Here is a 56,062-nt window from a genome sequence, read left to right as displayed (position 1 = left end):
TCCCCGGAGCTCGCCCGTTGGGCGCAGCGGGTGCGTGAGTACACGCTGGGCACCTTCCCGGACCCGGCAGGCCAGGAGTGGCTCCAGAACCGCCGCCGTGACGGCAGTCCGCTGGACGAGGTGGTCGCCCTGCCCGTCAAGGACCCCATGCACATCGCCCGTTCGCTCCTGCTGCTGAACGCCCTGGAGCACGACCCCGCACCGACTGAGGAGAAGACACCGTGAGCATTGCTGAGACCGCGTTGGAGATCCACGCCCACCCCACCCGCCAGGAGCTGGGCGCCGCCGCCGCCGCGGCCGCCGCCCCGATCCTGCGCGAGGCGATCGCCGAACGTGGCAGCGCCCGCCTGATGCTCGCCGCCGCCCCGAGCCAGTCCGCCACCCTGCAGGCGCTCGCCGCCACGGAAGATCTCGACTTCACGAAGATCGACTGCTTCCACATGGACGACTACATCGGCCTGACCCCGAATGCCCCGCAGGGATTCGGCAACTGGCTCGCGAACGAGCTGTTCACCCTGGTCACCCCGCGGGACTTCCACCGCATCGACGTCACCGCCGCGCCCGAGGACGCCGCCGCCGCATACCGCGAGGCGATGGGGGAGGAGCCCTTCGACGTCACGCTGTGCGGGCTCGGGGTGAACGGCCACCTCGCCTTCAACGACCCGCCCGCGGACTTCACGGACCCGCTGAGCGCCCGGGTGGTCGAGCTCGATCAGGTCTCCCGCCAGCAGCAGGTCGACGAGGGGCACTTCCCGGGCCTGGAGGCGGTGCCGGTCCACGCCATCACCGTCACCATCCCGCGGCTGCTGAACGCGCGCCGTATCGTCGCCTCTGTCCCCACGGCGGTCAAGCGCCAGGCCGTCCACGACACCGTGAACCAGCCGATCTCCGGTGCGCACCCCGGCACCGCGCTGCGCACCCATCCCGATGTGCACCTGTTCGTCGACGCGGAGGCCGATCCCCGATGACCCCGGAACCCACCAGTCCCGCCGGCCCCGCTGGCCCCGCCGATCCTGCCGCGCTCGCCGCGGAGTACTTCGAGACGATCACCGCGCTCATGGGCCGTATCCGCGCCGAGGAGCAGGCAGCGATCACCGAGGCCGCCGCGCTGCTCGCGGAGCAGATCGCCGGCGACCGCCTGGTGCACGTCTACGGTCCGGGCGGGCACTCGAACCTCGCCTCGCAGGAGGTTTTCTTCCGCGCCGGCGGCCTCATGCACGTCTCCGCGATCCTCGACGAGGGCACCCTGCTCTCCAGCGGAGCGCTGCGGTCCATGGCGATCGAGCGCACCCCCGGCTACGGCCGGATCGTCATCGAGGACCACCAGCTGGGCGAGGGCGACCTGCTGATCCTGGTCAACGCCTACGGGATCAACGCCGCGCTGATCGACGCCGCGCTCACCGCGAAGGAGCGCGGCTGCACCCTCATCGGCGTCTCCAGCCGCGAGCACGCCGACTCCACCGCCCCGGAGCATCCCGCCCGCCACCCCTCGAAGCAGAACCTCCACGACGTAGTGGATCTGCACATCGACACCAAGATCCCCGTCGGGGATGCGGTGATCGAGATCGGCGGGGTCGCCGAGCGCACCGGCGCCGTCTCCACCTTCGCGAGCGCCTTCGCCATGAACTGGATGATGATGAGCACGGTCGCTGCGCTCGCCGAGCGCGGCATCGATCCGCCGATCTGGCGCTCGGGCAATGCGCCCGGCGGCGATGAGGCGAACGGCCAGTTCATCGCCCAGTTCAAGGGAAGGGTGACGTCGCTGTGAGCACCCTCGTGCGCGGACTCGACCCGGCCACCGGTCAGCTGCTCGAGGTCACGATGGACACCGTGATCACCCGCATCGACCGCCGGCCCGCGCAGCCCGGTGAGGCGGGGGAAGCAGGGGAAGAGCTGCCCTATCTCGCCCCAGGGCTGATCGACCTGCAGGTCAACGGCTTTGCCGGGATCGATGTGAACGGGCCCGGGGTCACCGCCGAGAGGATCGTGGAGATCACCGCGGCGCTCGCCCGGCGCGGGGTCACCACGTGGGTGCCCACCGTCATCACCGGCTCGGAGGAGGCGATCTGCCGCTCCCTGCGCGCTGTCGCCGAGGCCCGCGCCACCTCGCCCCAGCTCGCCCACGCGATCCCCTTCGCGCACGTCGAAGGCCCGTTCCTCTCGGCGCAGGACGGCCCGCGCGGGGTCCACGACGCCGCCCAGATCCGCCCGATCGACGCCGAGGAAGTCGCGCGCTGGCAGCAGGCCGGGCCTGTCGGCATCGTGACCCTCTCCCCGCACACGGACGACGCTCCCGCGCAGATCGCCCGGATCGTGAGTCTCGGGATCCAGGTCGCCCTCGGCCACACGCATGCCAGCGGCCCCCAGCTCACCGCCGCGGTCGATGCCGGCGCGACACTCTCCACGCACCTGGGCAACGGGATCTTCCCGCAGCTGGCCCGCCACCCCAACCCCCTGTGGACCCAGCTCGCCGAGGACCGCCTCACCTGCGGGCTGATCGCCGACGGGCACCACCTCCCCGCCGAGACCCTTGAGGTCATGCTGCGCGCCAAGGGCGTCGGCCGCGCCTTCCTGGTCTCCGACGCGACCGAGCTCGCCGGCAGACGGCCCGGCCGCTACGAGACCGCCGTGGGCGGCACGGTCGAGCTGAGCGCCGACGGTCGCCTGTCGCACGTGGGCACCGAACTGCTGGCCGGCGCGGCCTCCGACGTCGCCGCGGGCCTGCGCTTCGTGCTGCGCGCGACCAGCCTGTCCCTGCGGGAGGCGCTCGTGCTGGTCACCCGCACCCCGGGCGCGGTGCTCGGCCGCGAGGCCACGCTGCACGTCGGCGCTCCGGCGGATCTGGTGACGCTCGAGGCCGACGGGACCATCCGGGGCGTCTGGCAGCACGGCACGGAGCTCACGCCCGCACGATCGGGAGCACGAACGAGCGCATGATCCAGCGCATGATCCAGGTGGGAGCATCTGTCCAGCCGCTGGCGATCACCTCTCCGGTGCCGATGTCGGGTTTCGCCGCTCGCACTGCACCGAGCACCGGCGAGCATGACGTGCTCGGCGCCCGCGCGCTCGCCCTGGATGAGCTGGTGCTGGTCACGGTGGACGTGTGCGCGCTCGAGGAGCGCACCTGCCGGCGGATCGCCGCCGGGGTGCTCCCCGGAGCGCCGGAGCAGGTGATCGTCACCGCGACCCACACCCACGCCGGCCCCTGCTCCACCCCGACCCGGCTCGCCCGCTGCACGCCGGAGATCGAGCAGCAGATCATCTCTGCGGCGATCATCGCCGGCCAGACGGCGCGCTCAGCCCGGCACCCCTGCCGAGTGGAGCACCGCTGCGCGCGGGGCGTGGGCGTCGCCTCGAACCGTCGGCACGCGGGCCAGGCCATGGATCCGCCGGTGCAGATGCTGCAGTTCCTCGCCTCGCAGGCGGAGGGGGTGACCGGTGACGCGGCCGACGGAGGGGCCCGGGAGCACAGCCATGTCGTGGCCAGCCTGCTCACTTATCCCTGCCATCCGGTGGTGCTCGATGGCACCAACCGCCTGCTGTCCGGTGACTACATCCATCCGCTGCGCGAGCGGATCGAGGCTGAGCACGCGGGATCGCTGGCCGTGTTCACGACCGGCTGCGCAGGAGACCTCAACACCGGACACCGCGCGGAGGCGTCCTACTCCCTGACCGGTTCCTCCACGCGGACCTTCGCCGAGGCCGAACGGGTCGGCACCCGGATCGCGGACTCGGTGCTGGCAGCGGCACCAGAGCCCATCGACGCAGGCGAGGTGCGCTTCGCCTCGGTGCCGGTGACCCTCCAGCTCGACCGGCCCACCGACGCACAGCTCACCGCAGATCGCGCCGCCTGGACACAGGAGCTGACCGAGGCGGAACCGGGCCGAGCCGCCCTGCTGAAACTCTGGCTGGACTGGGCCGCCGCCGTTCCGGAGGACACGGAATGGTCCGGCCGGGTCAGCGCATTCAGGCTCGGCGAGGTCACCGTGGTGACGCTGCCCGGGGAGCCGTTCCTCGAGGTCGCCGAGCAGATCACGGCGAGAGTCGCTGCCTGCGGTGCGGAGTTCGCGGGGCCCTGCCTGGTGCTGGGATACGCCGACGGCTGCCCCGGCTACTTCCCGAGCGCGGGGGAGTACCCGTTCGGCGGCTACGAGGTGGAGGACGCCCACCGCTACTACGGCATGCCGGGGCCGTTCGCCCAGGGGTCGGCGGAGCTGCTCGTCGAGGCGGCGGTGCAAGCGGTGGAAGCATCGGTGGCAGGAGAGGGCTTCCCGGTACTGTGCTGTTGAGCCGGTCGCAGCAGCCCGGCACCCGCACGCCCGTGAATCCGGCGAGCGGGTCTTCGATCTGAGGGGACCCCCATGGAAAAGATCACCGTCGCCGGCCACCCCGAGCCCATTCCCGCCTCCGCCGTCGCGGAGCGACTCCTGAGGCAACGTCTCGAGACCGTCCGCGAGAAGCGCGGCGATGAGGCTGCCGACGCCCTGGAGGTCCTGGTCGGAGAGCGCATCGGCACCCTCCTCGAAGGCGGGATGCCCAGCATCGACGTCGCGACCATGCGCTCGATCGTCGACTTCGTGGAGACCCCCGCCGAGGACGAGAGCACCTCGGGCCTGGGCCGCGTGGTGCAGGGTCTCAAGGACAAGGCCGCCCAGCGCGGGAAGCGGACCATGAGCTGAGTGCGTCGCGCATTCTGCGTTCATCAGGGGTTCTACTTATGGGGTCCATAAGTTAGCGTGGCCGGCATGATCCTCACCGGACTGTTCCTCGGCGCCGTGCTCGGCTACGTCCTGCAGCGTTCGCGCTTCTGCGTCACCGGCGCGTTCCGCGACCTCTACCTGACCCGCTCCGCGCGCTACTTCACCCCTTTCCTCCTCGCCATCGCGATCCAGGCCGTCGGCGTCGCCGCGCTCACCGGCGCCGGCGTGATCGCCCCCGAACCCGCATCCTTCGCCCCGCTCGCGGTGATCGGCGGTGGCCTGCTGTTCGGCGTCGGCATCATCATGGCCGGCGGCTGCGCGACCGGCACCTACTACCGCGCCGGCGAGGGCCTCATTGGATCCTGGGTGGCGCTGATCTTCTACATGCTGTTCGCGGCGGTGATGAAGTTCGGCCCGCTCGGCGGTTTCACCGAGGCCGCCCGCGCTCGCACCATGGGTGACGCGACCATCCAGGAGACCCTCGGGGTCAGCGTCTGGGTGCCCACCATCGCGTTCTCCGCCCTGGTCGCCGTGCTCGTGGTGCGCCAGGTGCGCAGGAGTGCCGCTCGCAGTGCAGGCAAGCAGAGCGTGCGCCTGCCCGCCCGTCGCAGCGGTCTCGGCCACTACCTCGCCGATATCCCCTGGAACCCGTGGGTGGGCGGTGTGCTGCTGGGCCTCATCGCGATCGCGGCCTGGGTGCTCTCCACCGCCGCCGGCCGCAACGGCGGCCTCGGCATCACGACCCCGTCGGCCAAGATCATCACCTTCCTCACCACCGGGGACGTCACCCTCGTGGACTGGTCCGTGATGCTCGTGCTCGGAATCCTCGTCGGCTCCTTCATCGCCGCGAAGCTCGCTGGCGAGTTCCGCTGGCGGGTGCCGGATGCACGAACCATCCTCAACAGCGCCGGCGGCGGTGTCGCGATGGGTGTGGGCGCCGCGCTCGCCGGCGGCTGCACCATCGGCAACTCGCTCGTGGAGACCAGCCTGTTCAGCTACCAGGGCTGGGTCTCCTTCGCCGCGATCATGCTCGGCACCTGGGCTGCCGCCTGGTTCTTCCTGGTGCGCCCGCAGAAGGCCGCCGCGAAGAACCGCCCCGCACCCGTGCTCAGCCCCGCCGCCTGACCTCACCCCGCTAGAACCTCACCCCGACAGAGAGGACCTCTCATGCCTGCCTACACCCTCCAGACCAACGGCGCCGTCTGCCCCTTCCCGCTGATCGACGCGAAGAATGCGATGGAGCAGCTGACCACGGGCGATGACCTGATCATCGGCTTCGACTGCACCCAGGCCACCGACTCCCTGCCCCAGTGGGCCGCGGACGACGGCCACGAGGTGGTCGCCTTCGATCGCGTGGGCGAGGCGGGATGGACGATCACGGTGCGCAAGGGGGCCTGACTGCCGCCTTCCGCCGCTGGTCGGCGGATCGGCAGGCGCTCTCAGCGCACCGGGCCCCGCATCGCCACGTGGACCGTCGGCTCCTCCTCCTGGCCCACCACGACCACGTAGGCGATGGGCTCGTGCGCGCCGGTCGCCACGCGATCGTCCTTCTTCTGCACGCCCTCGCCCAGTCGCGCCACCACGCCCTGCAGGTCATCGCCCTCGGCGCGGGATTCGATGCCGCCGGGGAAGTTCTCCTCCACCCAGTCCTCGACCGTCGGGGCGGGGCCGCTGAACGTGATGATGGGGTCCCACCTGTCGGCGTCCTGGAGCGGGCTTTCGACGATCTGCATGTCGAGGTCGGGAGCCGTGAAGCCGCCCTCGGTCAGGAGCATGCCGGGGTCGTCGGCGATGCTCGGCACGTCGGTGGAGCTGCAGGCCGAGGCGATCAGGCTCATGGTCGCGCAGGCCACGGCACCATGGAGGAAGTGGCGTCGGATCACGGGGCGGTCCCTCCTCGGGGCGGTGAACCGGTGCTGTGTATGCGCTGGAGCTCGGCGAGGCGGGGTGCTCTATGTCCCGGGAGCTGCGTGGAAATGAATACATCCCCCGTTTATCGGCGACGTTTCCGAATACGATGGAAAAGGTGGGGTGGGAATCGTTGAGGTCAGCGTAAGCCGCAGATCAGTGGATCCCATGTTCCGTGGCCTGACCAGGTGGCGCCCAGAAGATCGGATCACTCTCGACAACGTGCCCCTCATCGCACTTCCGGTACTCCGTGGACTCATCGTCGCTCAGGGGCCCGGGGGCCAGGTTGCTGGAGCTTCCACATGTGGGGCAATGGCCGAACAGCCAACGATCGATCTTCTTGCCGTAGCGGTCATTGTCGGCCAATGGATGCCCCTCTCGTGAGGATCAGAACTGATGGTTCATTGAGAGTGACACTACGTCGAAATCCGTGTGGAGATGGGAACTCCGGGAGATTCTTTGCCGCCCCTGTTTCGCGAGCTTCGCCATCAGCCCCGTTGGTGGCTCATCCCAATCGGGGGTGTAGAAGTTGGGGTCTGAAGCCGCCGGTCTCGAGCAGGCTTCGGGCGATGTAGTTGGTCAGGTTGCGGAACCCGAGTGCGGAGCCGCGCAGGTGTTCGAGCCGTCCGTTGAGCGCCTCGGTCGGCCCGTTGCTGGTGCCGGGTCGTTCGAAGTAGGCGAGCACGTCAGCGGCTCGCTTCTTCAGGGTCCGGCCCAGGGTGGTGAGCTCGGTGAGCACCTTGGGGACGCCGGCGCTGAGGTCGGTGATCACCTTCTCCATGAGCTCGCGGCCACGTTGCCGGTCCTCGTGGCGATAGGCGGCGATCATGCGCTGGTAGACACCCCAGGTCGCCTCGACCTCGACGTGAGCGTCATCAACGAACAGCGCGCGTAGCCTGTCGCTCTGCTTGTCGGTGAGCAGGTCCGCGCCGGTGTGCTGCGTGCGCCGCGACTTGTAGAGCGGGTCGTCCCTGAACCCACGGTGCCCGTGGATCGCGAGTTGGACCCGGCGCCGGCACCTGTCGAGGGCGTCACCGGCCAAGCGCACGACGTGGAAGGGATCCATCACCGTGACCGCGTCCGGGATCTCCTCTGCAGCGGCGGTCTTGAACCCGGTGAAGCCGTCCATCGCGACCACCTCGACCGCGTCACGGAAGGCGTCGTCGCGGTCGGCGAGCCAGGTCTTGAACGCCGCCTTCGACCGGCCCTCGACCATGTCCAGCAGCCTTGCTGGGCCGGCGCCATCGCGGACCGGGGTGAGGTCGATGATCACGGTGACGTACTTGTCGCCACGCCTGGTGTGGCGCCAGACGTGCTCATCGACGCCAATGACCTTCACGCCCTCGAACCGCGTGGGGTCGTTGATCAGCAGCCGCTTGCCTTCGGCCAGGACCGCGTTGTTGGCGGTGTCCCACGCGACCCCGAGTCCCTCGGCGACACGGGCGACGGTGAGGTGTGGGACCACGATCCCTTCCAGCGCCCACCGCAGCCCGGTGCGCGAGAGCTTCGCGCGTGGCTCCGCCGCGGCTCTGGTGTCTTGGCGCCACACGTGTCCGCAGTCGGCACAGCGGTAGCGGCGCACTACAACTTCCAGCACGGTCGGTCGCCAGCCCAGCGGCTCGTGGGCCAACCGCCGGATCACGGTGTCACGAGCAGCGCCTTCGCTGCCGCACCGTCGGCACCACTGATCTGGTTCCACCACGCGGCACGCGAGGACCGCACGATCCGGTTCAAGTCGTTGCCCGGTCACGCTCAGACCGAGGCCGTCGAGTCGAGCGAAGGCGGTCAGGTCAGGGCGGCCGAAGCCGGCCGGCGGGGTAGCGTCGGACACGTCGAGGTCTTTCGGATGGATGGCGTAGGAACCTCCGTCGTCGGGAGACCTCGACGTCTATCTGCGGACCGACGCGCCCGGCCGACCTACACCGTCATCTGGGAAGACCCCTGAAACGTCTTCGACGACGACGGGACCGGCTAGGAGGAGGGCGAGGTGAGCTAAAAGAATGGAGCTCGCTCGGCTTCGACGCCGCCGCAAGCTCCGGTGAAACGGTCGGTACTGGTCGGTCGTCGTCGGTCACCACCGGATGGCGGCGCCCCCACTCTCGGCGTTTGCGCAGGTCAGCGGCTCGTTCGCCCAGTGGGCGCATCAAGCGATAGACGCAAAGCCGACGTGATTAGGTCGTCGGTTCAATTCCGACAGGCGGCTCTGGCGAAGAGCCCCTGACCTGCGGAAACGCAGGGCAGGGGCGGTTCGGTTCTGGTGGTCGCGCGATGCGCTGGCCTCACGGCTCTGCCCGACACCGACGTCGCTCTCCTCTGCGACGGACCCCTCGCCGGCTGAGCGCTCGCGGCCGGCATCCTGTCCGTGTGCCGATAGGCCTCGCTCCGCTCGGCAACGCGGCGTGGCGTTGTGTCGCGACCTGGACGTGCGAGGTGTCAACGGTGCGTCGGCGCAGCGATCGTTGTGTGCGCAGCGAGATGTTCCATGCCGCACGGGCGACGCGCACGAACGCAACGCCCCGGAACGCCAACGACCCGTCATCGCTGCGACGCGCAACGCGTCTCCCGTCACGGCAACGGATCGCAACCAAGACCCGCCCACGGCGCCTAGCAGGACGGAGGGCAAGTTGACACAGTTGCGCTGCCATGGAACCGCGCTGGCTCTCTCGATGACCACCGGTGAACCAGTGCCGCTCCAGGCTTGCGCCTGGTGTTGCCTGGCCCCCCTCGTGATCGGCCCGTCGGGGATCGTCAACGTGGTGCGGGTGTCGAGGCGGTCGGGTCCGACGGCTCGGCGGGGCGCGATCGTCTCGTGCGTTGGCGGACTACGGGAGCTTGGACGCGAGGACGTCGGCCGCCAGGATCTCGGGTGCTGCGCCGAGGAGGTGCTGGTTGGCCATCAGGGCTGCGACGATGGCGCCGTTGGCGTGGGCGTCGCGAGCGGCCTCGTCGGGGAATGCATCGAAGATCCAAAAGGTGTCGGCGTGGGTTCTAGCCGCGAACCAGACAATCGTTCCCACTTCTTCGTTGGCGAGTGCGACAGCGCCGGCGAGCAGATCGGCGACCGCGTCGTGCTGTCCATCGGCCGCGACGATCTTGGCGACGAAGGCATACGGAAGTGATGCGGGTGTGGACATGAGGGGTTCTCCTTGAAGTCGGGGTTCTTCGTGGGGCGAGTTCAGCGTATGACGAGCGAGGGCCGATGAGGAGTGGCGTATACGACAGTATTGCTATTGTTCGCGCCATGCGTATCGGACTGATCGCGATCGACGGCTGCTTCGGTTCGGCTGTCGCGTCGGTCATCGACATCGTGCGGGTGGCCGACGGAGCCCGCGGCGATATCGACCCGCGGATCGACCCGATCGAACTCGCCATCCTCGGACCGAAACGGCGAGTGACCACGACGGCATCGATGACCCTGTCGGTTGACCACCCGCTGTCGGAGTCCGGAGAGTTCGACGTGGTCGTCGTCCCTGCGCTTGGAACCCTCACGGCCGCCGCTACCAACGACGCCCTCCAGAGCCGAGATGCTCGTTCGGTCATCGCCTCGCTCGGGCGCCTCGACGACGCGACCACCCGGATCGCCGCGGCGTGCACCGGCGTGTTCGCCGTCGCCGAGACCGGACGGATGCATCATCGGCGGGCGACGACCAGCTGGTTCCTGGGGCCGGAGTTCCTGAAGCGCTATCCGACCGTCGCCCTCGATCTCGACACCATGGTCGTCGTGGACGGGAACCTCGTCACCGCCGGCGCCGCGTTCGCCCACATCGACCTCGCGCTCTCACTCGTGCGATCGATCAGCCCCGACCTGGCCCAACATGTCGCCAAGCTCCTCATCATCGACGAGCGTCCGTCGCAGGCGGCCTTCGTCGCCTACGAACATCTCCGGCACGAGGACCCGATCGTTGTCGAGTTCGAACGCTTCGTGCGCGCCCGCCTGGACGAACCGTTCAACGTCGCCTTCGTCGCGCAGTCGCTCGGCACCAGCCGGCGCACCCTCGAACGACGAGTCCGTGCGGCGCTCAACCTCACTCCGCTCGGCTTCGTCCAACGGCTTCGCATCGAACGAGCTCGGCACCTCTCAGCAACCACGGACCTCACCTCCGCCGAGATCGCGCTACGGGTCGGCTACGCGAACGCCGAGACTCTGCGCTCCCTCCTGCGCAGGGAGCGACGCCGTTCCTGACCTATCGCCATGCCTGTAGCCGGTGTCCTAGCGCCCGGTTGGAACCACCTCTCAGCACGTCGCGTCGACGCTCCTGCGTCGCCCCTGGACGACCCACTCGACACGCCAGCAGCACAGGCCATGTGACGTGCCCCGGCTTCCCGGCCGGTCGGGGTTGGGTGGCTGTGATGTCGCTGCGTTCTCGTCGAGGGGGTCAGCAGACCCGATCAGGGTCGATTGGGATGAGACGCGAAGGCGGTCAGGTCAGGGCGGCCGAAGCCGGCCGGCGGGGTAGCGTCGGACACGTCGAGGTCTTTCGGATGGATGGCGTAGGAACCTCCATCGTCGGGAGACCTCGACGTCTATCTGCGGACCGACGCGCCCGGCCGACCTACACCCTCATCTGGGAAGAGCCCCGTTGGTGCCAGCTGCGCAACGGTGCAGACCGTTTCGTACTGCTTCTGCCGAATGCCCGGGATTCTGATCGCATAGCGCTGAGTGGAGGTTGATGATGGAGATCTGCGTTGAGGGATCGAGCAGGCGCGCCGGCCGTGGGACCCTGGGCAACGCACTACGCCGACACATAACGGAGCATCGATGTCCTTTCGCTCGATTACCCCGTGCGGGATTCCTGGTGGCAGGGCTGCTGCGCCTCGGTACTGCGGCCCTGCAGATGCTCCGGACCGTGAATAGCGCGGACTGAGTACTCTCCAGGCCATACCGACCGACGAAGACGACCTAGAGACCACCATGGATGACGCCGCACGCTGGAACGCACTCCCGCAGCGACTGCCCGATTGGTTCCGCGATGCCCCGCTGGGGATCTTCCTCCACTGGGGCGCGTACTCCGTGCCCGCCTGGGCGGAGCCCACCGCTGAGCTCGGTGCGGCCGACGACGCTGCCGACCGGCTCACGCACAACCCCTACGCCGAGTGGTACTTCAATACCCTCCGCATCGAGGGCTCCCCGGCGGCCGAGCATCACCGGCGGGTCCACGGCGGAGCGCCCTACGACGACTTCCTCGACCAGTGGCAGGTGGGCGCCTTCGACCCGTCCGCCTGGAGCGACCTCTTCGCTCGTGCTGGCGCGGACTACGTCGTGCTGACCACCAAGCATCATGACGGGATCACCCTGTGGGCCGCCCCCGGCACCGGCGACCGCAACACCGTGCAGCGCGGGCCCCGCCGAGACTTCGTCGGCGAGATCGCCGAGGCCACCACCGCGGCCGGGATGCACTTCGGGGTCTACTACTCCGGCGGACTGGACTGGCACGAGCGGCCGACGCCACCCCTGGTCGAGCTCCACGAGGTGGAGGGCTCGAAACGGCCGCGCGATGACGACTACGGGAAGTACTGCAGCGCCCAGGTGCGCGACCTCATCGACCGCTACGGCCCGGACGTGTTCTGGAACGACATCGGCTGGCCGGACCAGAACCTGCACTTCGGCCCGGGCGGCCTCGGCGAGCTGCTCGAGCACTTCTACCGCGAACGCCCCGAAGGGCTGATCAACGACCGCTTCTCCGGTGCGCACCACGACTTCATGACCACCGAATACCAGTCGGGGGAGATCCCGGAGGGCCAGGCTTGGGAGAACTGCCGCGGCATCGGACTGAGCTTCGGCTACAACCAGGTCGAGGACGCCGCCCAGTACATCAGCGGCGCGCAGGCGGTACGGCATGTGGTCGACGCCGTCTCCCGCGGTGGCCGGGTGCTGCTGAACCTCGGGCCCCGGGCCGACGGGTCACTGCCTGAGCTGCAGGTCCAGGTGCTCGAGACACTCGGAGAGTTCATGGCCGAGCACAAGGCGGTGCTGTCCGGTGCGCGCGGGCTCGGCGAGCTGGAGATCCCCGGAGCCCAGTGGGCGCGTGCAGTGGAGCAGGACGGGCAGTGTCATGTGTTCGTGTCGGGGGAGGCGGGGACGCTGCAAGTTGCTGCGGCGGATCTGCCCGTCGGCTTCGACTGGCCGGAGGATGGCGTCGAGATCGTGCTGGGTGGCCGGGACGCGGCGCCGATCGCCGTCTCCGCGCAGGCCACCGGCAGCTCCGGTCGCTGAGCCTGGGCGCCGACCGGCGTGAAGGACGGTCGGATCGTCGCACCCCCGCGCTACCGTTCCCTCATGACGACCACCACCACCGCTGCTGACCGCGCCGCCGGAGCCCTGCTGGGCCTTGCCTGCGGGGACGCCGCCGGCGTCCCCTACGAGTTCGCCTCGGCCCCCTACGACCCGTGCAAGGGTCCGCAGATGATCGGCGGCGGGCTCGGCCCGTACACGCCGGGGGAGTGGTCCGACGACACCCAGATGGCGCTGTGCATCGCCCACGTCGCCGCGTCCGAGGTCCCGATCGACTCTCCCGAGGGGCTCGACGCGATCGCCCAGGGCTTCCTGGACTGGCTGCAGGGCGGTGCGAGCGACGTGGGAACCCAGACTCGCCAGGTGCTCAGCGCAATGCTCAGAGACGGCGGCGGCCCGGGCCTCGCTCAGCGGATGACCTCCGTCGCCGCGGAGCTGCACGCCCGCTCCGGCCGGACCGCCGGCAACGGCGCACTGATGCGCACCGCCCCCGTGGCTCTCGCCTTCCCGGACGATCCCGAGCGCACCGCCCGCGCCGCACGAGCCATCGCCGAGCTCACCCACGCGGACCCGCTGGCCGGAGACTCCTGCGTGCTGTGGTGCGAAGCGATCCGGCGCTCCGTCGTGGACGCCGTGCATGGCCGGCCGGAGGACGGCATCGAACTGCTCCCGGCAGAGCACCGCGAGACGTGGGTGGCGCTCGCCGACGGGACCTGGCGCTCGGGCGCTCCAGCGTCCCTGTCTCCCAACGGGTTCACCGTCACCGCGCTCTACGCCGCCCTGCACGCGGTGGAGCAGGCGGCCACGGCCGACGGGCCGACGGAGACCTTCCGTGCGGGCATCGCCGCAGCCGTCGCGCTCGGCGACGACACCGACACCATAGCCGCGATCGCCGGCTCGCTGCTGGGGACCTGGACCGGCGCCGAGGAGATCCCGCAGGAGTGGACCGACGTGGTGCACGGCTGGCCGGGGTATGACGGGCCGGGCCTCGTGACGCTGACGCGGGAGATCACCGGCTGAGAGGCTGCCCAGTGAGGGGGCAGCAGGACCGTGGGCGAGCGCCGATTTCATGGACCGCTCAGCGCCCTCGCGCCGCCACTCTCGCGACCAGGCCCGTCGGCGCCAGCCGCGCCACCGTGTAGAGCGCCTTGTACCGCTTGCTCGGCACGGACACGGCCTTCCCCCGGGCCACGTCCCGCAGCGACTCCTCGACCACACGCGGGGCCTCGAGCCACATCCAGTTCGAGATGCCTTCCTTGCCCTTCGCGAGGCCCAGCCGGGTATGGAAGTCGGTGTGGGTGTAGCCGGGGCACACGGCGGTCACCGTGACGCCGCGTGAGCGGTACCGGCTGTTCGCCCAGCGGGAGAACATCACCAGCCAGGCCTTGGCCGCGCCGTAGGTGGAGCGCGGGGTCACGGCCGAGACCGAGGCGATGTTGAGGATCGTGCCAGAGCGGCGCTCCAGCATGCCCGGCAGCACAGCATGCATGAGACGCATGGGCACCTCGTCGTGGAGGCGGAGATGGCGCACCTCATCCTCGATGTCGTTCTTCTCGAAGGCGAGTGGGAGCCCGAACCCGGCGCTGTTGATCAGCGTCTCCATGGGACGTGCGGGGTCGGACAGGCGGCCCACGACAGCGGCGACGCCGTTGGGGGAGGAGAGGTCCGCGCTGAGCACTTCGACCTCTGCCGCGCCTGCTCGGGTGAGCTCGTCCGCCAGCTCCTCGAGCCTGGCCTGGTCGCGGGCGACGAGGACGAGGTGGTCGCCGCGGCGGGCGAGCTGGCGGGCGTATTCGGTGCCGAGGCCGGAGCTGGCGCCGGTGATCAGGGACGTCGATGTCATGGCAGCGAGCCTAAGGGGACAGGGGGCTATGGGGATTATGGCTCGGGGCCGTTTGTGCGAGTTCTGCGGTGACCGCACGTGACCAACGCCCCGTCGGCCCGCAGGCCCGGTCGTCATAGACTCGATTGGTGCCTGGCTCCTCTGCTTCTACCCCCGACTCTCCGCTGAATGACCGCCGCGAGAGCCCCGAGCTGACCGCGGAGGACATCGCCACCGCTCTGCGCGTGCTCCGGCACGCCCCAGCCATGCCCGATGACAACGCGGATCTCGTCGCAATCAAACGCGCCTCCCGCAACTTCGAGAAGAAGCTCGCGAAGTCCCGTCGCGGAGAGAAGACCTGGGCCCAGCGCAAGGCGGACCGCGCCGTGATCGCCGCGACCGCGACCGGCTCCCCGCTGCGCATCGACGACGAGACCAAGGGGATTCCGCTGGTCTCGAGCGCGCAGGGCGCCTTCGCGGGAGAGCTGAACAAGTCCCGCGGCTGCTACATCTGCAAGAACGACTACACCCTGGTCGATGCGTTCTATCACTGGCTGTGCCCGGACTGCGCAGCGATGTCGCACGCCAAGCGGGACCAGCGCACGGACCTCACCGGCAAGCGGGCACTGCTCACCGGCGGCCGCTCCAAGATCGGCATGTACATCGCGCTGCGCCTGCTGCGCGACGGTGCGCACACCACCATCACCACCCGCTTCCCCAAGGATGCGGCGCGGCGCTTCGCCCAGATGGAGGATGCTGCGGACTGGATCGACCGGCTGAAGATCGTCGGGATCGACCTGCGCGACCCCACCCAGGTGATCGCGCTCGCCGACGATGTCGCCGCCGCGGGCCCGCTGGACATCCTCATCAACAACGCCGCGCAGACGGTGCGCCGCTCCCCGAGCGCCTACTCGGCGCTGGTCGAGGCGGAGGACGCCCCGCTGCCCACCGACCTCGCGCTGCCGGAGATGTCGGCGTTCGACCGCATCTCCCAGGCGCATCCCGCCGCGATCGCCGGGGTTCTGCAGAATGACGCGGTCCCGCAGCATGACGGGGAATCGCTCGAGCATGCTCGCGCCGCGCAGACCGCCGCCTCGATGACGGCGCTCGCGCTGCGCGCCGGCAAGGCGAGCCTGCAGGAGCACCTCGCGGGCACCGCGGTCGACGCCGGCGGCCTGCTCCCGGATATGCAGACCAACAACTCCTGGACGCAGACGGTGGACCAGGTCGACGCGCTCGAGATGCTCGAGGTGCAGCTGTGCAACGAGACCGCCCCCTTCCTGCTGATCAGCAGGCTGCGCGCCTCGATGCGTGCCGCAGTGCAGGCCGGGGCGCGCCGCGCCTACATCGTGAACGTCTCGGCGATGGAGGGCCAGTTCTCCCGCCGCTACAAGGGCGCCGGCCACCCGCACACGAACATGGCCAAGGCCGCGCTGAACATGCTCACCCGCACCAGCGCAGGCGAGGCGTTCGAGACCGACCGCATCCTGATGACCGCCGTGGACACCGGCTGGATCACCGACGAGCGCCCCCACCAGGACAAGCTGCGCATCGCCGCCGAGGGCTGGCACGCTCCGCTGGACCTCGTGGACGGCGCAGCCCGCGTCTACGACCCGATCGTGCGCGGCGAGGCCGGCGAGGACATCTACGGCTGCTTCGTGAAGGATTACAAGCCCAGCCCCTGGTGAGTCGCTGAGGTGGTAGGTGGAGTCGCGGGTCGCGGTCATCTCTCACTTCGGGGTTGATGGGCCGCGGGACCGGACGCCCGATGACTTGAGGGTTAGGGGCGCTTGGGCGGCTCGTGTTTTCCCGCGACGTTTCCTGGCCTCTGCGTAGGATGAGCCCCACGGGACACTGTTGAAGGTGGCGCCGCGGCGCTGCGAGGAATGGAGCACCCATGAGCCGACGTCGCCGCAGACGGCACGACCTGCGGGATCGGTCCGCTACGGGCGAGGTGCTGACCGGAGTGCTGGAGCTCGGTGACGTGATCGGGCTGGTGCTGAGCTTCGTGGTGCGCATTCCATTGCTGCTGCTGCGGCTGCTGGTCTGAGGACCCGCACGCCAGGGGCACCCGCGCCCAACCTGACGCTATCGTCGGCAGCACCGACCGGGGTCGGCTTCCAAGGCGTGGCGGCGATGAGATGACACCGGATATCAGTCCGGATGGCTCTCAGGACCCGCCCTCTGTCAAGCTCTGAGCCGGCAGCCAGTCGGCCCCCAGCAGCTGGGCGACGCCCTCGAGACCGGCGGTGTCGCCTCCCACGGTGTCGGAGGCAGCGGCGATCCGCTCCACCATCACCTTGCTGACCTGCTCCTCGACGGTGTTCTCGGCGTAGGCGATATGCCAGGGCGAGACCTGCTGGTCGCGGTGCGTGCGGCCGGTGACCTGCCGGCCCGCGATGCCGGAGAACCGTGCCTGGTGGAAGACCCCGACGCGCGGCTCGGTGCTCGCCTGGCGACTTCCTTCGAGGGTCTCGCCGGCGTGCAGGCTGATCGAGGCGACGGTGGTGAACACGCAGACCTTCGCCTGCCCGGTCTGGAAGCGGAGCCGCTCGGCCTCTGCGTCGAAGCGGCCCTGGCCGTAGATCGTGGCGACCTCGAGGCCGGAGTCCCGCAGCCGTTCGGCGATCGGGTCGGCGGCGGTGCCGACGAACTCGACCGAGCACGCCACCTGCCGCTCGGCCTCGACCTGCTGGGCGATCCACGCGACCGTGGAGTCCACGCGGATCAGCCCGGCTTTCTGACGGAAGCGCAGCAGCGCCGCTCTGCCCTTGGCCGTGTTGCGCCCGCGCCGGGCGATGTCCATCTCGCGGCAGAACTCTCCCCATTCAGCCTCGTATGCCGCGCGTTCCGTGGGTGTGAGCGTCACGGGCATCCCGGAGATCGGCACCGGCCCCCACGGCGCCGCGCGGTGCAGCATGGCAGCTGGCTGCGCGTCCTCGAGCCAGCCGCGCACCAGCGCCAGATCCGAGGCTCGGCGGGCTGGGTCTGTGGTCCAGGATGCGCCGTAGCGACCCTTCTCCACCCCGACCCCGTGGCGTTCGAGCGCGGTGGTGAAGGTAGCGGCGGGCTGGGTCGCCGTGATCCAGTCCTTCATCGGCTCGTTGTGCGCCTGCGCGTAGGCGGGAGCGAGGTAGGGCAGCTCGAGCGGGGTGTGTCCGGGGGTCGCGGTCGTCGCGATGACGAACGGCGCCTGCTCGTGCGGCTGCTTGTGGCCGGCGATCTGTGCCCAGAGCTTCCACCGCTTCGTGGTGGTGCGGCGCAGCGCGTGGGCTTCGTCCGCGATGATCACGTCCCAGCTGTGGTCGGTGACCTTCTCCAGGCGGTCCCAGGTGATCACGACCCATTCCAGGCCGCTGTCGCCGAGCGCGGTGATGGTGCGGCACCAGTGCCCGATGGTGATCGCGGCGGGCCTGTCGGCGACCACGAGCACGCGCTGCGCTCCGCGGAGGTCGCCCACTGCACTGGCTCCGAGCACGGCGGAGATCGTCTTGCCGACGCCCGGTTCGTCGGCCAGCAGGAACTGTCGCCCACCGGCTGCGGCGCGTGCCGCGATCGCGTCGGCCGCCTCGTACTGGTTCTGGCGGGGCTCGAGGTCCTCGGCCGGCTCGGGGTTCGGCGTCGGATCCTCGGGGTTCAGGGTGTTCTCGAGGAATCGCCCGAGGGTGTGCGGAGCGGGAGCGTAAGGCGCGAGGTGCGCGGGGAGCGTGCGCCCCGTGTACAGGTGCATCTTGACGGCGGGATGCCAGGCGGCGCCCTCGACCTGGGTGCCGTAGGGGACGTCCAGCACCCAGGTGCGCTCGCCGGGGCCGACGAACGGCAGCTCCCGCATCACCTGGCGGGTGCCCTTCCTCCGGGAGGAGCCGCCTCGCCGACGGGTGCTGGAGCGTCGACGGGTAGCCATTCCGCGAGGGTATCGAGCACGCGCAGCGGATCGGGGGACGGCTCGCCCGCGCCCGGTGTGACGCAGGAGAGCGAGACCTCGCCCGTGTGCACGGTAAGAGCTTGCTTAGCTAGGCTACGTACGTGCGTGAGGTCGTCCGGGACCGGCCGCCGCACGCCACAGGGGCCGGGCCCCACGGGCCGGGGCCCGCCACCGCCAACGAGAGCAGGGACAGATGACCAGCATCTGGTGGATCCGGGATGACCTCCGCCTTCACGACAATCCGGCCCTCCATGCCGCCGCGGCCGATGGTGAGGTCCTCGCGGTGCACATCGACGAGGAGATCAGCGGCGTGCGCCCGCTGGGCGGCGCGGCGCGCTGGTGGCTGCACCACTCGCTGAGCGCCCTGGCCGCGGCCCTGCGCGAGCACGGGGTGCCGCTGGTCCTGCTCCGCGGGGATCCCGAAGAGCAGATCCCGGCATTGGTCGAGGAGGTGCACGCGACCGCGGTGCTCTGGAACCGCCGCTATCACGAACCCAAGCGGGCCATGGATGCGCGGCTGAAGGCGTCTCTGCGCAGGCGGGATGTCCGCGTGGAGAGCTTCGACGGCTACCTGCTGCACGAGCCATGGACGATCACCACCCAGAGCGGCGGACCGTACAAGGTCTACTCCCCGTTCGCCCGCGCATGCCGGGAGAGCAGGCCGCCGCGTGAACCGCACGGCCTGCCCGATCATCTCGCCGGCGCCCAGGAGCAGGTCCGTGCCGGCGGCCACGAGGTGCGCAGCTGGTTGCGCACGGAGACCTTCGAGCAGGAGCTGTCCGGTCGCGGATGGCTCCCGACGGCGCCCGACTGGGCCGGCGGGCTGCGCGAGAACTGGACCCCCGGCGAGGCGGGAGCTCGGGAGCGGCTCGCGCAGCTCGGGGACCTGCTGACCGGGTATGCCGAGGATCGGGAGCGGCCGGGCACTGCGGGCACCTCGAGCCTCTCGCCGCACCTCCGCTTCGGCGAGGTCTCTCCTCACGAGGTCTGGCACCACAGCCTGTCCGCGGGGCGCGGAACGGGCCCGGAGACTTTCCGCTCCGAGCTGCTGTGGCGCGAGTTCGCCTGGCACCGGCTCTTCCACCTGCCCGACCTCGCGACCCAGAACGTCCGGCCCCAGTTCGACGCTTTCGAGTGGCGCGAGGACGATGACGCTCTGCGGGCCTGGCAGCAGGGGCGCACCGGCATCGACCTGGTCGACGCGGGGATGCGGGAGCTGTGGGCGATCGGCTGGATGCACAACCCGGTGCGGCTGGTCGTCGCCTCCTTCCTCACCAAGAATCTGCGCCTGCACTGGCGGCTCGGCGAGGAATGGTTCTGGGACACCCTCGTCGACGCCGACGACGCCTCGAACCCGTTCAACTGGCAATGGGTCGCCGGCACGGGCGACGACGCCGCCCCGTACTTCCGCGTCTTCAACCCCGAGCGCCAGCAGGAGCGGTTCGACCCCCAGGGCGAGTACGTGCGCCGGTGGGTGCCCGAGGTGGACGACGAGTCCGCGGAACGGGTGGCGCCGATCGTCGATCTGAAGGCCTCGCGACGGGAAGCGCTCGCGGCCTACGCCGCCCTCAAGGGGCAATGAGGAGGCTCACCTCACCCGTCCGCGCGCAGCCCCACCCCGAACCCGTCCGCCGGATCCGCCACGGCCACAGCCAGCGTCGTATCGGACTGCCCGTAGTACGCGAACCACTTCCCGCGGAACTTCACGAGTCCTTCGACGAAGGTGACATTGGAGATCAGCCCGTGGGTGTCCTCGTAGGTCTGGGGGCGCAGCCAGGGCTCCTGCAGTCTGGCCATGACCGTGGTGGGCGCGGCGGGGTCGATGAGGATCGGGCCGCAGCGGTAGTCGACGTCCACGGTGCCGTCCTCGTGGACCTCGCGGGTGGCGCCGTTGGTGAGCATCAGCAGCAGGCCGTCGTCGGTGAGGACGGGGGAGGTGCCGATCTCCACCAGCGCCTCGTCGAAGGTGCCGGGGGTGGGGAGGTACATCGGAGAGTCGTCCGTGGTACCGGGGGTCCAGTGGATCAGATCGTCGCTGGTGGCCCAGTAGATCCCGCCCTCGCCGAAGTACATCCACCACGTCCCGTCGATCTGCTGCGGCACGATCACCGCCGGTCACACCACCTACCAGGCCGAGGAGAGGCCGCGCGCCACCGCCGTGTGGACCTACGCCGACCGCGCAGAGGACGGCACCTTCACCCGCATCGGCGGCGGAGATCTCGACGCCGCCACCGGCCACTGGTCCCAGGGCGCCTACAACGCCGACGACATCTCCCGCACCGCCATCGTGTTCCTGCGCGCCCACTCCGCATTCAGGGACAACGCCGATCTGGCGACCGCCCGGGAGCTGCTGCGCACCCTCACCTACCTCCAGGTCACCTCCGGGCAGAACGCCGGCAACGTGGTGCTGTGGATGCAGCCCGACGGCGCCCTGAACCGCAGCGCGATCCCCATCGAGCTGCTCGACCCCTCGGATTCCGACGAGTCCTACTGGCTGGCCCGCACCGTCTGGGCGCTCGGAGAGAGCATCGCCGTGTTCGCCGCGGTCGACCCTGACTTCACCGCGTTCCTGGTCGAGCGTCTGCACCTGGCGCTGACCGCGCTCGAGCGCGCCTCGCTGGGCAGATACGGGCAGTGGGATTCGGCCGACGGGGTCCCCGTGCCCGGCTGGGTGATCGCCGGTGGTGCCGACGCGACCGGCGAGGCCGTGCTCGGGCTCGCCGCAGCCCTCACGGTGCGACCCGACGACGAGCGCGTCGCCCAGGCCCTGGACCGCTACGCCGAGGGTATTGAGGCGATGCCCTCCGGCGCCGTGGGCGTCTGGCCCTTCGGTGCGATCATGCCGTGGACCGGCTCGCAGAGCCTCTGGCACGCCTGGGGCGGCCTCGCCCCGGCCGCGCTCGCCGTCGCCTCCGCGGTCACGGGCCGCGGGCTCGATGCTGCGGTGGCCGACGTGGGCGTGTTCACCCCGCAGCTGCTCACCTCCGGCGGCCCGCACAACGCCTGGTCACCCGTACCCGGGGAGTCGCAGATCGCCTACGGCGTCCAGAGCCGCATCGAGTCCCTGCTGCGCACGGCCGATGTCACCGGTGGCGAGGGCCTGCGGGAGCTGGCCGCACTCGTCGCCGGCTGGTTCTTCGGCGCGAACCCGGCGGGAGAGCCCGTCTACGATCCGGCCACCGGCGTGACCGTCGACGGGATCGAGCCCGACGGGCGCCTCAACCGCAACTCCGGCGCGGAGTCCACGATCCACGCCCTGCTGGCGATGATCGCGCTGGACCAGGACCGGGACCTCGCGCGGACCGCGCGGAGCCTCAACGGCACGCCCGAGGTGCACGGCATGCAGTGGCTCCCGGCCGAGTCGGCGCAGCTCAGCGGCGACGCCGCGGTCGTGACGCCGGAGAGCGCGTGGACGGGGGAGTCGAACTGGCGCGGATCCTCTGTGCTCGCCGGTGACGGCGGCACAGTGCGCTTCACGCTGGATGCCGAGGCGCTCGCCGCAGTCTCCGCGGGAGGTGCGACGGCGCATCCGCTGATCCACCGGCTCGCCGAGGACGCGGGTGTGGCGCACTGGAGTGCGATCGACGCGGCCGGAGCACGGACAGTGCTGGGCACGCTCGAGCTGGGCGGTGCCGGGGATCCGGGCGTGACCGAGTGGGACGGGGTGCTCAGGCCCGTGCGGCTCGACGTCCCGATCCCGGCGGGCGCTGTGGCCATCGAGGTCATCGCCGAGGGGAGGCTCGAGCTCGACGAGCTGATGCTGCTGCCGGCGGTGACCACAGCGGAGCTCGCGGTGGAGCGGGGAGATTCGCTGACGCTGCACGTGGCGTCGGCTGATGCGAAGCTGGCGCTCGTGCCGGGGCAGACGGGCAGCGTGTACCGGGCCGACGGAATGCGAGTGGGCCCTGCGAACCGCGGGCGCAGGAGCGTACCGGCAGGAGCCTTCGCGATCACCCGGCGGTGAGCGCGGCGACCGGCTGCACTTCCTCTTTCACAGTGCTGCGACCCTGGGGAGAGGAAGCCCGCGCCCTCGTCGTCCACATCGCATCTGTACTAGAACTAGTATTAGGCGTACCGTGGTCCCATGGCTGACGTGACGCGCACCGAGCTGAACCAGCAGACCGCCCGGGTCCTCGCGCGGGTGCAGGAGGGGGAGGAGGTCACCGTGACGGACCGTGGCCGCCAGATCGCCCGCATCACCAGGGTCGAGTCTGATCGGCGCTCCCGGCGCCTCGCCAGCGGTGCGCTGCGGCCCGCCACCGAGAGCGGGATACCGACGGTCGCCTCACCTATCCACGGCTGGAGCACCGAGCAGATGATCGAGGACATGCGCGGGGACCGCGCATGATCTACCTCGACACCTCGGCGGCCTACAAGCTCCTCAGCCGAGAACCGGGGGTGGTCGAGGTCGAGGCCCTCTTCGCGGGAACGACGGAGCTGCTCTCCTCGCGGCTGCTCGAGGTCGAGCTGCACGCGACAGTGGATCGCCGTGGCGGTTCTCATGCCGATGTCGACGCGATCCTCGCCCGGACCGGCCTCGACGCGGTCGACGACGAGGTGATCGACCACGCCCTCTCGCTCGGCTCAGGTCTGCGCGCCATGGACGCACTGCACCTCTCCACGGCCCTGCTCTACGGGGACGCGATGATCGGATTCGCGACCTTCGACCGTGAGCTCGCGCAGGCGGCGCAGCGGCTCGGGCTCGAGGTCGTGGCAGGGAGCAGGTGAAACAGGGTGCTCGGGCCGGGAGCGGGGCGAGGTGCACGGTGGACCCTGCCGCACGTCGGCTGAGAGGCGCGTCGGCCGCGGGCCCTCGCTGAGCGCTGCGCGACGACGCGATGCCCCGCCGCTCAGCGGTGGGGGTACTCGCTCTCGCGGTCCTGGAACTCGAGGATCGCAGGATTCCTGATCACGCCGTCCTGGATCTCGATGGCGTGATCGATGACGGACTCGGCGGCCCAGGCCGCGGGCCCGGCCATGACGGTCTCGACGAAGGGGAGCAGCGCGGAGCTGTTCTCCCAGCTCGCGGAGTTCCACAGGTACGAGGGGCTGTGGTCCACCGCGTAGTAGTGGATGTTGTTGTCCAGCTCGATCATCGGTGCCTCGAAGGTGGTGGGGCGCGCCCAGGCGAACCCCATCCCCTCATCGCAGGAGACGTCCACGATCAGGCTCCCGGGCCGGAACTTCGGCAGATCGCTCTCGCGCAGGTAGAGCAGCGGGGCGTTGGGATCCTGCAGGGTGCAGTTGACCACCACGTCGCTCTCGGCGAGGAACGGGGCCAGGGGCACCACCCCGTCGTCGGTGATGACCTCGCTGAGGTACGGGCCCTCCTCGTGACCGAACTGGACGATGTCCACCGAGTGGATCGGGGAGCCGACCGCCGCGACCGCACGATTGGTCAGCACCCGCACCTGGGAGATGCCGTGGGCGCTCAGCGCCGTGATCGCGCCCCGCGCCGTGGCGCCGAAGCCGATCACCGTGGCGGTGAGACGCCGTCCGTAGTTCCCCGTCGTGCCCCGCAGCTGCAGGGCGTGCAGCACCGAGCAGTAGCCCGCCAGCTCGTTGTTCGCGTGGAACACGTGCAGCGTGAAGGAGCCGTCGGGGCCCCAGTGGTTCATCGCCTCGAACGCGATCAGCGTGAGGCGCTTGTCGATCGCCAGCTGCGTGATCTCACGGTCCTGCACGCAGTGCGGCCAGCCCCAGAGGATCTGTCCCTCGCGCATGGCGCGCACGTCCTCATGCTGCGGCTTCGGCAGCACCAGCACGTCGGCCGCGGCGAACACCTCGGCGCGGGTGCCGACGCGACCCACCAGCGCAGCGATCTCTGCGTCGGACATCCCGAAGGGGAGTCCGTATCCCTCCTCGACCAGAATGCGGCGCCGCAGATGGTCGGGAATGCGGTTCAGATGCGCGGGATGCACCGGCACCCGGCGCTCGTCCGGCTTGCGCGAGGCCCCGATCAGTCCGAGGGTGAGCGGGGCATCGGTGACCGATCCGCCATGGCCATTCTGGGAAGGCTGCACGTGTGTCCGTTTCCGGGCGCCTGATGGCCCCCTGGTTCACGACGATAGAGCATGGCTCCTCGGCTGCTTCGAGCAGGGGGTCTCGCGCGGTCAGGCATCGCAGTTGTCCGGTCCGACCTGCGCAGGTGCCGTCAGGGGCACGCTGTCGCACGGTGCTGCAGGTCCGTCTCGGATCCGGGAGTCGTCGTGGTGTGACGTGGTGGACACCCGTCAGGACGTTCGGTAGAGTGCAGCCGGCATCAAATAGACAACGTTGTCAACTAGTCCGTCACGACGACGTCGTCCACGGCACCTGAACGCTGCGACGCCATCCTGGCTGCTCCCGATGGAGGGAACCGACTCATGCTCCACACCACAGCTCCGCCTCGCGCCCTGCGCCTCCTGTGCGCTGGCGCCGCTGCCACCTTGATCCTCGGACTGGGCGCGGCGCCCAGCTTCGCCGAGGAGACGATCGGCTCCGAGCCGAACCGTCCGGGCTACCACTACACGCCCGAGCGGAACTGGATGAACGACCCCAACGGGATGGTGTTCCACGACGGTCTCTACCACCTGTATTACCAGTACAACCCCGAGGGGAGCGTCTGGGGGAATATGTCGTGGGGGCATGCGACCAGCCCCGATCTCATGACCTGGACCGAGCAGCCCCTCGCGATCGGGCAGAGCTTCGATGATGACGGGAACAGCATCGAGGACATCTTCTCGGGGTCCGTGGTGGTGGATCACGGCAACACCAGCGGGCTCGGCACGGGCGACGAGGACCCGCTGATCGCGCTGTACACCAGTGCATATACGGGCAGCCATCCTGAGCATGCCGGGAAGCAGGCGCAGTCTCTCGCGTTCTCCACGGATGGAGGGTTCACCTGGGAGAAGTACGAGGGGAATCCCGTCGCTGATCGCGACTCGGGCAACTTCCGCGACCCGAAGGTGTTCTGGTACGAGGGGGCGACCCCGGCAGAGTCCCACTGGGTCATGGTGGCGGTCGAGGCGACCGACTACCAGGTCGTCGTCTACACGTCGGATGATCTCCTGAACTGGGAGTTCGCCTCCGACTTCGGGCCCGCCAATGCGGTCGGCGGCATCTGGGAGTGCCCGGACCTCTTCGAGCTCCCGGTGGACGGGAACCCCGAGGAGACCCGCTGGGTCATGATCGTGAACCTCAACCCCGGCTCCGTCGCCGGGGGCAGCGGCGGCCAGTACTTCGTGGGCGACTTCGATGGCACCACCTTCACTGCAGAGAACATCGTGGATGACATCCCTGCCCCGGACGGCGAGGTCCTCTGGGACTTCGAGAACGGGGACTTCTCCGGATGGGACGTTGCGAACGAAGAGGGTCAGGCCGAGAGCGGCCCCTTCGGGAGTGCGCCAGCACAGGGGCCCGTCAGCGGCCAGCAGTCCGTGAACGGTGTCGAGGGGGGAGGCTTCGTCAACTCGTTCCACGGCGGCGACGGGCCGGTCGGCGCGATGGAATCCGAGCCGTTCACCATCGAGCGCGAACATCTCGGCTTCCTCGTCGGCGGAGGGAACAATCCGCATCGGGAGGGCACTCGGCCTGATAACGACCCGCCGGCGGGCACCGCGCTCTGGAACGGCTTCGAGGAGGCCGACGGCGCAGTCACCCTCGCGGACATGGGCTGGACCGGCAGCGGCGACCTCGCCGCCACAGGCAGCCCGTCCACCGCGGGCGGCGAGTACGCCCTCGGCGACAAGCGCATCAACACCTGGGAGGGCGGCCCCAAGGGCGACGACAACCTCGGGACGCTGACCTCTCCCGAATTCACGATCGACGGTGACTACCTGAACATGCTGGTGGGCGGGGGAGCGCGTACGGAGGCGTCCGACGAGACCCTCGAGGTGCAGCTCATGGTCGACGGCGAGGTGGTGCGGAGTCAGACCGGGCCCGAGGATGGCGCGCTGAACTGGCGCCACTGGGACCTCTCCGAGCTGCAGGGCCGCACCGCTCAGCTGCGCGTGGTCGACGAGGCCACGGGAGGCTGGGGCCACCTGACCCTCGACCACGTCGTCATGGGCGACGAGGCCGCACTGCCCCGGGGTGACGAGACCACGGTGAACCTCGTCGTCGACGGCGAGGTGGTCCGCACCGCCACCGGTTCCGACAGCGAGAACCTGGACTGGCACAACTGGGAGGTGGGTGAGTTCGAGGGCCAGCAGGCCTCGCTCCGCATCGTCGACAACAGCAGCGGCGGGTGGGGGCACATCCTCGTCGATCACTTCGTCGCCACGGACGCGCCGATCGCCTCCTCGTTGGAGAACTATCAGTGGATGGACTGGGGCAGCGACTACTACGCGACCGTCTCCTACTCCGATGCCCCTGACGGCAAGCGAATCACTCAGGGCTGGATGAACAACTGGCTCTACGCCGGTGACGTCCCGGTCTCTCCCTGGGTCTCGGCGATGACGCTGCCGCGTGAGGTGGGGCTGAGCCGCACCGACCACGGCATCGAGCTGGTTCATGCTCCGGTCCAGCAGGCCGAGGACTCGCTCGTGGAGGAATCGCGCCAGAGCGTCGCCGATGTCGCCGTGGCAGAGGGGGCCGCTCCGCTCAGCGCCGACGGCGAGACGATCAGCGGGGACATGCTCCGCATCGATCTGCGTCTCGATCCGGGATCGTCGGACCGTGCAGGGATCGTGGTGCGCGCCTCCGACGGGTTCACGGCCGATCCGTCCACCAGCGCTGACGGTGCGCAGGGAACCCTGGTGGGCTACGACGCCGAGCGCGGCAAGGCGTTCGTGGACCGGTCCCGCTCGGGCGAGGTCGACTTCCACGAGTCGTTCCCCGGCCAGGTGGAGGCGCCGGTCGTGCCGGAGGAGGATGGCACGGTCTCCTTCAGCATCTGGGTGGACCGTTCTTCCGTCGAGGTGTTCGCGCAGGACGGCACCAGGACGCTGACCGAGCTGATCTTCCCCGACACCGACTCGCAGCAGGTGCTCGCCTTCGCCGAGGGCGGGGACGCGAGGATCGTCGACGCGACGGTGACCCCTGTGGAGCAGACCATGTTCGCAGGAGGATCGACGGAACCGACGGAACCGACGGAACCGACGGAACCGACGGAACCGACGGAACCGGCCGAGCCGACGGAACCGGCCGAGCCGACGGAACCGGCCGAGCCGACGGAACCGGCCGAGCCGACGGAACCGGCCGAGCCGACGGAGCCGACAGATCCAGCAGATCCGGCTGAGCCGACGGATTCGGCCGCCCCGGCGGTGCCGTCCGATGGTCCCGGCGCCGGAGACCCGTCCCAGGGCGGTGCTCCGGCGAGCTCCGAGCCCCCTCGGGCCGGCGGGAGCCTGGCCATGACGGGCATCAACGCCCTCACGGGAGCGGCGGCCGCACTCGCACTGGTCATCGCCGGAGCGTCGGCAGTCGTCATCTCCCGCTCCCGGCGGCGCGGACTCTGAGGTGACTGCCGCGCCTCGGGACTGCACAGCGGTCCCGGGGCGCGGCCTACACGTCGGCCCTGACCTGCGGGCGCGCACGAGTTATCTGATCGTGATCTGCGCGTGACCGAAGAGTCGGAGTGCGGCCCTACACTGACAACGTTGTCTTCCCGGTGTGAGGGCAGCCGCGTCCCAGCATCATCGGGACGGCAACGCCACCGCACGGTGGCACTCAATGAGGAGTCGGAGGTAGAGATGGTCGATCCGCACGCAGTTCTCGAGATGCGGAACATCACCAAGCTGTTCCCGGGGGTCCGCGCGCTCGACGACGTCACGATGACCGTCCGCCGCGGCGACATCCACGCGATCTGCGGGGAGAACGGCGCCGGGAAGTCGACGCTCATGAAGGTGCTGTCCGGCGTGTACTCCCACGGCACCTACGGCGGGCAGATCGTGTTCGAGGGCGAGGAGATGGCGTTCAAGGACATCAAGTCCTCGGAGAGCGCCGGCATCGTCATCATCCACCAGGAGCTCGCCCTCATCCCCGAGCTCTCCGTCACCGAGAACATCTTCCTCGGCAACGAGATCGTCGACGGTGGTCTCATCGACCGGCGCGAAGCCCGGCGCCGCTGCCGCGACCTGCTCGCTCGCGTGGGCCTCGACGTCGACCCGGACATGGCGGTGAAGTACCTGGGCGTGGGCCAGCAGCAGCTGGTCGAGATCGCGAAAGCGCTGTCGAAGAACGTCAAGCTGCTGATCCTGGATGAGCCCACGTCCGCGCTGAACGAGGACGACTCGGAGAACCTGCTCCTGCTGATGAAGGGTCTCAAGGGCCGCGGGATCACGTCGATCATGATCTCCCACAAGCTCAACGAGATCGCCGCCGTCTCCGATGCGGTCACCGTGATCCGCGACGGCCGCACGGTCGAGACCTACGCGGTCGAGGCGGGCCATGTCGACGAGGACCGCATCATCCGCGCGATGGTGGGCCGCTCGCTCGACAACCGCTACCCCGAGCACGAGCCGAACACCGGCGGTGAGACGATCATCGAGGTGAAGGGCTGGACCGTGGAGCATCCGAACGTGCCCGGCAAGCTCGTGTGCGATGACGAGAGCTTCGTCGCGCGCCGCGGAGAGATCGTGGGCTTCGCCGGACTCATGGGAGCCGGCCGCACCGAGCTCGCACGCTCGCTGTTCGGTCGCTCCTACGGCATCCACCGCTCCGGTCAGCTGTTCCTCCACGGCGAGCCCGTCGTGCTGAACACCGTGCGGGACGCGATCCGTCACCGCCTCGCCTATGTCTCCGAGGACCGCAAGCTGCTCGGCCTGAACCTCCTGGACAACATCAAGCAGACCATCGTCTCCGCGAACCTGCCGGCCGTCGTGCGGCGCGGGCTGATCGACGGGTCGAAGGAGCGCGCAGTCGCCGAGCGGTACCGCAAGTCGCTGCGCATCAAGACCCCCGGCATCGACGTCGGCGTCGCGACCCTCTCGGGAGGCAACCAGCAGAAGGTCGTCCTGGCCAAATGGCTGTTCCCCGAACCCGAGGTGCTGATCCTGGACGAACCGACCCGTGGGATCGACGTGGGAGCGAAGTTCGAGATCTACAAACTCATCCAGGAGCTCGCTGATCAGGGCAAGGCGGTCATCGTCATCTCCTCCGAGCTGCCCGAGATCCTGGGGATCTGCGACCGGATCTACACGATCTGCGAAGGGCGCATCACCGGTGAGGTGCCCCGCTCCGAGGCCGATCAGGAAACGCTCATGCGCATGATGACCACCACCGTCGGCTCCGCCGCCTGACCGACGCAGTAACGAGAGAGCACACTCATGAATGCTGTGAAGCAGATTTTCGGGACGGATTTCCGTCAGTTCACGATGGTCTTCGCCCTTGTGGCACTACTCCTCGGGTTCCACATCGCCTCCGGCGGCAACATGCTGACGCCGGGGAACATGCAGAACCTCATCGCCGGCAACGCCTACGTGCTGATCCTCGCGATCGGCATGGTCATGGTCATCGTCATCGGCCACATCGACCTGTCCGTCGGCTCCGTCGCCGGCTTCGTCGGGATGTGCGTGGCGCTGTCCGCCCGCGACCTCAGCTTCCCTTGGTGGGCGGCGCTGCTCACCGGCCTGGTGGTGGGCGTCGCGATCGGCGCCTGGCACGGCTTCTGGCTCGCGAAGATCGGCATCCCCGGATTCATCACGACCCTCGCCGGGATGATGATCTTCCGCGGCGGCGTGATCTGGCTCAGCGGCTCCGTCAGCGTTCCCGTGCCGCCGGAGCTGAACGTGCTCGGCGCGGGCTACCTGCCCGAGTGGGGCCCGGCCTTCACTAACCTCAACAACTCGACGCTGCTGCTCGGCATCCTCGCGATCGCCTTCTACGCCTGGAGCCAGATCAGCACGCACCGCCAGCGCGTCGCCGATGGCGAGACCGGACTGAACTTCACCGCGGTGATCATCCGCCTGGTGCTGGTCGGCGCTGTCCTCGGCTACGTCACGTACCTGTTCGGCAGCGGCCGTCCCGGCACGTCCTTCCCGGTGCCCGGCCTGATCCTCGTCTTCCTCGTGATCATCTACCACGTCATCACGCAGCGCACCACGTTCGGTCGTCACATCTACGCGGTCGGCGGCAACAAGCAGGCCGCCGCGCTCTCGGGCGTGAGCGTCGCCAAGGTGCACTTCTTCGTCATGATGAACATGTCGTTCCTCGCGGCGCTCGCGGGCATCCTCTTCGTCGCCCGTGCGACCTCCGCCGGACCCACCGACGGCAACATGTGGGAGCTCGACGCGATCGCGGCCGTGTTCATCGGCGGGGCCGCGGTCTCCGGCGGGATCGGCACCGTGGCGGCGACCATGATCGGCGGGCTCGTCATGGCCACCTTGAACTCGGGACTGTTCCTGATGGGCGTGGGCCAGGACAAGACGCAGGTGATCAAGGGCCTCGTGCTCCTCGCCGCCGTCGCGTTCGACGTCTACAACAAGCAGCAGGGCCGCCCCTCGATCACCGGCCGGCTCTTCGGCGACCGGAAGACGTCGGAGAGCACCACCGACTCGACGCAGATCGCGCCGACCGCGCCGACCGCGCCGGGAACTGCCAAGAACTGACCCTTCGGCACCCGGGCACGCTCCAGCACCCGGGCACGCTCCCACAGTCGGGATCCTGCCCGCGGCGCCCGCCACTGAACCCACCTGACCCACTCAACCCACCCTGGAGCCCGATGGCGGGCCTCCACATCACCTGAGGAGAAATCATGAAGAGAAGGACTTTCACGCTCGGCGGCGCAGCCGCGGCTGGTGCACTGCTCCTGGCAGCCTGCGGCGAGGGCCGCAGCGGCGGCGAGGCGGCAGGCGGGGAAGAGGCCGGCAGCGGCTTCGCCGCCGACGCCACCGTCGGTGTGTCCCTGCCGTGGCTCGGGACGCAGAACTGGGCCGAGGCCCAGGCCATGTTCGAGGAGCAGCTCAAGAGCGCCGGCTTCACCCCGCTGATCCAGGCGGCGGACAACAAGGTGCCGCAGCAGCAGCAGCAGATCGAGGCGATGGTCCAGCAGGGCGCGAAGGCGATCGTCGTCGGCCCCATCGACGGCACCCAGCTGGGCAGCGCGCTGAAGGCGGCGAAGGATGCCGGCGTGCGGATCATCGGCTACGACCGTCTGATCGAGAACACCGACGCCGTTGACGGTGTGGTGCAGTTCGGCAGCATCCGCACCGGTGAGCTGCAGGGCCAGTCCCTCCTCGACGGCCTCGCCGAGCGCAAGGGCGAAGGCCCGTACAACATCGAGCTGTTCGGCGGCGGTCCCGCCGATCCGAATGCCCCGAACTTCTTCGAGGGCGCGATGTCGGTCCTCCAGCCGAAGATCGACGACGGCACGCTCGTGGTCGTCTCCGGGCAGACGGACTTCCAGCAGGTCGCGACCCAGGACTGGGACAACGGCAAGGCCCAGTCCCGCATGGACTCGCTGCTCGCCGCGAACTACTCGGACAAGCCCGTGGACGGCGTGCTCTCCCCGAACGACGGCATCGCCCGCGCGATCATCACCTCGTGCAAGGGTGCCGGCCAGGACATCCCGGTGGTCGACGGCCTCGACGCTGAGACTGAGTCCATCAAGTCGATCTGGGCCGGCGAGCAGTACTCGACCGTGCACAAGCCGACGAAGGACCTCGTGGCCAAGACCGTCGAGATCATCACCGCTTTCCAGAAGGGTGAGGAGGCTCCGGCGACCGAGGAGTCGGAGAACAACGGCGTGATCGACGTGCCGATCTATGCACTGGATCCGATCGTCGTCACCGAGGCGAACGCGGAGGAGATCTTCGCAGACGATCCCGACCGTCTCGCGCTCCTCGAAGGCTGAGACAGGACACGCTGGTGGCCCCGGGGCTCGTCGCCTCGGGGCCACCACCCCGTGCTGCGGTTCGGAAGAGACGGCATGACGAAGTAGCGCGCCACCATGAAGGACGTCGCGGCACGTGCCGGGGTGGGCTTCAAGACCGTCTCCCGGGTGGTCAACGACGAAGCCGGGGTCTCCGACCAGACGGCGGCGAAGGTCCGCAGAGCCGCCGCTGAACTGAACTACCGGCGCGATATGGCTGCCGGGAACCTCCGCCGTGCCGCGGGGCGCACCGACAGCATCGGGCTCCTCGTCGCGAGCGTCGACAACGAGTTCGATGCGAAGCTGCACCGCGCCGTCGAGGACGCCGCCCAGGAGCGCCGCGTCAGCGTGTTCTCCTCGAGCACCGACGAGGACGCCGATCGTGAGCGCCAGCGCGCCGTCACGCTCCTGGCACGGAGGGTCGACGGGCTCGTGCTCATGCCCTCGAGCGGCGACCTCTCCTACCTGCAGCACGAGCTCGACCTCGGCACACCGGTGATCGCCGTGGACCGCCCGCCGAAGGGCATCTCCATCGACACGCTCATGGTCGACAACGAGATCGGAGCCCGCGATTCCGTCACGCACCTGATCGAGCACGGGCACCGGCGGGTCGTGGTCCTGGCGCATCTGGCGACCCTGGTGACGTCCGCGCAGCGGATCGCCGGTGCGCGCAGCGCCTGGGCCGACGCTGGCCTCCCTGCGGACTCCCTGCAGGTGGTCGACGGGATATCCACCGCTGAGGACACAGCCCGCATCCTGGATGCCCTGCTGGAGGGGGATGACCCGCCGACTGCGGTGTTCGCCGCGCGCAACGCGATCGCTGTCGGCGTGGTGCGGGCGCTCCAGCGCCGCGGCCAGCAGCACGAGATCGCACTGATCGGCTTCGACGACTTCGGGCACGCGGATCTGCTGGACCCTGCGGTGACTGTCGTCCGCCAGGATCCGGCTCGGCTCGGTGAGCTTGCGACGGAGCGGCTGTTCGCACGCCTGGACGACCACTCCCTCCCAGTGGAGCAGCTGGTCGTCAAGACCCGCCTGATCCGGCGACGATCCTGCGGATGCGCTGAGCATGGGGGCGCGACTACGGCCTGAGCCGGATCAGGATCAGTTCGAGCGCGGAACGCGCAGCCTGCGCAGATCCACCTTGTCGCCCACGAACGGGACGTGCTCCTGCGCCAGCAGCGAAGGAGCCGTGCCGCCGTGACACGCGGCGGGGGTTCCGTCGGCGCGGACGACTCTCCACCAGGGGATCTCCCCGGAGATGCGGGCGACGATCTGTCCCACCTGGCGGGGGTGCAGGCCGGTCTCCACGGCGATGTCCCCGTAGGTCATCACGCGTCCGGGCGGGATCTCGGCCGCAGTCGCACGGACCGCATCCTCGGGACTCTGCATGGCGTCGTCCTTCCAGGGCGGATTCAGCGGACGAGGCAGCACCAGGACTGCCCTGCCCCGCACGATAGTCGGCCGCAGTGACGGGCCTCGCCTGGCCCCAAAGATCGACGACGCATTCGAGGCGTTCAGCAAGGCGGTCTTCGAGGAAGGCGCCCTCCCGGGGAAGACGAAACAGCTCATCGCGGTGGCCGTCGCCCACGAGCCTATGCGCACTCCACGCTCGCCCTGGACGCGTTGGCCGGGCACGAGCACCCGGAGTGATCTGGACTCCGGGTATCGGAGATGAGCGGAGGGAGGCGGCTGGAGGTGCCTGAGCCCAGACCCCGTGGGGTGTTCGCGGGCCTCGCGACCCTGGATGTCATCCATCGGGTGGACTCGCAGCCCGGCCCATCACCGAGGAGCTTGCGGGCGTCGGCGTGGTGGTCAGCGACATCGGCCCGGAGCTGCGCGAGAAGCCCGGTGCCCACGCCGGCGGCGCGGCGGAGGCCATCCTGCGAGGTGACGTCGAGGATCTGCTCGACAAGCCCACGCTGGTCACCCGCATGGCCCCGATCCCGGCCGGGTCGAAGGAGCAGGGCCAGCTGTGACCGGGAGAGCGTGCGGGCGCGGCGACCCCGTTGGCTTGCGATCCGATCAGACCCCGCCACGCGTCGACATCCGGCTCTAGGGTGGCCCTCGGAGGGACCGCCTTGACCCGTCGGTGACGCGATGCCGGCGTCGACGGGAAGTGGTGCGACCCCGTGCCGGAAACGACCAGGGGGAGGACGTCGACGATGGCGACGATCAAGGTGAAGTCGGGGATGTTCGGGAAGACCCTGGGCGAGGCGCTGCACCTCGCGAAGCCGGGGGACAAGATCCAGCTCGCCCCGGGGGAGTACGTGATCGAGACGATCCCGATCTACCACCTGACCTTCCAGGGCGTCGGCAGCGACCCGTCGGAGGTGGTGCTCCAGACCCGTGTCGATGTCACCGGGAACGCGGCGTTCCGCGACCTCACCCTGCGCGCGCCGCACTTCTCGAACGCCGTGCACATGCCGAAGCCGGGTGCGCGGGCCACGCTCGATCGCTGCATCATCGTCGGCGATCCGGCCGGCAAGTACCCGGCGCTCTACTGCAAGAGCGGCCTGCTCAGCCTGCGAGAGCGCGAGGTGCGCGGCGCTCCCGGAGCGCAGACCATCACCCTGCAGACGGGGTCCACGTTCACGGCGGAGCAGTCCACGCTCGGGCACGTCTGGGCCACCGCCAGCACTGCGACGCTCTCCCACACGGCGGCCAGCTCGATCATCGCGTCGAGCCGCTCCCGGATCGATGCGGACGTTCTCAAGGTGGCGCCCGGGCCGGGCAAGCGCTCCCTGGTGCTCGAGGGCGAGACGGTGTGCCGGATCGGCAGGCTCGACGCACCTCGTGGGGAGTGGGAGGCGCTGTGCGAGGAGAGCTCGCTGGAGATCGGCGAGGCGATCCTGCCGGCAGGGGAGGAGTACCTCGTCATCGCCAAGGGCGCCGGGCTCGTGCGCAGCGACAGCCCCTCGGTGCGGATCCATGACCCCGATGCCCCTCCCGTCCCCAAGGAGGTCCACTGGCCGCTTTCGGCCGCCCGAGCCTTCATGCGGGAGATCCAGCCGAAGGTCAAGGCCGGCGACACGATCGTGCTCGATCCGGGCGAGTACTACCTCGACGATGTCGGCGCCATGCTGTCGATCCGCATGCATCTGCGCGGCAGCGGCTCCGACCGGACGGTGCTGCACGGCTGCCTCGCCACCTACGAGGATGCCGAGGCCTCGATCTCCGGCCTCACGCTGCGGGCCCGTGCGACCTCGAACGCGGTCCAGGCCGCGCAGGGGAGCACCCTCACCCTCGAGGATGTCCTCCTCGAACCCTCCGACGGGACCGAACTGGCTGCCGTCTACCTGGGCAGGGGTGCCTCCGCCACGTTCACCGGCTGCACCGTGGCGGCGGCGTCCGATCAGCAGCGCGGGGTGGTCGACGTCGACGGCGCGGATCTCGTGGCCGATGACAGCGCGCTCGGTTGGTTGCGCGTCGTCGGCGGTGGCACCGCGCGGCTCACGAACTGCGATGCCCTGATGGTCCTGGCCGGCAGCGGTGCGGATGTCACCGGCGACGTGACGCTCCACGACAACGAGGACGAGAAGCGCCAGGTGGTCGCGCTCGGCGGCGCCACCGTCCATCTGGGGAGGGTCGATGCCGAGTTCGAGCAGCTCGAGATGTACTCCAGCGCCGCCGAGCTGCGCATCGACGAGCTCCGCACACCGCCGGGAGCGAGCACCTATGTGGTGCGCGAGGACGGCGGGGAGGCCACGGTCACCGGCCGCGGTGTCGAATACCTCGATGACGAACCCGCCGCCGCGGCCCCGCAGGGCAGCGTCACCACGGCCGCGCCCCAGGCCGCGGCCTCCGTCGAGACGGCGGAGGCCGCCGCGGGGGAGGGGGCGCTCGAACCTGCCGGGCCGGCACCCGCCTCCGTCGGCGCGGGGGACCCCGTCCCGGCCGACGCCGACAGCGGCGAGACCGACGCGGCGCCGCCGGACGCGCTCGCCGAGATCCTGGCACTCACCGGCCTGGAGACGGTGAAGGAGCAGATTCAGGGCTTCACCCAGATGGTCCGGTTCAACCAGATCCGGGCGCAGAGCGGACTGCGCACCACGGGGATGAGCATGCACTCCCTGTTCCTGGGCAATCCGGGGACCGGGAAGACCACCGTCGCCCGCTTGCTGGGCCGGGTGCTGCACGAGTCAGGGGCGATCAGCTCCGACACTTTCGTGGAGGTGGGGCGGCGTGACCTGGTCAGCGACCGGATCGGCGCCTCGGCGAAGAAGACGGTGGACGTGCTCGAATCCGCCCGCGGCGGCGTGCTGTTCATCGACGAGGCCTACTCGCTGTACCAGGAGAAGAACAACGAGTTCGCCCAGGAGGCGGTCGATGCGCTGATCACCTTCATGGAGAACAATCGCGACGGCGTGGTGGTGATTTTCGCCGGATATGCGGATCGGATGCAGGACTTCCTGCGGATGAACCCCGGCCTGCAGTCCCGTGTCCCCAACCGGTTCGACTTCGAGGACTACTCGCCGCGGCAGATCGCGGAGATCGGGTACCGCGACCTGCTCTCCAACGACTACGTGGTCGATGAGGAGCGTTACCGCCGCACCGTCACCGCGCTCTACGGGCGCAGCACCGATCGCAGCAACGGTCGCTGGGTGCGGAACCTCAACGAGAGCCTGGTCAAGGAGATGGTGCGCCGCGTGATGGCCGCGCCGAGCTCCGCGGTGGAGGACCTCACTCACATCCGCGACGAGGACCTCGCCGCGATCGGTGGCGGCAGCAGCGAGCACAAGGAGCGCACCGTGGAGGCGCTGCTGGAGGAGCTCGACCAGATGGTGGGCCTCGCCCCGGTGAAGACCTGGGTGCGCAGCCTCGTCAACCGGGTCGCGCTGGACCGGCAGCGCCTCGAGCTCGACGGCGACACCCAGCGGCCCAGCTACCACATGGTGTTCTCCGGCAACCCGGGCACCGGCAAGACGACGGTCGCCCGGCTCATCGCGCAGCTGTTCCACAACCTCGGGGTCCTCTCCACCCCGCAAGTCAAGGTGGTGGAGCGCAGCAGCCTGGTGGGCTCGTGGATCGGGCACACCGAGCAGCGCACCGCCGCCGCCGTGGACGAGGCGATGGGCGGGGTGCTGTTCGTGGACGAGGCGTACCAGCTCACCGTCGAGGCCACACCGAACGACTTCGGCAAGCTCGCCGTCGAGACCCTCATGACCCGGCTGGAGAGCGACCGCGACCGATTCGTGGCGATCTTCGCCGGATACACCGAGCCGATGGACGAGTTCCTCGCCGCGAACCCGGGACTGCGCTCACGCATCCCGCTGGTCATCGAGTTCCCCGACTTCTCCCCGCAGGAGGTGGCGCGCATCGTCTCGGCGACCCTCGCCCCGCGCTGGGAGTTCGACGGCGATCTGCTCGAGGAGGCCGCGGCCGAGGCGTACCAAAACCTTCCCGAGCACGATCGCTCCAACGGCCGCTGGGCCCGGAACTTCGCCGAGAGGATCGAGGCGCTGCACAGCGACCACGTCGCCGCGCGCGGCCTGACAGGGGAGGCGGTGCGGCGGATCGATCCCGAGGTGATCCGGACGGCTGCGGGGCGGGGGCAGTAGTCACCGCGGTCCACTGAGCTTCACGGGTGCCAAAGTGGAGGGATTCGGTCGATCTACGACGAGCACCCACAGGCGCTCGCCCGGGCCGAATGCCGAGATCGCGCGGACGGCGATGGGGCTGTTCCTGCAGCAGGGGTTCGAGAACACCACGATCGATCAGATCGTTGCCGCCGCAGGCATCTCGAGACGCTCCTTCTTCCGGTACTTCGGGACGAAGGAAGATGTGGTTCTGGGGGACCTCGCCGGGGAAGGCGCGAAGGTGCAGGAGGCACTCGAGGCGGTCCCTCTGGACGTGCCGCCCTGGGAGGCGATCGAGGAGGCTTTCTGGCGGGTCGCCGAGCAGGCTCCGGGCGATGAGGCCATGAGGAAGGAAGCGGAGATGCTGTACGGGACGCCGTCGCTCCGTGCCCGCAGCATCGAGAAGCACCTCCAGTGGCAGGAGCTCATGGTGCCGAACATCCAGCGCCGGCTCGAGGCGGGCGGCGGCGACGCACGGCCGCCCGCTGCTGACGCCATCGTCGCCAGTGCCATCGCCTGTCTCGACGTCGCGGGGCAGGCGTGGATCCGGGAGCCCGGGAGCGATCTGCGCGAGCTCTACCGTCGGGCCGCGCGAGCAGCGGCGTAGGACCCGCCCGGCGGCGCCGGCAGCAGGGCGGGCCCGCCGAGAGCCGACGGCGGGCCCCGACGCGCAGACGCCGCCCCCGGTCAGGCGCGACCGCCGAGCCCCACCACGTGCTCGGGAAGTCGCTCGTTGCTGCCGTACATGAAATGATTCGCCATGTTCTCGGAGAACCGGCTGGCCGCCGGGGTGCGGCCCACGGCCTCGGCGACCTCGCGGATGTGGATCGGGGCCGCACCGCAGCACACGCCCAGGTAGTTCACGCCGAGTGCGTAGGCCTCCTCGGCGAAGGCCCGGATCTCGTAGCGATTGGCGAGCAGGGGATCCAGGGCCGTGGGGAAGGTGCGCCCGTGCGGGGAGGGCACGGTCGCCGCGACGTCCGAGAGGTTGAAGAACGTCGGCTCCGCCTCCGTCGTCCGGTAGGGGATCGGCAGCGCGCCCACGTGACAGGAGACCGCCTCGCGGATCTGCCGCAGCCACGGCATCAGGGTCGCCGGGCCCCGGAAGCAGTTCAGCCCGACGACGTCGGCCCCGCCCTGCTCCAGGCGTTGGGCGGTCTCGACGATCCCTGCCCCGTCGGCCATCTCCTGGAACGCCATCGGCGCGAGCGTGAGCACCACGGGCAGTCCGGAGGCCTTCGCCACCTCGAGAGCCGCGAGCGCCTCGCCGGCGTAGTAGAAGGTCTCGCCGATGATGAGGTCCGCGCCCTCCTCGACGGCCCAGCCGACCATCTCCTCGAACATGCCGCGCACCTCGGACTGCCGGGCGGGGTCCGCCGGGTCCCAGATGTTCGAGTTCGAGATGTTGCCGGCCATCAGGTTCCCGGGCACCGCGTCGGCGACCTCACGGGCGATGCGCAGCGCGGAGCGGTTCAGCGGCTCCAGCAGCTCCTCCTTGCCGATCACTCGCATCTTCTCGCGGTGGCCGTTGTAGGTGAACGCCTCGACGATGTCGGAGCCGGCGCGCTGGAAGTCCACGTGCAGGGACCGCAGGGCCTCCGGATGCTCGAGGGCTACCTCGGGGACGAATTCTCCGGCGGTCAGGTAGCCGCGGCGCTCGAGCTCGAACAGGAAGCCCTCCGCACAGATGACGGGGCCGGCGTCGAGGCGCTCGGTGAGGATGTTCTGGGACATGGTCGGTGCTCGGCTCTCGGAAGATGGGCGGACGGTCGAACGGGAATCTACCGAGTCGCCGGAGCCGCCGACCGGAATGTGGCGCGGAATGAACGCGGGTGATGGCGTGCCGGGGGCCGGGGGATTCCCGATCGGAGTGCCCATCCCCTCCTGCTCACGTCGTCCACGGCTCTGCCTCGACCCGCACGGGGGCCGGCTCGGCGGCGTCGATCGCCAGGGAGATGGCCTGATCCTGACAGGCCTCCGCCAGCGGGTACGGACCCGGCCCGGCGTCGGCCCCGGCGGTGACGCGCCGGGCCCAGCTGCCGCTCTCGGCGACGATCTGCGCCACGGCGATCTCGTCGTCGGAGAAGCGCGCCCCCCGAAGAGGCTGCGGAACAGCACCTGTCCGTCGAGGCTCACGGACGTCGTGTCCGCGCCCTCGAGGTTCAACCCTCGCCCCGTCGCCGCACGGTGCAGTCGCGAGGTGACCACGGTCCTGGGATCTGCCATGCGCACGAGCGTCCCGTCCCGCAGCTCCCCGTGGGTGCCGCGCACGGTCAGGTGATCCGTACGCAGCGGATTCCACCACTGGTTGTCGGTGAAGTCGTAGAGACCGGTGCCGATGCCGTCCAGGTCGATCGTCGCCAGGGTGGTCGTCCTCTCCACCGGCTCGACGCTTCCCGTCCAGCCCTCGGGGGTGAGCGGATCCAGCACTCGCGCCCGTCGGCGGTGCGTGCGCACCGTCGCCGGCGCGGTCCCCGCGCCCAGCAGGCCGCGGATCATCGAGAACGTCCATCACGCCGTGGCACTGGACCCGCTCACCGCAGCGCTGCTCACCCTCGAAGACGCGCGGGCGATGACGGATGAGCTGCTCGCGGCGCATGCGGAGCGGCTGCCGGAGCGACTCCAGCAGCACTGATCCACCCCCGTCGTCCGTCGCTCAAAGGAGAGTGAATTCGTGAGACCCCCGCAGATCGGACGCCGCCAGATCCTGGCGGTCGCCGGTATCTCGGTGAGCGGTGCCCTGGCCGCATGCAGCGGCCAGGACACCGGCACCCAGCACCTTCGGCTCTCGTCGTAGAACATCCCCACCGACCTCGAGTCGTACCAGGCGATCGCCGATCGCTTCGTCGGGCAAGGGCCTGCTGTACACGGCGTTCCTCATCACCATCATGATCCCCATCCAGGTCACCCTGGTGCCCTCGTTCCTGGTGGTGGCGCGGCTGGGGCTCGTGGACTCGCCCTGGGCGGTCATCCTGCCCACGGCCTTCGACGTGGTGGGCATCTTCATCGCCCGCCAGTTCATGCTCGCCGTGCCCAACGCCCTCGTCGAGGCCGCCCGCGTGGACGGCGCCGGAGAGTTCCGGGCCTTCTTCTCCGTGGTGCTGCCCACCTGCGGGCCGTTCATCGGGGTGCTCGTGATCCTCGCGTTCATGGCGCGGTGGAACGACTTCCTGTGGCCGATGGTGGTGCTGCAGGGCAACGAGAGCCTCACCGTCCCGGTGGCGCTGTCCACGCTCACGAACAACCCGGCCTTCGCCTCCCCGTGGGGCGCCGTGATGGCAGTCGCGACCGTGACGGTGCTGCCGATCCTGGTGGTGTTCCTGGCGTTCCAGCGGCAGTTCGTGCAGGGGATCTCGAGCACCGGGATCAAGTGAGGCGCAGGGCGATCAGCCCAGCACGAGCTCCCTCCGCGCAGTCTCCAGCACCGCGTCCGTGAGCGCCTCGAGCAGGGCCGACGGCGTCTTCGCCACCTGCCAGAACAGCGCAGAGGTGACCGGCTCCGCGCCGAGCGCGATCAGCTCGCCGCTCGCGAGCAGGGGCTCGGCCTGCATGGTCAGCAGCATCCCCCAGCCGAGCCCGGCGACGACCGCATCGGCAAGCTCGTGGGTGGAGGGCACCAGATGGCGCGGGGCGAGCGCAGGATCCACGCCCTGCCTGCGCAGCCACGTGGCCTGTAGGTCATCGGTCGCGTCGTAGTCGATCCGCGGAGCCCGGGCGAGGACGTCCGGGCCGACGGGACCACTCGCGCTCCCGGCCCAGCGCTCCCGCCACTCGGGGGAGGCGACCGCGACGTAAACGATGCTGCCCAGCGGCAGGGAGCGATATCCGGGCGGGGCCGACGGCGCTGAGGTCACGGCCGCGAGGGCAGCCCCAGTGGTGAGCAGGCGCGCGGTCTCGTCCTGATCCTCGCGCTGCAGCTCCAGCTGTGCGTCATGCTCCCGGGCGAACATCGCAAGCGCCGGCACGAACCAGGTGGCGAGCGAGTCGGAGTTCACCGCGATCCCGATCCGGGGATGCTCGCCCTGCGCCTCGAGCCCGAGCGCCGCCCGCGCCTCCTGCTCGAGGAGCGCCTGGCCGCGGGCGAAACGCACCACGACTTCGCCGGGAGGAGTGAGCCGCACCGGCTTCGCCCGCACCAGCAGGCGCTGGCCCAGCTGCTGCTCGAGCAGCTTCAACCGCTGGCTCACCGCCGACGGGGTCATGTGCTGGCGTCGGGCCGCGGCCTCGAGCGTGCCCTCCTCGGCGACGAGGCGAAGCGTCTCCGCGAGGGAGGGATCGATGCGCATGCCCCGATCGTAGATGAAGCACAGCTTCAGGTGGCGCAGGAATGCTCGCTGGTACTTCATGGCTGGTGGTTCTAACGTCGAGCAGGTGGCCCCTGCACTGCACGGCCTCCTCGCCGGCCTCACCCTCATCATCGCCATCGGCTCCCAGAACGTGTTCGTGCTCCGACAGGGCATCCGCCGCGAGCACGTGCTGCCCGTGGTCGCGGTGTGCATCGCCTCGGACGCCGTGCTGATCACGGCCGGTGCCGGCGGGCTCGGCGCCCTGGTGGGGGCCGTGCCCGAGGTGGTCGTCGCAGCGCGCTGGGCCGGCGTCGCCTTCCTCCTCGGCTACGCGGCGCTCGCCGCGCGCCGGGCGCTGCGCGGCGGTGAATCCTTGCAGGCCGACGGGGCAGGGCGCGGGAGCGGGCTCGGCGCCGTGGTCGCCACCGCGCTCGCGCTCACCTGGCTGAACCCGCACGTCTACCTCGACACCGTGCTGCTGCTCGGCTCCATCGCCTCCACCCACGGCGCACAGGCGTGGCTGTTCGCCCTGGGGGCGGTGGTTGGCAGCACGATCTGGTTCACGGCGCTGGGGTTTGGAGCTCGAGGGTTAGGGCGGGTGCTGTCGAGTGCAAGGTCCTGGCGGGTGCTCGACGGGGTGGTGGCCGTGACGATGGTGATGGTCGCCGGGATGCTGGCGCTCGGATGATCTCCTGGCTGCCATCGCTGTCGCGTTTCCTGCCGGGCTGATCTGACACCGTGCCTCGCGATCGGCTGCGCCGCTCGTGCGCCGGGCTCGAAGCTACTCGAAGAAATTTAGAGTAGTTGCGATTAGATTCGAGCTGACGCCGATGGCGACCCCACTCCTCATCGGAGTGACCATGTAGCACGTGGGTCGCGAGGCGCCTTGCCTTCCCAGCGGACCACACCGCTCGCGCGCATCTCTTCGAGCAGCGCGCGCGCCCAGGGGCGGGAGTGTCCGGTTGCCGCGACGATGTCCAGGGGTTTGGTGGGATCTGCAAGCCCGGGGAAGCGGCCGGGACTCTCGATCTCGATGTGCGAGGGGAAGATGCTCGCGCGGATGTGGCCCCCTGCCATCGAGTAGTTGCGGTGCACGACGGCATTGACCAGGCCCTCCAGCCAGGCATCCTTCGGAACGAGGGGCTGATCGGTGAACCGTCCACGGGGGCCGAGGATCCGGAGTTCGATGACGTTCGCCCCGTTGACCTGCGAAACGGCCAAGAGCCCGGCGCACGCCACGGCCGGAGTGAGGAGCACGAATGCGAGGCGGCGACGTGATGATGGCGTGCGTGAGCCGGGCGGAGGGTGGCATCACCGTCGAGGTGTGACCTGGTGAGTCGCCAGCGGCTCACTCCTGGAGATCGCTCTTCCGCTTCTCGTAGTCGAGCATCATCCGGTGGGGGAGGGGGCGATTCTGTGCAGCCATCTCGATCGATTCCCGCACGGTCCGGAGTCCCATGTTCCCGCGTGCGTCGAGGTTGAGATCGGGGCGTTCGAAGAAGGCTTCATAGAGCGGCTCGGCCTCATCGTCCTCGAGCATGTAGTTGTCGAACAGGATGGCGAGCGGGGCACCGCGCTTCGAATCGATCCGATTGATCGGCGCTCCTCCGGCAAGGAGGCGGCGCAGCAGCTGAGCATCTTGCTCCGGCTCGAACTCATCGTTCGTGAGGAGGACGTGCAGGACCGTCACGCCGCTGTGGGTAACGATGCCCGGATCTGCGCCGTCATCGAGGAGCCTGTTCGTGATCGCGACACGAGCGTCAAGGTCGGGGTTCACGAGGGCGCCGAAGAGGACCGTGTCCCCGGCCGCTTCCGAGCGGTACGTAGGAGTCGTCGCCGGATCGTAGGCGGCGAGGAACTCCTGCTCGTCGGCCTCTTCTGCCAGGAAGATGGGGTTTGCCATGAGTCTCCCTCGTCGTGGAATGTCCGTGCACCCTAGCTGGTGCGGGGCGTGACGGCGCGGGCGTGGACGGGGAACCATCTCCGCTCCGGTTGTCACACCCGTGGAGTATCAATGGTGCTGACCCTCGACTCCACGGAGCTGATCACCATGGCACTCTCCCTCATTCCCTGGGACGTCCGCGAGGAGCACCGGGGCCGGCACATGTTCCGGATGCTCGAGCGCGAGAGCCTGCGCCGCGATGGGCTCCCGTGCGGTACCCAGGAGGATCTTGACCAGCTCCAGCAGTGGAAGAGCGGCCTCGCGGGCCTGGGCCCCGGCGTCGTCGTCGACTATGTGCCCGAGCATCCGCAGGGGTTCGTCCTCGTCTTTGCCAGGGAGAGCGAGGATCTGATCAGGATGCCCAAGGGGTAGCCGGCCGGGAGACTACGCTGGCTGCAGCCCATGACGGTCCGGGGCGCTCCTCGCGTCGGACCCCACCGCAGCGAGGGAGCAGTCGGATATGCATGCACGGCGAACGCACGGAGGATCGGAAGCACTCGAGGCCTTCACCGAGATCATGGGACGCAAGCACGTCCTCACCTCGGCGCGCGCCACCGCCCCGTACGCCACGGGCGACCGCTTCGGAGCGGGAGAGGTGCTCGCCGTGCTGCGCCCGGGCTCGCTGGTGGACATGTGGCGGGCCCTGCAGGTGTGCGTGGACCACGACCTGATCGTCATCACCCAGGCCGCCAACACCGGGCTCACCGGCGGCTCCGGGCCCGGCGACCAGGACTACGACCGCGACATCGTCATCCTCTCCACCCTGCGGATCGACCAGATCCATCTGCTCCACGACGCCCGTGAGGCGATCTGCCTGCCCGGCTCCACGCTCTTCGCACTCGAGGAGACGCTCGCCCAGCACGGCCGCGAGCCGCACTCGGTGATCGGCTCGACCTCGATCGGGGCGACCGTGGTGGGCGGCATCGCCAACAATTCCGGCGGCACCCAGATCCGCAAGGGTCCGGCGTACACCGAGCAGGCGATCTTCGCGCGGGTCGACGAGCACGGGAAGATCCAGCTGGTGAACCACCTGGGCATCGACCTCGGCTCCGACCCCACGCACATCCTGGACCGGCTGCAGCGAGGCGAGTGGGAGGCCGCCGACGTCACCCCGCCGCCGCCTGACTCGACCGGCACCGCCTATGCCGATCATGTGCGCCAGCTCGCCGGCACCCCGGCCCGCTTCAACGCCGACCCGACCTTCCTCCATGAGGCCTCGGGCTGCGCCGGGAAGTTGATGGTGTTCGCGGTGCGCACCCGCACGTTCCCGCTCGAGAAGGACAAGGCGACCTTCTATATCGGCACCGACCGTCCGGCGGACCTCGAGGGTCTGCGCCGCACCTTCCTCGCCGCGGACGCCCCTCTGCCGTTCTCCGGGGAGTACATGAGCGCGCACGCCTTCGACCTGGCCGTGACATATGGGAAGGACACGTACGTCTCCCTCAAGCACGCCGGCTCCCGAACCCTGGTGCGCATGTTCGCCCTGAAGGGCTGGGCGAACGGGGTCTTCTCGAAGGTGCCGGGTCTGGGGCCGTCGGTGGCCGACGCGATCTCCCAGAAGCTGTTCGCCCTGGTGCCGGAGAAGATCCCGCCGCGCCTGGTCGAGCACCGGAACCGGTACGCCCATCATCTGCTGCTGGTGGTCAGCGGCAACCAGCGGGCGGCGACCGCGCAGCTGCTTGAGGGGTTCTTCGCCGCGCCCGAGCACGAGGGCGCGTTCTTCGAGTGCGACGCCGAGGAGGCCCAGAGCGCCACGCTGATCCGCTTCGGCGTGGCCAGCGCCGCCAGCCGCTTCTTCGTCATGCACCGCAGCGAGGCCTCGGCGATGGTCACTTTCGACGTCGCGCTGCGCCGGGACGACGAGGACTGGCTCGAGGTGCTGCCCCCACAGATCGCCGACCAGCTGCTGGAGAGCGTCTACTTCGGGCACTTCTTCTGCCACGTGCTGCACCAGGACCACGTGGCCAAGAAGGGCGTGGACCCGGTGGCGCTGAAGAAGGAGATGACGGCGCTGCTCGTGGACCGCGGCGCCGCCGTGCCCGCCGAGCACAACTTCGGCCGTATCTACCCCGCCCCGGATCCGATGGTCGAGCACTTCCGCCGGCTGGATCCGCTGAACATGTTCAACGCGGGGGTGGGTAAGACGTCGGCGAAGAAGGGATGGGCGTGAGTGGGACCTGATCCGGATGCGTCCCGCAGGAGCGCATGAGGGTCAGCTCTTCTTCTCGCCCGTGGACCAGAAGTAGACCAGCCCCGTCCCGTTCAGCAGTCGGTCGCCGATGGCGCGCTCCTGATAGATCACCGGGTTGTGGGAGGCCAGGGTGCGGGCGTTGCGCCAGTGGCGGTCCAGCGCCCGTGCGGTCGAGGTCGCGGACGCCCCACCCACCTCGAACATCTCCGCGGTCACCGCGAGCACGTCGGGCACGGCGGTGAGCTGGGCCTGGATGGTGCGCAGCTCCGCCGCGTCGATCAGGTGAGCACGCTCTTCGTCGGTCGCCGACTGCGCTGTCGCGAGGAGCTGGGCCGCGGCCAGCACCGTCGCCTCCGCCGTCGCCGCTCGCGCAGAGATCCGGCCCACCACCTGCTGGATCAGCGGATCTTCCGCGGCAGTCGCGCCGCTGCCCTGGGAGTAGACCCGGGTGCGGGTGCGCACGAACTCGACCGCGTCCCGCACTGCCGCACGCCCCACCCCCACCAGGGAGGACAGCAGCACCAGCTGCAGGAACGCGGTCTGCGGCGTCGGCGCTCCGTCCCCGCCCTCGAGACGCTCGCGCACATGGCTGGCCGGCACCGCGACATCCTCGAACAGCGAGGAGCCGCTGCCGGTGAGGGTCTGACCGAAACCATCCCAGTCATCGCGCAGCGTGACGCCGGGGGAGTCTGCCCGCACTGTCACTCGGGCACGGCCGCCGGATCCGGTGCGGGCCGAGACGTTGATCCAGTCCGCGAACAGCGACCCGGTCGAGTAGTGCTTCTCGCCGGAGAGGCGGTAGCCGTCCTCGTCGGCGGTGACCGTGGTGACCAGGTCGCCGACTGTCGCGCTGGTGCGTTCGTGGCTGGCATTGCCGAACACGGCACCGCCGGCGACGAGACGGAACCAGTGCGCAGCGTCCTCTCTCGCAGCGTCTTCTCCGTCTGTGTCCTCTCCCTCCTCACCGAGCAGCAGGCCGTTGACGAAGGCGAAGTGGGCGCGCAGCAGCTGCGGCAGATTCGAATCGGCCTCGCCCAGATCGATCAGTAGCCGGAAGAACGTCTCGATCCCCACGCCGTCGTCGATGACTTCTCAATGACTGACAGGGTCTTGTGAAGCGGGACTGCCGCACGGGCAGGTCAAACTGTCACCTGACGGTGCGGCAGTCCCCCGCCCCCGGCACCGCCACCCGCGAGCTCCCGAGCGCGAGGACCGCAGCGTCGGAGACCACCGCCCGGGCGCCCTGGCGGTTCCGCCGCCGAGCTTCCCTCCCATGGACCGCTGGTCACGATTCGATCTCGGCGGCACTCCGGCATGGGCATGAAATGAGTGTTGCGGTGGAGTGGGGGAACGCGACGGGGACGTTTCATAGCCGCCCTGTCCTGATCCAGAAGGTGGTCCCGCGGTGAGCCGTCCCTCGCATTCCGGTCTGCGCGTCCTGCACATCTCCCCGGCACCCCTCGCCCTGCATCGCCCCGTCCTCCGGGCGCTCGCGATCCTGCCGCACACCGTGCACTACGCCGGGGCGTCGCAGCCCGAGCTGCAGCGCGCCCCTGAATGCGACGTCGCGGTGTTCGACGCGACCGCGGATCTCACCTGGGCCCCGCACATGGTGACCCGACTCGAGGCGGCCGGGCTCACCCTGCCGCTCGTCCTGATCATGGCCGAGAGCGGCCTGGCCGCCGCGCATCAGGACTGGGGAGCCGCTGACTATCTGCTCCCCGCCTCCGGACCGGCCGAGGTCGACGCCCGGCTGCGCCTCGCCCTCCGCTTCGCGCCCGCCCCCGAGGTCGGACCCGAGCTGATCACCGTGGGCGGCCTGGTGATCGACGAGACGAGCTATACCGCCACCCTGGACGAGCAGCCGCTCGAGCTGACCTTCAAGGAGTTCGAGCTGCTGAAGTACCTGGTCCAGCACCCGGGACGGGTGTTCTCCCGAGCCCAGCTGCTGCAGGAGGTGTGGGGATACGACTACTTCGGCGGGACCCGCACGGTGGACGTGCACGTGCGTCGCCTCCGCGCGAAGCTCGGCACCGGCATCGATTCCGCGATCCACACGGTCCGCAACGTCGGCTACCGCTTCGACCTGGCGGTCTCCGAGCTGCAGAGCGCCTGAGGCCCCCGTGTCACAGTCCGAGACCCGCCCCCGCCCCTCGCCCGACGAGCGCGAGCTCCCGGACACCACGGCCGTGCTGCTTGCCGCCGGTGAGGGGCGCCGTCTGGGCCGCGGTCCCAAGGCGATGCTGCAGAAGGACGGCGAGCCGCTGGTCGCCGTGCAGACGCGGCGCCTGCTCGCGGGCGGCTGCCGGGACGTGGTGGTGGTCGTCGGCGCCTACGGCGATCAGGTCGGCGCGGTGGCGCGCGAGGCGGGCGCGGTGGTGGTCGACAGCCCGCTGTGGCGGCTCGGCATTTCCGTCTCGCTGCGCGCCGGGGTGGCCGCCGCCCGTGCCCCGCATCTGCTGATCGCATTGGTGGATCAGGTGGGGCTCGACGCCGAGCTGGTGCGTCGGCTGCTCCGGGCGCATCGGCCGGGACGCGCGACCGCAGCGGCGTATCCCGGTCCGGACGGCAGACTCCTGCGCCGCCATCCTGTGCTGATGGACGCGGCCGACGCCCGGGAAGCCGCCGCTCAGGCCCACGGGGACCGTGGCGCGCGCGACTGGCTGCGCGCTCACGCAGGGCGCGTGGACCTCGTGGACTGCCGCGACCTGGACGACGGCAGCGATCTCGACACCGCTGTGGATCTCGCCCGGCTGGGGCTGCGCGCGGCCCGCTGACACAGGCCGGCCCTGCGCCCGACCCCGATCTCAGACCCGACCCCGCCGGTGCCCGATCAGCGCGGTGACCGCGCAGATCAGACCGGCCAGCACCAGGCCCGCCCCGACATGCACCCGCAATAGCAGTGCCCCGACGGTCGCGCCGACCAGCATCAGCGCCACCGCGAGCAGGCGCCGCGCCCACAGGGGCCCGGAGCCTCCGGCCAGGCGGGAGTCCATCGCCAGGCCCGTGATCGTGGAGGTGATGACCACGGTGGTCACGTCCTTCACCGCGATCGCCCGGGCGGTCGCGGCCTGCGCCCCCATCGCCAGGCCCAGCGCCCCGGTCACCCCCAGCAGCACCGGGTGCGGGGCATCTGCCCACAGCATCAGCAGGATCCCGAGGCAGATCACCAGCGTCCCGACGCCGCAGAGCAGGCCGGTGCACATCGCGGACCAGGCCCCGGTGAGGCCGCCGAGGGCGAGGCCGGCCAGGACCGCGCCCAGCACGAAGCCGACCAGGGCCAGCGCGGGCCCGGTCACTGGGAGGTCGTCCGCCCCGGTCAGCGCCATGCCGAGGATCACCACGTTGCCGGTCATGTTCGCGGTGAACACCCGGTCCAGCCCCAGGAAGCCGACGGCATCGACGATGCCGGTGGCGAAGGTGAGGGTGAGCATCAGGCGCAGGTGGGTTCGCTGCGGATCGCGCGCCGGGGGTCCGACGGGGGTTCCGTCGGCGGGTGCGGCCTCCGGGGCGGCGGCGAGGTCGGGGGAGGAGGTGTCCGTCATGGCTCGGACGCTATGCATCGTGCGAAACCCCGACGGCACAGCCGTGTAACAGGCGCGTAAAACCCCGCCGCTAGCGTGGGCGGCGACCTGAGGAGGAGCATGACCACCGAGATCCTGCGACCGGACGGCGCCCCCGGGGACGGCCCGGGGCCCGGAGCCGTCCATCTCCCCGTGGAGGAGGCGACGACCGTCTGGGGCCGACTGCCCTGCGCCGCGGACTCCCCGGTGCTGCGCCTCGATCCCGGCGACGAGGTGGTCGTGGACACCCTCAGCCACGAGGGGATCCTCGAGGACCAGGGCCGCGACCCGCTCGCCTTCTTCGCCGCCCACGGCGTCGACCCCGAACAGGTGCTGCCCGACGCGATCGCGATCGCCGCCGGACACGGCCGCCGCGATCCCGGACGCGACGGCCCGCATGTGGTCACCGGACCGATCCACGTCGCCGGAGCCCGCCCCGGCGACCTGCTGCGGATCACGATCCTCGAGCACACCCCGCGTGTCCCCTACGGCGTGGTCTCCAACCGCCATGGCCGCGGCGCCCTGCCCGGGGAGTATCCGCGCGGCGAGGGCACGGTGAGCGTCTTCGCCGGCGTCGAGGACGGACCCGACGGCCTGCTCGGGACCATGGCGCCGCGCGCCGGGGCCGAGCGCAGCATCCGGTTCCCACTGCATCCGTTCCTGGGGATCATGGGCGTGGCCGTTCCCGGCACGCAGCGCCCGCACTCGGTGCCGCCGGGCGCGCACGGCGGCAACATCGACCTGAACCTGCTGACTGCCGGCTCGGCCCTCTACCTGCCGGTGCAGGTCGAGGGGGCGCTCGCCTACCTCGGCGACCCCCACTTCGCGCAGGGCGACGGGGAGGTGGCGCTGACCGCGATGGAGGCCAGCCTCCGCAGCCGGCTACAGCTGGACGTGATCGCCCGCGAGGAGGCCGTCGCACAGTTCGGCGAGATCGCCGGGCCCCTCGCGGAGACCGCCGAGCACCTGGTCCCCACCGGCATGGACGAGGACCTCGACCGCGCCGTCCAGGACTGCGTGCGCCACGCGATCGCGCTGCTCCAGGCCCGCTGGGGCCTGGATCCGGAGCACGCCTACGCCTATCTCAGCGCCGCCACCGACTTCGACATCTCCCAGGTGGTGGACGTCGTCAAGGGCGTGCACGCCCGTATCCGCACGGCCGACTTCGCGGAGGTCCGTCGATGAGCATTCCGTCCACCCCACCCGCACCTCCACCCGCACCCGTCCCCGCGCCCTCGGCCGACGGACCTGTCGCCCACGGACCCGAGATCCCGGGCCTGCTCGAGGCGTTCTGGGCCTACGAGACCGCACTCATGGCCGACGATCTCCCCATGCTCGACACGCTGTTCGCGCCCGGTCCCGACACCCTGCGCGGGGACGCCGCCGGGCTGCTGCGCGGCCACGACGCGATCAGCGCCTTCCGCGGCGGGCGCGGCGGGGCGCCGGCGAGGCGGATCGTCGCGCTCGAGGTGCGCGCCCTCGGCGCGGAGCGCGCCGCCGTGGTGGCGACCACCGAGCTGCTGCGCGGAGGCCGCGGCCAGCAGACCCAGGTGTGGCGGCGGGGCGAGGACGGCTGGAAAGTCGCCGTTGCCCACGTGGCCGTCGCCGCCCCCGCCCTGGACCGCCGCATCTGGCGGGTGGTCGGCGATCCGCTGCTCCCCTCCTCGCGCCCGCCCGGCGAGGGACCGGGGTCGCTCGACGGGGAGAGCATCGCCGTCAAGGACGTGATCGCCGTCGAGGGACAGCGGCTCGGCGGCGGAAGCCCCGCCCTGCTCGACCGGGCCCGCCCCGCGCCGCGCCATGCCGCCGCCCTGCAGACCCTGCTGGCGGCCGGTGCGGAGGTGCGCGGAATCGCCGCCACCGACGAGCTCGCCTACAGCCTCGCCGGGACGAACCATCACTACGGCACGCCTCCGAACCCTCGTGCCCCGCACCGGATCAGCGGCGGTTCCTCCTCCGGCCCCGCCTCCGCGGTGTCGCTCGGCCACGCGAGCATCGGCCTCGGCACGGACACCGGCGGCTCGATCCGGGTCCCCGCCGCCTTCCAGGGGCTGTGGGGGCTGCGTCCCACCTATGGCGCCGTCTCCCGGGAGGGCGTGCTCCCGCTCGCGCCGAGCTTCGACACCGTCGGCCTGCTCACCCGCGATCCGGCGCTGCTCGCCCGTGCCGCGACCGTCCTCCTGCCGGAGCCGGCATCGGTGCTCGAGGATCCGGTGCTGCGCCCCGTCCCGGGCCTCGAGCATCTGTTGGACGGCGAGGTCGCCGGAACCCTGGACAGCACGCTGCGCCGCTGGTCCGCCGCGGCGCGCCTCGAGGCCGCCGCACCGCTCGCGCCGGAGGAGCTGGAGAGCTGGGCCGAGGCGTTCCGGGTGCTCCAGGCGCGGGAGGCCTGGGCCGCCCACGGCGGGTGGGTGCGCGCCCACCGCGAGGCGCTCGCCCCCGACGTCGGTGCCCGCTTCGACGCCGCCGCCTCGCTCACTCCCGCCGACGAGGAGGCCGCCCGCGCGGTGCGCACCCGCGCCGTCGACGCGATCAGCGCGCGGCTCGCTGACGGGGTGCTGGTGGTGCCGGCGGCGTCGTCCGTCGCCCCGCTGCTGCACGAGGCCGCGGCGGGCTCGCCTGTGCTCGAGGGGCACCGCGCCCGCACCCTCCGCCTGACCTGCCTCGCGGGTCTCGCCGGGCTGCCCGCCGTCGCCGTCCCGCTGTCCACCGCGCCGACTCCCGGTGGACCGGCCCTCCCCACCGCCCTCACCCTGGTCGGCCCGCCCGGCAGCGACCTCGCCCTGATCCGCCTCGCCGCCCGCCTCGAAGGAGGATTCGCATGACACCGCGCACCGCCCTGGACCGTCTGAACAGCGCCCCGCCTGCGGGGCTCGCCGAGCAGCTGCGCGCCTGCGCCCCGATCGAGAGCTGGGTGAGGCATCTGATCGCCGCCCGCCCGTACCCCGGCCGGGAGTCGCTGCTCGCCGAGGCGTCCGCCCGCGCCCGCGCCTGGAGCACCGAGGACGTTCTCGGCGCGCTCTCCCATCACCCGCGGATCGGGGAGCGGGCCGCGGGACTGAGCGCCGCCGAGTCGGCGCACTCCTCCGCCGAGCAGGCCGGGGTCGAGGACCCGGACGCGTGGGTCCTCGCCAATGCCCGCTACGAGCGACGCTTCGGCACCGTGTTCCTGATCCGCGCCGCGGGCCGTAGCCAGGCCGAGATGCTCGCCGAGCTCGAGCGCCGCCTCGGTCAGGACGACGAGGCGGAGCGGGCCGAACGGGCCGAGCAGCTCCGCCAGATCGCGCTGCTCCGCCTCGAGGCCCTGATCGCGGACTGACCCCGGCCCGAAACACCCGTGAAACGTCTGTTGCATTGACTGGGGTGCGCCCCAGGAACGTCCCCAGAACGGATCCCACCCATGAGCACCGCCCCGATCGATCCGCCGCATCGGCTCCTGATGGGTCCCGGCCCGATCAGCGCCGATCCGCGCGTGCTGCGCGCGATGTCCGCCGCGCTGGTGGGCCAGTTCGACCCCGCGATGACCGCCTGGATGACCGAGACCCAGACCCTCTACCGCGAGGTGTTCCGCACCGCGAACGAGGCGACCCTGCTGGTGGACGGCACCTCCCGGGCCGGCACCGAGGCGGTCATGGTCTCCCTGCTCGAGCCCGGGGATCGGGTGCTGGTCCCGGTGTTCGGCCGCTTCGGCCACCTGCTGGTGGAGATCGCCGAGCGCTGCGGCGCCGCAGTGAGCACCGTGGAGGCCGAGTGGGGTCAGGTGGTCCCCGTCTCCCGGATCGAGGAGGCCGTGGCGCGGGAGCGTCCGAAGCTGCTCGCGGTTGTCCAGGGCGACACCTCCACCACCATGAACCAGCCCCTCGAGGAGCTCGGCGCGATCGCCGCGCGACACGGCGCCCTGCTGTACACCGACGCGACCGCGTCCCTCGGCGGCAACGAGCTGGCGGTGGACGCGTGGGGTATCGATGCCGCCACCGCCGGACTGCAGAAGTGCCTGGCCGGCCCGTCGGGCAGCTCCCCGCTGACCCTGTCCGCTCGGGCGCGGGAGGTCATCGCCGCACGGCGGCACGTCGAGGCCGGGATCGCCGACGGCAGCCCCGGCCGCGGCCGACGCATCGCCTCGAACTACTTCGACCTCTCGATGATCCTGGACTACTGGGGCGAGCAGCGGCTGAACCACCACACCGAGGCGACCAGCATGCTGTATGCCGCGCGCGAGTGCGCCCGGCTGCTGGTCGCGGACGGGATGGAGGCGTCCGTCGCCCGCCACCGTCTCCACGGGGGAGCGATGGCCGCCGGCGTGCGGGGCCTGGGGCTGGAGCTGTTCGGGGACCAGACCCACCGGATGCACAACGTGCTGGCCGTGAGGATCCCCGACGGGATCGACGGGGACGCTGCCCGTGCCGCGATGCTCGAGGACTACGGGATCGAGATCGGCACCAGCTTCGGGCCGCTGCACGGGACGGTGTGGCGCATCGGCACCATGGGCTACAACGCCCGCCGGGACGCCGTGCTGCTCACCCTCGCCGCGCTCGAGCAGGTGCTCCGCCGCGGCGGCGTGAGCGTGCGGGGCGGCGGAGGCGTCGGCGCGGCCCTCGAGCACTACGACGGAGCGACCCCTGAGAGCGCGGGAGGTGCGCGATGAGCGCCGACGCCCTCGAGGCAGCCCGCCGCATCATGGCCGACTGCGACCGGATCGCCGCCATCTCCGCGCGCGAGGACGGCATCGAGCGCACCTACCTCACCCCCGAGCACGCCCGCCACAACACGGTGGCCGCCGAACTGATGACCGCCGCCGGGATGCGCACCTGGCAGGACGCCGCCGGGAACCAGCGCGGGCGGCTCGAGGGCTCCCGGGAAGGACTGCCCGCCCTGGTGCTCGCCTCCCATCTGGACACGGTGCCGGACGCCGGGCGGTACGACGGGATCCTCGGGGTGCTGCTCGCCGTCGAGACCGTCGCCCGGCTGCGGGAGCGGGCCGCGGAGCTGCCCTTCGCCCTCGAGGTCGTCGCCTTCGCCGACGAGGAGGGCACCCGCTTCGGCGTCACCCTGCTGGGCAGCCGCGCGCTGGCCGGCATCTGGGAGCCCGAGTGGTTCGACCTGCCCGACGCGGACGGCGTGACCATGGCCGAGGCCTTCGCCTCCTTCGGCCTGGACCCCGCCCGGATCGACGAGGCGGCGCTGCGCCGCGAGGACCTCGCCGGCTACCTCGAGGTGCACATCGAGCAGGGCCCCTTCCTCGAGGCGGCGGACCGGCCCCTCGGCGTGGTCACCTCGATCGCGGGCGCCCGCCGTTTCGCCCTCACCATCCACGGGGAGGCCCGGCATGCCGGCGGCACCCCCTACGAGCGGCGCCGCGACGCGCTGATCGGCGCGAGCCGTGCGGTGCTCGACATCGAGCGGATCGCCCGGGAGCACGGAGCGATCGCGACCGTCGGCCGCCTCGAGGCGTTCCCCGGCGGGGTCAACGTGGTGCCCGGACGGGTGGAGATGTCGCTGGACCTGCGCGCCGAGACGGACCGGCTGCGCGACGAGGTGCTCGAGCGGATCCTGGAGCGTGTGCGCGGCGCCTGCGCTGAGCGGCGGCTCACGCTGGACGTGGAGCAGATCCACGCGGCCCCGGCCGTGCGCTGCGCACCCCGTCTGATGGATGCGGTGCGTGCGGGGATCCGTGCGACGGGCGATGATGAGCCGATGGAGCTGTTCTCCCGCGCCGGTCACGATGCGATGGCGATGGCCGCCGTCACCGACATCGGCATGCTGTTCGTCCGCTGCGCCGATGGCGTCAGCCACCACCCCGACGAGTCCGTCACCGTCGAGGACGTGGCCGTCGCCCTGCAGGCCTTCGAGGCGGCCGTCCTGCACACCGCGGGCGCGGCATGAGCGGTGCCCGCATCGACGCGCGGATCGACGGCAGGTATGCCGAGCTCACGCCCCAGGAGCGGCGGGTCTGCGACTTCCTGCTCGAGCACCTCGGCGACCTGGCCGTGTTCAGCGCCGCGGACATCAGCCGCGAGACCGGGGTGTCCAAGGCGACGGTGAGTCGGCTGTTCCGCAAGCTGGACTTCGCGGACTTCCGCGAGGTCAAGGAGCACACCCGGGCCATGCGCAGCGCCGGCACG

At 70.4% G+C, this 56,062-nt stretch carries 54 protein-coding genes (2 of these 54 running past the window's edge); 39 read left to right on the top strand and 15 right to left on the bottom strand.

Annotation, left to right across the window (positions count from 1 at the left end; translation table 11 throughout):
• From ACT3T9_RS09150 to ACT3T9_RS09115, 8 genes are all read left to right on the top strand, one after another.
• Positions 1-225, top strand: partial view of an AGE family epimerase/isomerase gene (locus ACT3T9_RS09150; RefSeq protein WP_444606399.1) — the 3' end only. Its footprint begins 1,170 nt before the window's first position; 225 of the gene's 1,395 nt are visible here — the last part of the coding sequence; its start codon lies off the left edge, out of view; it ends in the stop codon at positions 223-225.
• Complete coding sequence (locus ACT3T9_RS09145; RefSeq protein WP_444606398.1) at positions 222-968, top strand: 6-phosphogluconolactonase; 747 nt, start codon at positions 222-224, stop codon at positions 966-968. Before ACT3T9_RS09150 ends, ACT3T9_RS09145 begins: the two co-directional genes overlap by 4 nt.
• Positions 965-1,768 carry a sugar isomerase domain-containing protein gene (locus ACT3T9_RS09140; RefSeq protein ID WP_444606397.1) on the top strand — a complete coding sequence of 268 codons (804 nt, stop codon included), beginning with the start codon at positions 965-967 and terminating at the stop codon, positions 1,766-1,768. Before ACT3T9_RS09145 ends, ACT3T9_RS09140 begins: the two co-directional genes overlap by 4 nt.
• Entirely contained in the window at positions 1,765-2,937 is a 1,173-nt protein-coding gene (locus ACT3T9_RS09135; protein WP_444606396.1) for an N-acetylglucosamine-6-phosphate deacetylase, read from the top strand. Before ACT3T9_RS09140 ends, ACT3T9_RS09135 begins: the two co-directional genes overlap by 4 nt.
• Positions 2,934-4,289: a hypothetical protein gene (locus tag ACT3T9_RS09130; RefSeq protein WP_444606395.1), complete on the top strand. Its 1,356-nt coding sequence runs from the start codon at positions 2,934-2,936 to the stop codon at positions 4,287-4,289. The genes ACT3T9_RS09135 and ACT3T9_RS09130 overlap by 4 nt, the downstream gene beginning before the upstream one ends.
• A gap of 72 nt (positions 4,290-4,361) precedes the next feature.
• On the top strand, positions 4,362-4,679 hold the full coding sequence (locus ACT3T9_RS09125; RefSeq protein ID WP_441446146.1) for a hypothetical protein: 318 nt from the start codon (positions 4,362-4,364) through the stop codon (positions 4,677-4,679).
• Between the two features lie 66 nt (positions 4,680-4,745).
• A complete protein-coding gene (locus ACT3T9_RS09120; RefSeq protein ID WP_444606394.1) occupies positions 4,746-5,825 on the top strand; it encodes a YeeE/YedE family protein in 1,080 nt (359 codons plus the stop codon).
• 42 nt (positions 5,826-5,867) lie between these two features.
• The gene (locus ACT3T9_RS09115; RefSeq protein ID WP_345083094.1) at positions 5,868-6,098 is read left to right on the top strand and encodes a sulfurtransferase TusA family protein; all 231 of its coding nucleotides are present in this window, start codon (positions 5,868-5,870) and stop codon (positions 6,096-6,098) included.
• Between the two features lie 41 nt (positions 6,099-6,139).
• On the opposite strand, the gene ACT3T9_RS09110 is transcribed toward ACT3T9_RS09115, so the two are convergent.
• The 3 genes from ACT3T9_RS09110 to ACT3T9_RS09100 form a co-directional block, all read right to left on the bottom strand.
• Positions 6,140-6,583 (bottom strand): hypothetical protein, encoded by a 444-nt coding sequence (locus ACT3T9_RS09110; protein ID WP_444606393.1) that lies wholly within the window; start codon positions 6,581-6,583, stop codon positions 6,140-6,142.
• Positions 6,584-7,113: 530 nt separating this feature from the next.
• Entirely contained in the window at positions 7,114-8,439 is a 1,326-nt protein-coding gene (locus ACT3T9_RS09105) for an ISL3-like element ISPfr2 family transposase (RefSeq protein ID WP_444606392.1), read from the bottom strand.
• A gap of 991 nt (positions 8,440-9,430) precedes the next feature.
• Positions 9,431-9,742, bottom strand: coding sequence for a putative quinol monooxygenase (locus ACT3T9_RS09100; protein ID WP_076807938.1), 312 nt, complete (start codon positions 9,740-9,742; stop codon positions 9,431-9,433).
• A 107-nt stretch (positions 9,743-9,849) separates the two neighbouring features.
• Here ACT3T9_RS09100 and ACT3T9_RS09095 point away from each other — a divergent pair, with 107 nt between their 5' ends.
• The 3 genes from ACT3T9_RS09095 (at position 9,850) to ACT3T9_RS09085 (ending at position 13,860) form a co-directional block, all read left to right on the top strand.
• Positions 9,850-10,791 carry a GlxA family transcriptional regulator gene (locus ACT3T9_RS09095; RefSeq protein ID WP_007079305.1) on the top strand — a complete coding sequence of 314 codons (942 nt, stop codon included), beginning with the start codon at positions 9,850-9,852 and terminating at the stop codon, positions 10,789-10,791.
• Positions 10,792-11,520: 729 nt separating this feature from the next.
• Positions 11,521-12,822 carry an alpha-L-fucosidase gene (locus ACT3T9_RS09090; protein WP_444606391.1) on the top strand — a complete coding sequence of 434 codons (1,302 nt, stop codon included), beginning with the start codon at positions 11,521-11,523 and terminating at the stop codon, positions 12,820-12,822.
• A 63-nt stretch (positions 12,823-12,885) separates the two neighbouring features.
• Positions 12,886-13,860, top strand: a complete 975-nt coding sequence (locus tag ACT3T9_RS09085; protein WP_444606390.1) for an ADP-ribosylglycohydrolase family protein — start codon at positions 12,886-12,888, stop codon at positions 13,858-13,860.
• Positions 13,861-13,918: 58 nt separating this feature from the next.
• Here the strand turns inward: ACT3T9_RS09085 and ACT3T9_RS09080 are convergent, their stop codons facing one another.
• A complete protein-coding gene (locus ACT3T9_RS09080; RefSeq protein WP_444592445.1) occupies positions 13,919-14,683 on the bottom strand; it encodes an SDR family NAD(P)-dependent oxidoreductase in 765 nt (254 codons plus the stop codon).
• 245 nt (positions 14,684-14,928) lie between these two features.
• Between ACT3T9_RS09080 and ACT3T9_RS09075 the strand changes: the two genes are divergently transcribed.
• Positions 14,929-16,350, top strand: a complete 1,422-nt coding sequence (locus ACT3T9_RS09075; protein WP_444592456.1) for an SDR family NAD(P)-dependent oxidoreductase — start codon at positions 14,929-14,931, stop codon at positions 16,348-16,350.
• Positions 16,351-16,559: 209 nt separating this feature from the next.
• Positions 16,560-16,712, top strand: coding sequence for a hypothetical protein (locus ACT3T9_RS09070; RefSeq protein WP_444592446.1), 153 nt, complete (start codon positions 16,560-16,562; stop codon positions 16,710-16,712).
• 120 nt (positions 16,713-16,832) lie between these two features.
• On the opposite strand, the gene ACT3T9_RS09065 is transcribed toward ACT3T9_RS09070, so the two are convergent.
• Positions 16,833-18,566: a helicase gene (locus tag ACT3T9_RS09065; protein WP_444606389.1), complete on the bottom strand. Its 1,734-nt coding sequence runs from the start codon at positions 18,564-18,566 to the stop codon at positions 16,833-16,835.
• 214 nt (positions 18,567-18,780) lie between these two features.
• Between ACT3T9_RS09065 and ACT3T9_RS09060 the strand changes: the two genes are divergently transcribed.
• Entirely contained in the window at positions 18,781-20,169 is a 1,389-nt protein-coding gene (locus ACT3T9_RS09060) for a cryptochrome/photolyase family protein (RefSeq protein ID WP_444606388.1), read from the top strand.
• Between the two features lie 11 nt (positions 20,170-20,180).
• Here ACT3T9_RS09060 and ACT3T9_RS09055 read toward each other — a convergent pair whose 3' ends face one another.
• A complete protein-coding gene (locus tag ACT3T9_RS09055; protein WP_444606387.1) occupies positions 20,181-20,696 on the bottom strand; it encodes a glycoside hydrolase family 130 protein in 516 nt (171 codons plus the stop codon).
• Between the two features lie 49 nt (positions 20,697-20,745).
• Here ACT3T9_RS09055 and ACT3T9_RS09050 point away from each other — a divergent pair, with 49 nt between their 5' ends.
• From ACT3T9_RS09050 to ACT3T9_RS09040, 3 genes are all read left to right on the top strand, one after another.
• Positions 20,746-22,551 (top strand): hypothetical protein, encoded by a 1,806-nt coding sequence (locus ACT3T9_RS09050; protein ID WP_444606386.1) that lies wholly within the window; start codon positions 20,746-20,748, stop codon positions 22,549-22,551.
• A 120-nt stretch (positions 22,552-22,671) separates the two neighbouring features.
• Positions 22,672-22,935: a type II toxin-antitoxin system Phd/YefM family antitoxin gene (locus ACT3T9_RS09045; protein ID WP_299305800.1), complete on the top strand. Its 264-nt coding sequence runs from the start codon at positions 22,672-22,674 to the stop codon at positions 22,933-22,935.
• Positions 22,932-23,315: a type II toxin-antitoxin system VapC family toxin gene (locus ACT3T9_RS09040; RefSeq protein WP_441445234.1), complete on the top strand. Its 384-nt coding sequence runs from the start codon at positions 22,932-22,934 to the stop codon at positions 23,313-23,315. The genes ACT3T9_RS09045 and ACT3T9_RS09040 overlap by 4 nt, the downstream gene beginning before the upstream one ends.
• A 122-nt stretch (positions 23,316-23,437) precedes the next feature.
• Here the strand turns inward: ACT3T9_RS09040 and ACT3T9_RS09035 are convergent, their stop codons facing one another.
• Entirely contained in the window at positions 23,438-24,610 is a 1,173-nt protein-coding gene (locus tag ACT3T9_RS09035) for a N(5)-(carboxyethyl)ornithine synthase (protein WP_444606385.1), read from the bottom strand.
• A 342-nt stretch (positions 24,611-24,952) separates the two neighbouring features.
• Between ACT3T9_RS09035 and ACT3T9_RS09030 the strand changes: the two genes are divergently transcribed.
• The 5 genes from ACT3T9_RS09030 to ACT3T9_RS09010 all read left to right on the top strand — a co-directional run bounded on the left by ACT3T9_RS09030 (position 24,953) and on the right by ACT3T9_RS09010 (position 33,471).
• Positions 24,953-28,027, top strand: coding sequence for a GH32 C-terminal domain-containing protein (locus tag ACT3T9_RS09030; RefSeq protein WP_444606384.1), 3,075 nt, complete (start codon positions 24,953-24,955; stop codon positions 28,025-28,027).
• A gap of 234 nt (positions 28,028-28,261) precedes the next feature.
• A complete protein-coding gene (locus tag ACT3T9_RS09025) occupies positions 28,262-29,809 on the top strand; it encodes an ATP-binding cassette domain-containing protein (protein WP_444606383.1) in 1,548 nt (515 codons plus the stop codon).
• Between the two features lie 27 nt (positions 29,810-29,836).
• A complete protein-coding gene (locus tag ACT3T9_RS09020; protein WP_444606382.1) occupies positions 29,837-31,117 on the top strand; it encodes a sugar ABC transporter permease in 1,281 nt (426 codons plus the stop codon).
• Between the two features lie 146 nt (positions 31,118-31,263).
• Entirely contained in the window at positions 31,264-32,361 is a 1,098-nt protein-coding gene (locus tag ACT3T9_RS09015; RefSeq protein ID WP_444606381.1) for a substrate-binding domain-containing protein, read from the top strand.
• A gap of 96 nt (positions 32,362-32,457) precedes the next feature.
• Complete coding sequence (locus tag ACT3T9_RS09010; RefSeq protein ID WP_444606380.1) at positions 32,458-33,471, top strand: LacI family DNA-binding transcriptional regulator; 1,014 nt, start codon at positions 32,458-32,460, stop codon at positions 33,469-33,471.
• Positions 33,472-33,483: 12 nt separating this feature from the next.
• Here ACT3T9_RS09010 and ACT3T9_RS09005 read toward each other — a convergent pair whose 3' ends face one another.
• On the bottom strand, positions 33,484-33,771 hold the full coding sequence (locus ACT3T9_RS09005) for an MGMT family protein (protein WP_444606379.1): 288 nt from the start codon (positions 33,769-33,771) through the stop codon (positions 33,484-33,486).
• Positions 33,772-34,187: 416 nt separating this feature from the next.
• Between ACT3T9_RS09005 and ACT3T9_RS09000 the strand changes: the two genes are divergently transcribed.
• The 3 genes from ACT3T9_RS09000 (at position 34,188) to ACT3T9_RS08990 (ending at position 38,565) form a co-directional block, all read left to right on the top strand.
• Positions 34,188-34,358 carry a hypothetical protein gene (locus tag ACT3T9_RS09000; protein WP_444606378.1) on the top strand — a complete coding sequence of 57 codons (171 nt, stop codon included), beginning with the start codon at positions 34,188-34,190 and terminating at the stop codon, positions 34,356-34,358.
• 186 nt (positions 34,359-34,544) lie between these two features.
• Positions 34,545-37,940 carry an AAA family ATPase gene (locus ACT3T9_RS08995; protein ID WP_444606377.1) on the top strand — a complete coding sequence of 1,132 codons (3,396 nt, stop codon included), beginning with the start codon at positions 34,545-34,547 and terminating at the stop codon, positions 37,938-37,940.
• A gap of 112 nt (positions 37,941-38,052) precedes the next feature.
• Positions 38,053-38,565, top strand: a complete 513-nt coding sequence (locus tag ACT3T9_RS08990) for a TetR/AcrR family transcriptional regulator (protein WP_444606376.1) — start codon at positions 38,053-38,055, stop codon at positions 38,563-38,565.
• Positions 38,566-38,645: 80 nt separating this feature from the next.
• On the opposite strand, the gene ACT3T9_RS08985 is transcribed toward ACT3T9_RS08990, so the two are convergent.
• Positions 38,646-39,692, bottom strand: a complete 1,047-nt coding sequence (locus ACT3T9_RS08985) for a homocysteine S-methyltransferase family protein (protein WP_444606375.1) — start codon at positions 39,690-39,692, stop codon at positions 38,646-38,648.
• A 154-nt stretch (positions 39,693-39,846) separates the two neighbouring features.
• Positions 39,847-40,023, bottom strand: a complete 177-nt coding sequence (locus ACT3T9_RS08980; protein ID WP_444606374.1) for a hypothetical protein — start codon at positions 40,021-40,023, stop codon at positions 39,847-39,849.
• A gap of 273 nt (positions 40,024-40,296) precedes the next feature.
• On the opposite strand from ACT3T9_RS08980, the gene ACT3T9_RS08975 reads away from it, so the two are divergent.
• The 3 genes from ACT3T9_RS08975 to ACT3T9_RS08965 all read left to right on the top strand — a co-directional run bounded on the left by ACT3T9_RS08975 (position 40,297) and on the right by ACT3T9_RS08965 (position 41,332).
• On the top strand, positions 40,297-40,593 hold the full coding sequence (locus tag ACT3T9_RS08975; RefSeq protein WP_444606373.1) for a hypothetical protein: 297 nt from the start codon (positions 40,297-40,299) through the stop codon (positions 40,591-40,593).
• A 39-nt stretch (positions 40,594-40,632) separates the two neighbouring features.
• Positions 40,633-40,755 carry a hypothetical protein gene (locus tag ACT3T9_RS08970; protein WP_444606372.1) on the top strand — a complete coding sequence of 41 codons (123 nt, stop codon included), beginning with the start codon at positions 40,633-40,635 and terminating at the stop codon, positions 40,753-40,755.
• A gap of 91 nt (positions 40,756-40,846) precedes the next feature.
• A complete protein-coding gene (locus ACT3T9_RS08965) occupies positions 40,847-41,332 on the top strand; it encodes a carbohydrate ABC transporter permease (RefSeq protein WP_444606371.1) in 486 nt (161 codons plus the stop codon).
• 12 nt (positions 41,333-41,344) lie between these two features.
• Here ACT3T9_RS08965 and ACT3T9_RS08960 read toward each other — a convergent pair whose 3' ends face one another.
• Positions 41,345-42,244 carry an ArgP/LysG family DNA-binding transcriptional regulator gene (locus ACT3T9_RS08960; protein WP_444606370.1) on the bottom strand — a complete coding sequence of 300 codons (900 nt, stop codon included), beginning with the start codon at positions 42,242-42,244 and terminating at the stop codon, positions 41,345-41,347.
• Between the two features lie 85 nt (positions 42,245-42,329).
• Between ACT3T9_RS08960 and ACT3T9_RS08955 the strand changes: the two genes are divergently transcribed.
• Positions 42,330-42,932 (top strand): LysE/ArgO family amino acid transporter, encoded by a 603-nt coding sequence (locus ACT3T9_RS08955; RefSeq protein ID WP_444606369.1) that lies wholly within the window; start codon positions 42,330-42,332, stop codon positions 42,930-42,932.
• 158 nt (positions 42,933-43,090) lie between these two features.
• Here the strand turns inward: ACT3T9_RS08955 and ACT3T9_RS08950 are convergent, their stop codons facing one another.
• Together ACT3T9_RS08950 and ACT3T9_RS08945 are read right to left on the bottom strand one after the other, a co-directional pair.
• The gene (locus ACT3T9_RS08950; protein WP_345081268.1) at positions 43,091-43,465 is read right to left on the bottom strand and encodes a hypothetical protein; all 375 of its coding nucleotides are present in this window, start codon (positions 43,463-43,465) and stop codon (positions 43,091-43,093) included.
• A 127-nt stretch (positions 43,466-43,592) separates the two neighbouring features.
• Positions 43,593-44,147, bottom strand: coding sequence for a hypothetical protein (locus ACT3T9_RS08945; protein WP_345081266.1), 555 nt, complete (start codon positions 44,145-44,147; stop codon positions 43,593-43,595).
• A gap of 111 nt (positions 44,148-44,258) precedes the next feature.
• Between ACT3T9_RS08945 and ACT3T9_RS08940 the strand changes: the two genes are divergently transcribed.
• Positions 44,259-44,558 (top strand): hypothetical protein, encoded by a 300-nt coding sequence (locus ACT3T9_RS08940; protein ID WP_444606368.1) that lies wholly within the window; start codon positions 44,259-44,261, stop codon positions 44,556-44,558.
• A gap of 88 nt (positions 44,559-44,646) precedes the next feature.
• Positions 44,647-46,356 carry a D-lactate dehydrogenase gene (gene dld, locus ACT3T9_RS08935; RefSeq protein ID WP_444606367.1) on the top strand — a complete coding sequence of 570 codons (1,710 nt, stop codon included), beginning with the start codon at positions 44,647-44,649 and terminating at the stop codon, positions 46,354-46,356.
• A gap of 42 nt (positions 46,357-46,398) precedes the next feature.
• On the opposite strand, the gene ACT3T9_RS08930 is transcribed toward dld, so the two are convergent.
• Positions 46,399-47,451 (bottom strand): acyl-CoA dehydrogenase family protein, encoded by a 1,053-nt coding sequence (locus ACT3T9_RS08930; protein WP_444606366.1) that lies wholly within the window; start codon positions 47,449-47,451, stop codon positions 46,399-46,401.
• 331 nt (positions 47,452-47,782) lie between these two features.
• On the opposite strand from ACT3T9_RS08930, the gene ACT3T9_RS08925 reads away from it, so the two are divergent.
• Together ACT3T9_RS08925 and ACT3T9_RS08920 are read left to right on the top strand one after the other, a co-directional pair.
• Positions 47,783-48,493 (top strand): winged helix-turn-helix domain-containing protein, encoded by a 711-nt coding sequence (locus tag ACT3T9_RS08925; RefSeq protein ID WP_444601226.1) that lies wholly within the window; start codon positions 47,783-47,785, stop codon positions 48,491-48,493.
• Between the two features lie 7 nt (positions 48,494-48,500).
• Positions 48,501-49,154, top strand: coding sequence for a nucleotidyltransferase family protein (locus ACT3T9_RS08920; RefSeq protein ID WP_444601227.1), 654 nt, complete (start codon positions 48,501-48,503; stop codon positions 49,152-49,154).
• A 30-nt stretch (positions 49,155-49,184) separates the two neighbouring features.
• Here ACT3T9_RS08920 and ACT3T9_RS08915 read toward each other — a convergent pair whose 3' ends face one another.
• Positions 49,185-49,922: a YoaK family protein gene (locus ACT3T9_RS08915; protein WP_444606365.1), complete on the bottom strand. Its 738-nt coding sequence runs from the start codon at positions 49,920-49,922 to the stop codon at positions 49,185-49,187.
• 99 nt (positions 49,923-50,021) lie between these two features.
• Here ACT3T9_RS08915 and ACT3T9_RS08910 point away from each other — a divergent pair, with 99 nt between their 5' ends.
• From ACT3T9_RS08910 to ACT3T9_RS08885, 6 genes are all read left to right on the top strand, one after another.
• Entirely contained in the window at positions 50,022-51,125 is a 1,104-nt protein-coding gene (locus tag ACT3T9_RS08910) for an acetamidase/formamidase family protein (RefSeq protein ID WP_444601229.1), read from the top strand.
• Entirely contained in the window at positions 51,122-52,765 is a 1,644-nt protein-coding gene (locus ACT3T9_RS08905; RefSeq protein WP_444606364.1) for an AtzH-like domain-containing protein, read from the top strand. The genes ACT3T9_RS08910 and ACT3T9_RS08905 overlap by 4 nt, the downstream gene beginning before the upstream one ends.
• A complete protein-coding gene (gene uraD, locus ACT3T9_RS08900) occupies positions 52,762-53,259 on the top strand; it encodes a 2-oxo-4-hydroxy-4-carboxy-5-ureidoimidazoline decarboxylase (protein WP_444606363.1) in 498 nt (165 codons plus the stop codon). The genes ACT3T9_RS08905 and uraD overlap by 4 nt, the downstream gene beginning before the upstream one ends.
• Before the next feature lie 81 nt (positions 53,260-53,340).
• Positions 53,341-54,585, top strand: a complete 1,245-nt coding sequence (locus ACT3T9_RS08895) for a pyridoxal-phosphate-dependent aminotransferase family protein (protein WP_444606362.1) — start codon at positions 53,341-53,343, stop codon at positions 54,583-54,585.
• Positions 54,582-55,823, top strand: a complete 1,242-nt coding sequence (locus ACT3T9_RS08890; RefSeq protein WP_444606361.1) for an allantoate amidohydrolase — start codon at positions 54,582-54,584, stop codon at positions 55,821-55,823. The genes ACT3T9_RS08895 and ACT3T9_RS08890 overlap by 4 nt, the downstream gene beginning before the upstream one ends.
• Positions 55,820-56,062: the beginning of a MurR/RpiR family transcriptional regulator gene (locus ACT3T9_RS08885; RefSeq protein ID WP_444606360.1), read on the top strand. The gene runs 609 nt beyond the window's last position; the window shows 243 of its 852 coding nt (coding positions 1-243); it begins with the start codon at positions 55,820-55,822; its stop codon lies beyond the right edge, outside the window. The genes ACT3T9_RS08890 and ACT3T9_RS08885 overlap by 4 nt, the downstream gene beginning before the upstream one ends.

Source organism: Brachybacterium sp. AOP29-B2-41 (assembly GCF_052378395.1).
Classification (GTDB): domain Bacteria; phylum Actinomycetota; class Actinomycetes; order Actinomycetales; family Dermabacteraceae; genus Brachybacterium.
This window is presented reverse-complemented; position numbering and strand designations above follow the sequence as displayed.

What these genes read in the sequence shown, in the direction of transcription:
- ACT3T9_RS09140 (WP_444606397.1), top strand. Translation starts at nt 965, where the DNA reads ATGACCCCGGAACCCACCAGTCCCGCCGGCCCCGCTGGCCCCGCCGAT.
- ACT3T9_RS09130 (WP_444606395.1), top strand. Translation starts at nt 2,934, where the DNA reads ATGATCCAGCGCATGATCCAGGTGGGAGCATCTGTCCAGCCGCTGGCG.
- ACT3T9_RS09125 (WP_441446146.1), top strand. Translation starts at nt 4,362, where the DNA reads ATGGAAAAGATCACCGTCGCCGGCCACCCCGAGCCCATTCCCGCCTCC.
- ACT3T9_RS09120 (WP_444606394.1), top strand. Translation starts at nt 4,746, where the DNA reads ATGATCCTCACCGGACTGTTCCTCGGCGCCGTGCTCGGCTACGTCCTG.
- ACT3T9_RS09115 (WP_345083094.1), top strand. Translation starts at nt 5,868, where the DNA reads ATGCCTGCCTACACCCTCCAGACCAACGGCGCCGTCTGCCCCTTCCCG.
- ACT3T9_RS09100 (WP_076807938.1), bottom strand. Translation starts at nt 9,742, where the DNA reads ATGTCCACACCCGCATCACTTCCGTATGCCTTCGTCGCCAAGATCGTC.
- ACT3T9_RS09095 (WP_007079305.1), top strand. Translation starts at nt 9,850, where the DNA reads ATGCGTATCGGACTGATCGCGATCGACGGCTGCTTCGGTTCGGCTGTC.
- ACT3T9_RS09090 (WP_444606391.1), top strand. Translation starts at nt 11,521, where the DNA reads ATGGATGACGCCGCACGCTGGAACGCACTCCCGCAGCGACTGCCCGAT.
- ACT3T9_RS09085 (WP_444606390.1), top strand. Translation starts at nt 12,886, where the DNA reads ATGACGACCACCACCACCGCTGCTGACCGCGCCGCCGGAGCCCTGCTG.
- ACT3T9_RS09080 (WP_444592445.1), bottom strand. Translation starts at nt 14,683, where the DNA reads ATGACATCGACGTCCCTGATCACCGGCGCCAGCTCCGGCCTCGGCACC.
- ACT3T9_RS09075 (WP_444592456.1), top strand. Translation starts at nt 14,929, where the DNA reads ATGCCCGATGACAACGCGGATCTCGTCGCAATCAAACGCGCCTCCCGC.
- ACT3T9_RS09070 (WP_444592446.1), top strand. Translation starts at nt 16,560, where the DNA reads ATGAGCCGACGTCGCCGCAGACGGCACGACCTGCGGGATCGGTCCGCT.
- ACT3T9_RS09065 (WP_444606389.1), bottom strand. Translation starts at nt 18,566, where the DNA reads ATGGCTACCCGTCGACGCTCCAGCACCCGTCGGCGAGGCGGCTCCTCC.
- ACT3T9_RS09060 (WP_444606388.1), top strand. Translation starts at nt 18,781, where the DNA reads ATGACCAGCATCTGGTGGATCCGGGATGACCTCCGCCTTCACGACAAT.
- ACT3T9_RS09045 (WP_299305800.1), top strand. Translation starts at nt 22,672, where the DNA reads ATGGCTGACGTGACGCGCACCGAGCTGAACCAGCAGACCGCCCGGGTC.
- ACT3T9_RS09040 (WP_441445234.1), top strand. Translation starts at nt 22,932, where the DNA reads ATGATCTACCTCGACACCTCGGCGGCCTACAAGCTCCTCAGCCGAGAA.
- ACT3T9_RS09030 (WP_444606384.1), top strand. Translation starts at nt 24,953, where the DNA reads ATGCTCCACACCACAGCTCCGCCTCGCGCCCTGCGCCTCCTGTGCGCT.
- ACT3T9_RS09025 (WP_444606383.1), top strand. Translation starts at nt 28,262, where the DNA reads ATGGTCGATCCGCACGCAGTTCTCGAGATGCGGAACATCACCAAGCTG.
- ACT3T9_RS09020 (WP_444606382.1), top strand. Translation starts at nt 29,837, where the DNA reads ATGAATGCTGTGAAGCAGATTTTCGGGACGGATTTCCGTCAGTTCACG.
- ACT3T9_RS09015 (WP_444606381.1), top strand. Translation starts at nt 31,264, where the DNA reads ATGAAGAGAAGGACTTTCACGCTCGGCGGCGCAGCCGCGGCTGGTGCA.
- ACT3T9_RS09010 (WP_444606380.1), top strand. Translation starts at nt 32,458, where the DNA reads ATGAAGGACGTCGCGGCACGTGCCGGGGTGGGCTTCAAGACCGTCTCC.
- ACT3T9_RS09005 (WP_444606379.1), bottom strand. Translation starts at nt 33,771, where the DNA reads ATGCAGAGTCCCGAGGATGCGGTCCGTGCGACTGCGGCCGAGATCCCG.
- ACT3T9_RS08995 (WP_444606377.1), top strand. Translation starts at nt 34,545, where the DNA reads ATGGCGACGATCAAGGTGAAGTCGGGGATGTTCGGGAAGACCCTGGGC.
- ACT3T9_RS08990 (WP_444606376.1), top strand. Translation starts at nt 38,053, where the DNA reads ATGGGGCTGTTCCTGCAGCAGGGGTTCGAGAACACCACGATCGATCAG.
- ACT3T9_RS08985 (WP_444606375.1), bottom strand. Translation starts at nt 39,692, where the DNA reads ATGTCCCAGAACATCCTCACCGAGCGCCTCGACGCCGGCCCCGTCATC.
- ACT3T9_RS08975 (WP_444606373.1), top strand. Translation starts at nt 40,297, where the DNA reads ATGCCGTCCAGGTCGATCGTCGCCAGGGTGGTCGTCCTCTCCACCGGC.
- ACT3T9_RS08965 (WP_444606371.1), top strand. Translation starts at nt 40,847, where the DNA reads ATGATCCCCATCCAGGTCACCCTGGTGCCCTCGTTCCTGGTGGTGGCG.
- ACT3T9_RS08960 (WP_444606370.1), bottom strand. Translation starts at nt 42,244, where the DNA reads ATGCGCATCGATCCCTCCCTCGCGGAGACGCTTCGCCTCGTCGCCGAG.
- ACT3T9_RS08945 (WP_345081266.1), bottom strand. Translation starts at nt 44,147, where the DNA reads ATGGCAAACCCCATCTTCCTGGCAGAAGAGGCCGACGAGCAGGAGTTC.
- ACT3T9_RS08940 (WP_444606368.1), top strand. Translation starts at nt 44,259, where the DNA reads ATGGTGCTGACCCTCGACTCCACGGAGCTGATCACCATGGCACTCTCC.
- dld (WP_444606367.1), top strand. Translation starts at nt 44,647, where the DNA reads ATGCATGCACGGCGAACGCACGGAGGATCGGAAGCACTCGAGGCCTTC.
- ACT3T9_RS08915 (WP_444606365.1), bottom strand. Translation starts at nt 49,922, where the DNA reads ATGACGGACACCTCCTCCCCCGACCTCGCCGCCGCCCCGGAGGCCGCA.
- ACT3T9_RS08910 (WP_444601229.1), top strand. Translation starts at nt 50,022, where the DNA reads ATGACCACCGAGATCCTGCGACCGGACGGCGCCCCCGGGGACGGCCCG.
- ACT3T9_RS08905 (WP_444606364.1), top strand. Translation starts at nt 51,122, where the DNA reads ATGAGCATTCCGTCCACCCCACCCGCACCTCCACCCGCACCCGTCCCC.
- uraD (WP_444606363.1), top strand. Translation starts at nt 52,762, where the DNA reads ATGACACCGCGCACCGCCCTGGACCGTCTGAACAGCGCCCCGCCTGCG.
- ACT3T9_RS08895 (WP_444606362.1), top strand. Translation starts at nt 53,341, where the DNA reads ATGAGCACCGCCCCGATCGATCCGCCGCATCGGCTCCTGATGGGTCCC.
- ACT3T9_RS08890 (WP_444606361.1), top strand. Translation starts at nt 54,582, where the DNA reads ATGAGCGCCGACGCCCTCGAGGCAGCCCGCCGCATCATGGCCGACTGC.